This is a genomic window from Vibrio sp. SCSIO 43153 (assembly GCF_023716625.1).
GTDB lineage: Bacteria > Pseudomonadota > Gammaproteobacteria > Enterobacterales > Vibrionaceae > Vibrio > Vibrio rotiferianus.
In genome coordinates this window covers 115,343-173,013 of record NZ_CP071855.1, presented here as the reverse complement: position 1 = coordinate 173,013, position 57,671 = coordinate 115,343, and the positions used below count along the sequence as shown (strand labels likewise).

Here is a 57,671-nt window from a genome sequence, read left to right as displayed (position 1 = left end):
TATTTTGGCATTCTCAGAACGTAACCCTGGCCTGACACGCATTCTTTCTGGTCATGCTTTAATGTTTGAAAATGAGCGCCTTCGTGAACGTATCAACCAACTGTTTGAACGTATTGAAACACAACTTCGTCAAATCCTGCGTGAACGTAAGATTCGAGAAGGAAAGTCTTTCCCTGTTGAAGAACGTATTTTAGCCGCTCAAATTCTAGGACAAGTAGAAGGTAGCCTAAACCGTTTTGTTCGTTCAGACTTTAAATACCTGCCAACAGCGAACTTTGACGAATATTGGGCGCTCCTTAGTGCACAAATAAAATAAACATGAATACGACTAACCAACCAAAAGCAAGCTTGATCATTGCTTTTTACAATAACACACAAGCGTTAGACCTGATTTTTAATGCATTATCAGATCAAACTGAACCAAACTTTGAAGTTATCATTGCTGATGATGGCTCTAAACAAGACGCCGTTGATTTTATCGCTAAACGTGCTGAAGAATTACCTTATAAGGTCAAACATGTATGGCATGAAGATAAAGGCTTTAGAAAGAATAGAGTTTTAAATCACTCAATACTGGCCTCTAATAGCAACTATTTAATTTTCATAGACGGCGACTGTATACCTCAAAAACACTTCATAGAAGATCATGTCTGCAACGCTGAAAAAGGGCGTAGTCTGTGTGGTCGACGCGCAGAGCTTCCTGAAAAGTTTACTGATGATGTATTGAATTCGGCCTATCCAGGAACATTCTTTGAAGACAACAAATACCGTTTGCTATTTCACTACTTTACCACTAACGGCAAACATAAAGAAAAAGGTCGACATGTAGAAAAAGGGTTGCGTATAGCAAACCCATTCATACAACACTACCTACAACGCTCAAAAGTAAAAGGAATCTTAGGGTGTAATTTCTCTATCCACAAAGACGACATCCTGAAAGTCAATGCTTTTGATATGCGCTATGAAGCCCCTGCAATTGGTGAAGATAGTGATATTGATTATCGCCTAAATTTAGTTGGTATTACCAACAAACCTTTGTGCAATTTAGGATGTCAAATTCACATGTACCACCCTTGGTTAGAGCGCCCATCTGTCAACAAAGAGCTGTTTCAAGAGACAGTAAAAAATAAAGCAGCTTGGGCTGAATTGGGGATCTCGACACTTATATCGGGAGACAATAATGAATAATGAAGGCAGCTTCTCTTTGTCTTTACTCCACCCCAAACATTGGGGCGTATGGATCGGTTTTGGATTTCTGGCAGTAATAGTCAACATCCTACCCTATCGTCTATTAAAATCACTGGGGCACTCTCTCGGAGCTTTGACACCAAAACTGTCGCCAAAGCGAGCTGCGATTGCAAAACGAAACTTAGAGCTTGCATTCCCAGACAAACCCGAAGCTGAAATCACTAAAGTCGTTGATGAAAACCTCAAAAATACTGGCTTAGCTTTGATTGAAACTGGTATCACTTGGTTCTGGCCAACTTGGCGTTTCAAAAATCTAATTGTAGAAAAAGATATCTGTGCTTTACGCACAAAAGCTACAGAGGGTAAAGGCGTCTTACTGTGCTGTGTTCATGCCCTTAACCTTGAGATCACGGCTCGTGCTTTTGCTGTTCTTGGTGTGGCAGGTTACGGTGCATTTCGCCCGCACAACAACCCTGCATACAACTTTATTCAGTATTGGGGGCGTACACATAACGGCAATAAGTTGATTGATCGCAAAGACGTCAAACAGATGATTCGTGTACTGCGTAGCGGTGAACGTTTGTTTTATTTACCAGACCATGATTACGGTCGTAACAAGTCCGTGTTTGTGCCTTTCTTCGCAGTCGAAGATGCATGTACTACAACTGGTACCAGCATTCTGGCTTACACGTCTAAATGTTCAATTATTCCGGGTTCTGGTTTCCGTAATGAAGATGGCAAATATGAAATCATTGCTGATAAGTGCATTGAAGCCGATTACCCGAAAAAGGACGAGGTAGCGGCAGCTGCCTACATGAACACCTTTGTAGAAGAAGTGATTCTGCGAGCACCTGAACAATGGATGTGGCTACACAAGCGTTATAAAACTATGCCAGATCCAAGAGTGAGGCAAGGGACACGCTACGATTAACTCTCAAACAAGATAGAAGGCTGAAGTATACGCTTCAGCCTTATTCGTTTTCTATTCTAAAGAGTGTTCAAAGTAAGCGACCAACTACTGAAGTCGGTGATTTAGAGCTGGGATAGAAGGCTCTACTTTTAATACTGCGGTCTAAATGCCGTATTCTGCGCGGTACGCTTTGACTGCTTCTAGATGCTCTTTGTCTGTACCTTTCTCTTCAAGGAAAGTCACAAGGTCAGTCAGGCTAACGATTGAGATGATTGCACAACCAAAGTCACGCTCCACTTCTTGAATCGCAGACAACTCACCTTTACCTTTTTCTTGGCGGTCAATCGCAACCAACACACCAGCAAGGTCTGCGCCATTTGCTTGAATGATTTCCATCGCTTCACGAATCGCAGTACCTGCTGTGATTACGTCGTCTACTAACATGATACGACCTTCAAGTGCTGAACCTACAAGGTTGCCGCCTTCGCCGTGGTCTTTCGCTTCTTTACGGTTGAAGCAGTATGGCGTGTCGATGTCGTGGTGATCTGCAAGCGCTACTGCTGTTGTCGTCGCGATTGGGATACCTTTGTACGCAGGGCCAAACAGTACATCAAACTCAATGCCTGAATCCGCCAACGCTGCTGCGTAAAAACGACCAAGACGCGCTAGATCACGACCAGTATTGAAAAGACCAGCGTTAAAGAAGTACGGGCTTTTACGGCCAGATTTCAAAGTAAACTCACCAAACTTAAGAACTTCTTTCTCAAGTGCAAACTCAATAAATTCACGCTGGTATGCTTTCATTATTTTCTCTCTAAATACAGGCTTGGTATCCATATTCCCAAGCAGTTAATAAACACTAATGCGTTATCTCCTAAGTAGATGGATTTACAGCTAGGCAGCAAGTTTTTCTATCCCTATGAGCATAGTCTTCTATGTAATTAGGGTAGAAAAGCGCAGCGAACAACGCTGTAGATTCATATACGACGGAGATAAAAAAATAGCCCCCATAATGGGAGCCATTAAAATCAATTGGCTAACGCCGCCTTCTGCGCTGCGACAATTTCCGTAATGCCGACTTTCGCCGACTCTAATAGAGCCATCAGCTGCTCATGACTGAACGGTTCACCTTCTGCGGTGCCCTGAATTTCAATCATCTTGCCTTCTTCCGTCATTACGACGTTCATGTCTGTGTCTGCCGCTGAATCTTCGACGTACTCAAGGTCACACAGAACATCATCACCAAGTAAACCAACGGAAACTGCCGCTACGTGGCCTTTCATTGGGTTTGCTTTTAGCTTGCCGCTATCCACTAGGTGTTGGAACGCATCCGCTAGAGCAACGCTTGCGCCGCTGATAGATGCTGTACGAGTACCACCGTCGGCTTGGATAACATCACAATCAACCGTGATCATGAACTCACCCATCGCTTGTAGATCAACCACTGCGCGTAGGCTGCGTGCGATCAGGCGTTGAATTTCCATTGTACGGCCACCTTGCTTACCGTTCGCAGCTTCACGACGAGTACGCGAGTGAGTCGCACGAGGTAGCATGCCATATTCAGCAGTTACCCAGCCTTTACCTTGACCTTTTAGCCAACGAGGCACAGATTCTTCAACGGTCGCATTACACAACACTTTGGTGTTACCAAATTCAACTAACACAGAGCCTTCAGCGTAAGCTGTGTAGTTACGAGTAATTTTGATTGGGCGAACTTGTTCCGCCTTGCGATCGTTTGGACGCATGGGCATCTACCTTAAGTAATGAGGAGAAGACGATTTGGTTGGGCGCAGATTATAGCGGAATCGATTAAATAAAGCTATCTGGACAATCTCTACACAGAATAGCACAGCCACAACTCTCAGGCTGTGCTACTATTGCGGGGTAATTTTCAGCAAATTAGAAGACAGGAAAATTCGATGATTTACAGTATGACAGCGTATGCGCGCAAAGAAGTAAAAGGCGATTGGGGCAGCGCAGTGTGGGAAATCCGCAGTGTGAACCAACGCTACCTAGAAACTTACTTCCGCATGCCAGAACAATTCCGCGCTCTTGAGCCTGTACTACGTGAGCGTTTTCGTAAGCGCCTAGCACGCGGTAAAGTAGAATGTAGCCTACGCTTTGAAGCAAACCCAGCAGCAAAAGCTGAACTTAGCATCAACGAAGCACTGGCAAACCAAGTGATCAAAGCGGCAGAACAAGTCATGCACATGACGGGCGAACTAAGCCGCATCAACCCATTCCAAGTAATGCAATGGCCAGGCGTGATGGAGACGCCAGAGCAGAACATGGATGAGGTAAACAAAGAACTGCTTGCAGCCTTTGATGAAGCAATTAGTGAGTTCATTGAAGCGCGTGGCCGTGAAGGCGACAACATGAAAGCGCTTATCGAGCAACGCCTAGAAGCGATCACATCAGAAGTTGTGAAAGTGCGCGCACGCATGCCAGAAATCCTAGAGTGGCAACGTGAGCGCCTGTTCTCGAAATTTGAAGATGCGAAAGTTGAGCTAGACCCATCTCGCGTAGAGCAAGAGCTTATCCTTCTGGCACAGAAATCAGACGTAGCAGAAGAGCTAGATCGTCTTGATTCTCACGTGAAAGAGACCACAAACATCCTGAAGAAAGGTGGCGCAGTCGGTCGTCGTCTAGATTTCATGATGCAAGAGTTCAACCGTGAATCGAACACGCTCGCGTCAAAATCAATCAGCACAGACATCACCGCATCAGGTGTTGAACTGAAAGTTCTGATTGAGCAAATGCGTGAACAGATCCAGAACATCGAATAATAAACCTTTCGATTTATCTTCTAAAGCCCTGCATTGCAGGGCTTTTTCTATTGCATTTCTAGAAGTTAAGCATTGAGATTCTTCATACAATGCTCACATAGCACAGGCTTTTTCTCAGCAGGTTTTAGGCGAAAGCGCTGCCAGAAAGCAGGCTCGGCTTTCGTTACAAAAATACCGCCAAGTAATGGCAGCAGCAGGGCAACAGAAACCAACGACAAACTGTTACCCGCAATCCATGTTGAAAGGCTAAGCGCAATCAACGGGAAAAACAGAAAACAAATCGAGGCAGTAAACGGCGTCGACACCTGTCCAAGTTTAAAGTACGCCACAATGCCCCCTACGCTGGCAAACATACCAAGGTAAATAACTGCCGTAACTGAATCTATTGAGAACTGAGAAATATCTGGCTGCTCAACAAGCAATGAGGTGATAAACAACAATACGGAAGCGACAAAGCTCGGAAAGGCGTTGTAAGTCAGTACTGGAATTCCCTTGCAGAACTTTTCGACAAACACATACATCACCGAATGAATTGCGACCGCTCCACCTAAAGCGAGAAAGCCCAGTAGATAATCCTCGCCACCTAAACTCATCTCTTTAGCCAGAATCAGAATTAAGCTTAGAACCGCCACCAAAAGACCAGTAATCTGCAATTTCCGCAACCTAAGCCCAAGGAACAAGCTCGATGTCACCATGACTGCGATTGGCATATTGGCGAAGATAATCGAAGCAAGACCTGATGAAATGTACTGTTCGCCAAAAATCATCAAGGTAAATGGAATCGCGAAATAGAAAATCGCGACCACGAACATCCAAAATACTTTTCCCTTAGGAAAGAACAGGGGTTGATTGAGGTGTTTCGCCAACATGATTAATAACGGCGCTGCGATCAAAAATCGCAGTCCGGTAGCAAAAATTGGCGGTATAGTTTGCACCGCTACTTCCATCGCAAACCACGTGGTGCCCCAAATTAAACACACAGATACAAACAAGATGATTGGTAAATGCTTATGCATCATGGCGACCTCCCGCTTTTCGGTTGATAACAAGGTTTGGTAGGTGCACAGCAAGGTGCTCGGTACGAGCAATTAGATTGATTTTCATTTTTCATTCCCATCACAGGATGGTGCAAATAGAGAGCTATTCACACGCATAACAAATTCACACGGTAATTCGTGCAGTAACATTGTTGGCAGCGATACGCTGCGAGATAGGAATTAAGCTATCGGAGGACGATAGTGAGAGTGCATGTCTGCACTGGTGTAGAGCGCGGCTTTGCTTACCGCCATTTCATCTCGGAATGGAGCTTCATAAGTTCTTGGCTGAGTTTCAACAACAGCCGAACCCGATGCGTGGCCATGGGAACAACACTGCTTTTCAAAGCATGTTCCGCCAGGTTCACAGCAACTCGGTTCGTCCTTTTCTGCTGAACCAAAGGTTAAGTCACAGTAGCTAATATGCAGAGACTCAGCCGTCGTGATGTGGCTCACTGTTGATGGTATTTCTGCACGAGCGATACCGCTTGAAAGCGCAAATGCAATCAAGACACTCAGCAGAAAATAAATTGTCGATGTGCTTTTCGCTAGCATCACAATATCTCATCAGAACAGGTAAAAAGGTTAGAGTGAAGATACTCATCAATTAGACAAGAAACAAGATGGCTTGAGATGACTTTACACTTTTTACCCCAATGCCATTGAGTGTGATTTTCCTTCACGCCTAAACAAAGCCTCGCACTGAGCGAGGCTTAATAACATCATTCGTCTTTTTCGGCGGTTTGATTATCGATATACGGCCAATAATGATGACCGACTCGAATAACCAAGGTTGCTGCAGCCAGAATAAACGCGGCTAAAGAAAGCCATACGATCATTACGGAGTCGAGTTCTTTCATGCCAAGCGTGATGTAACGAGCAATCGCCATCATAGCAATGTAAATTGGATAACGAACCGGTATCTTACCGTTCATCACAAACTGCCCGACCATGGCGAGCACTTCGAGGTAGATAAACATCAATAAGATGTCATCAAGTGAAACACGCTTTTGTACATAAATATGGATAAACTCTTCCACCATCGCCCACACGGTCGCCAAAGTAATGGCAACCAATAGAACGGCTTCAAGCAGATGAAAAAGTTTCAGAAATGGACGACTGAATGATTTAGGTAAATGCGACGGCATAGCCAACTATCCAAAAAAATCAAAGGAATAAGTTTGCAGTGTAGCACGCTATTTTAAAGAAGCTGAAGACACGTACGCTCTCCGGCTATAAAAATACGCTCATAATAAAAACGCCCCAACTAACTGGAGCGTTTTTGATGATAATTTTACTCAGCAGATGGCGCTACGCCACTTGCTGCTTTTTTTCTGCTAAGCGCTTTTTCTTGCGGTATTTCGGGTGCGTAATCGGAATCGCCGATAAAAGCTTCTTGGTATAATCGTTCTGAGGATTCGCGTAAATTTCTTTCGCGTTACCCGCTTCCACGACTTTACCAAAGTACATCACCGCAACCTTATCAGACACATGCTTCACTACAGACAGGTCATGCGAGATAAAGATAATCGCAAGATTCATCTCTTGTTGCAGTTGCAATAGCAGGTTTAGGATTTGCGCTTGAACCGATACGTCCAACGCTGATACCGACTCATCACAAATCAGCAATTTAGGCTTAAGGGCAATCGCACGAGCAATACCAATACGTTGGCGCTGACCACCGGAGAACTCATGCGGATAGCGGTTTATCGCGGTTTCTGGCAAGCCAACTTTAACAAGCAGCTCTTTCACCCACTGTTTGCGCTCTGCAGACGTACCGATGTTGTGAATCACATACGGCTCTTCGAGAATCATGCCGATAGTATGGCGTTGGTTTAGCGATTCCATTGGGTCTTGGAAAACAATCTGCATGTCTTTACGCAATGAACGCATTTGCTTCACAGACAATTTGGTGATGTCTTTGCCTTCAAAGAAAATCTTACCTTCTGTTGGCTCATACAACTTGAGAATCGTGCGGCCCAAGGTACTTTTACCACAACCAGACTCGCCCACTAGGCCAAGAGTTTCCCCCTCGCCTACTGATAATGACACACCATCAACCGCTTTAATGGTGTAGCCTTTCTTAAACAGTCCTTTACCAGATACAAAGTGCTGCTTAAGATCTTCAATTCTTAATACTTCTTTAGCCATAACATCCTCTTTTATGACGTGCTCACTTTGCACCTGTTAGCTAGCAAACATGCTGGCATCAATTGGCTTAATGTCGATCATCTGTTTTGGTTCATTATCCAAACTAGGCATCAACCCCATCAAGCGCTCTGTGTAAGGGTGTTGTGGATTATCAAATAGCTCAAAAATCTCCGCCTTTTCGACAATACGACCACCGTACATCACCGCCACGTCATCACACACTTCGGCAACCACACCAAGATCGTGGGTAATGAAGATCATCGCCATGCCCGTCTCTTCTTGAAGCTCATTCATTAAGTCAAGGATAGACGCTTGAACGGTTACATCCAGTGCGGTAGTAGGTTCATCACAAATCAAAATGTCAGGCTTACACGCCAACGCCATCGCAATCATCACACGCTGACGCATACCACCTGATAAGTTATGTGGGTACTCGTTCAAGCGCTTTTCTGGCATTGGAATTTTAACTTTCTCCAGCATTTCAATGGCATAAGCTTCCCGCTCTTTTTTCCCTAATTCTGGGCGATGCAGTTCTAGCACTTCACAAAGCTGGCGACCGATAGAATGCACCGGGTTCAGTGCCGTCATCGGATCTTGGAAAATAATCGAAATACGGTCACCACGCATGGCGTACATCTCTTCTGCCGGGAGCGTCACGAGATTAGTGCCACGATAGTTAATCTCACCATTAATGATATTACCGTAAGGCTTAGGTAACAGACCCATGATGGACATTGAGGTCACACTCTTACCACTGCCCGACTCACCTACCAAACCAAGCGTACGACCCGCACGAACATCAAAGTTAACACCATGAAGTACCTTTACCGGGCCATCGTCGGTCGTGAACTCTACTTCTAGATCTTTAACACTTAGGATTACATCGTTTTCCATAACACATCCTTACAGCTTATAAGTGTCGTCAACAACCACACTCGGCTCAAAAGTTTTACCCGACTTCATCGCCTTTTCAGTTTGTTTCTTAATATCTTTGTCGATCCAGAACACACCAAGACCCGGAGAGAATGCATTAGGGAAAAGCATCGCTGTTCGTTTCGTCATTGGTTGCTCAGGATATTTCATCCAACGCCAATGACCTTCACGGGTATATGGCACCATATATCCAGGAACAATCACGGCAGCGTCATTAATAATGGTTTGGATTTGACGAGAAATTGCGCGCTTTTTATCGATATCAAACTCATGTTTGAAGTCCATAATAAGTGCATCTAATTCTGGAGAACTGTAATTAGCATGGCTGTTAGTTTGCGGTTTGTTCGCATTCACTGAATGGAAATACTCCCAGTATGCCGGAACTTCTGCTGTTCCCATCGTTAAGAATGCCACCTCGTGCTTCTTCTCTAAGATGTATTTAAACGCCGATGAACCATCCACCAAGTTCAATGTGTACTCAAGCCCAGCTAACTTGGCTTGTTCTTTAAGGAATGACATTCGTGGTGTATGACCCGCAAAACTATACGTGATGGCAAAGCTTAATCGCTGACCTTTATCGTTGACACGGATGCCGTCCTCAGCAATTTGGTCAAATCCCGCCGCCTTAAAGTACTCCACTGCTTTTTCAGGCTCAAACTTTGGCGGCACCGCATCTTTCAAATCATAATCACCGCGCCCTACGCCTAAGGCATTCGGTTTACGAACATAATCTCCACGAGTGAGTTTTTCGATCATGCCATCAAAATCGCTCGCCAATGCGACACCTTTTCGCACATTTAAGTCGCTTAGCATTGGGTTGGCGGTATTCAGCCATAAGCCACCAGCCCCTTCTGGATATTGATTGTAACCCCAGAATTTAGTGATATAACCTTTCTCGTATGGCGCAGTTTTGGTCTTGTCATGCCAAAGGATTGGCCTAACTAAACCAAAAGAATCAAGCTTACCTTTTTCAAAGTGCTTCATCGCGATATCTGCATCTCGGATCACGGTAAAGCGCACTTTTTCTACATTGTAACGATTCTTATAGTATGGATTAGAGTAACCCCACCAATCCTCTCCAACGTGCTTAAAAGTAACACTTTTGCCTTTTTTGACTTTATCTAGGTAGTAAGCAAACGTCGTTGGCTCACTCTTAAAGTTGTATTTGCGAACAAAGTTATCATCGATGCCGTCGCCATTTTCATCTTTCGATGGATTGGCATAAAAATGCGCAGGTCTGGGGGTCAAAGAGCCAAGCGTATACAGCAGATCTTCTTGGTTTTTCTCTGAGCCAGAAACGAAAGCCAAAGTGTGGTCATCGTATTTGATGACATCAGCGATCACATTGGTGTAGTACTCGTTATACCATGGTGCAACGATGTCTTTAGAGCGGTAGAACTTAAGCATGAAGACAAAATCATCAGCAGTAACCGGCTTGCCATCAGACCATTGAGCTTTTGGATTTAGCTTGAAATAGATAGTCTTGTTATCGTCATCGAATGCCCACTCATTAGCTAGGTCAGGAATCCACTCTAGCGTGTTTGGGTGCTTTCGAACTAAGTTTGGTGCATCATCGGCAAACCATCCGCGTAGACCAGAGTTAGAATCGGGGCCAACACTACGAAGTGTCTGGGGGAAACTAGACATGAAGGTACGATAAGTGCCACCAAATTGCGCTTGTTCAGACGCATATAATGGTGCATCCCAATTTGTATGCCAGTTTAAGTCAGTCGGAAGCGTCTCTGACATCGCACCAAAACTCAGGGCGCTCAGCGTAGACGCTAAAAATAATTTATTCATAAAACTTCCCTTTTTTATGTTTTGCTCACAATGCTTGCTTAAACATAGCGTGTGAATTTTTTCGGGTCGAATGCCGCTCGAATCGCTTCACCAATAAAGGTCACCATGACCAATACCAGTACAATCGAAGCCACAACTGATGAAACAATCCATGGCGAGTCTAAATTCGACTTACCTTGTTGCAACAGCTCGCCCCAACTTGGAGTTGGTGGCATCAAGCCAAGGCCGAGGTAGTCCAGAGCCGTTAGCGCGGTGATGTTTGCTGCGATAGTAAAGGGTGCAAGCGTCACAATCATTACCATCGTGTTTGGCAGAATGTGGTTAAACAGGATACGACCAGTTGAAGCCCCCAATGCACGAGCCGCCATTACGTATTCACGCGCAGACTCTTTATAAGTCATGGTTCGCATGTACCAAGTCATCCCCATCCAGCCAAATAGGACGTTAATGGCGACGAATAAGGTAAAGGTAGGCTGAACAATCGATACTAAGATCATAATGACATACAGGAATGGCACCATTGACCAAACTTCAATTAAACGCTGAACAAATAGGTCAAACTTTCCGCCCCAGAAACCCATCGCACAGCCAACTGCGGTACCGATAGCATAAGAAACAGCCATCGTTAGTAGCGCGAAACCCATTGCGGTACGGAAGCCATATACTAGTCGAGCTAAAATATCACGGCCGATAACATCGGTACCCAAATAGTGTTTGTCTTCTGCACTTGGCGCCGTTGGAGGAAAGTCACCACTGAAGTCTTGCTCGTATGGGTTCCAAGGCACGATAGGTAGAATAACGAAGTTATCACTGCCTTCCGCGGCAAATACTTTCTGTAGTTCTCGGTAATCCGCTTCGCTAGAGGACGCTTGTCCAAAGTCACTCCCCAAACGTACATCGCTCACGACAGGGAAGTAGTAACTACCATCGTACTTTACTACCAATGCTTTGCTGTTGATCAACAACTCCGCAAACAGCGATAGAACCAACATGGTCGATAAAATAAGAAATGACCAGTAACCACGTTTTATATCTTTAAAGTGACGGATTTTCTTTTGAGTTAATGGGCTAACTTTAATCATATTACGCTCCAAACTTCACACGAGGGTCGACTAAAGCAACACAAATATCAGAGATGATGTTACCTATAAGGAGCAGCATCGCGTTGATAGCGACAATTCCCATTACTACTGGGTAGTCACGCTCCATAATCGATTCATAACCAAGCAATCCGATACCATCGATATTGAAAATAACTTCAATCAAGAATGCCCCGGTCATAAAGAACAATAACGAGTTACCAAAGTGAGAAGCGATAGGTATCAAGCTATTGCGTAGCGCGTGTTTGCGTACCGCTTTTTTAAACGGTAAGCCCTTGGCAATCGCAGTACGAATGTAATCTGACGACAGGTTTTCCATAAGGTTATTCTTCATCGTCATGGTTAGCGTTGCAAAATCGCCAATCAAGTAACAAATCAAAGGCAGCACCGCATGCCACATAATGTCTTTAGCACGCTCAAAGAAGGTTTCATAGTCGTCAAAGTCGTCCCCGACAAAGCCTCCCATTGGGAACCACTCTAGGTGATAACTGAACAACGTAATCAGCAAAACACCAACTACATAGCCAGGTAAGGCATAGCCAACGAAGATAAGAATAGAAGAAGCGGAATCAAACACAGAGCCATGCTTCAACGCTTTGTAGTAACCGAGCGGAATTGAAATGAAGTAACTAATAAAAAACGTCATTCCACCATAAAATAGTGAGACTGGCAGGCGCTCAGCGATCATGTCTGAAACAGGCTCGTAGTAACGGGTTGATTCACCGAAGTCTAAAACCAATAATCGGCTTAACCAATCGATATAAGCCTCTGTTACAGGCTTATCTAGACCGTAAAAAGCATTCAGCTCAGCGATTTGATCCTCTGAAAGTGCAGTATTACCCCCCGCAGAGGTCATAGCCGCGGCACCGTCTCCCTGCGACTGCATTTGAGACAGCATTCGCTCAACTGGGCCACCGGGTACAAATCGAGTGATAGCAAAAATTAGAATAGTAATTCCCAAGAATGTTGGAATCACTAATGCTAATCGGCGTAAAAAATACGACAGCATATACAACTTACTCCATGTCTACTGTCCATTGTTAGGCGGGTTCGGGGAGGAGGTTTCCGGCCCAAAATGGTGCAATTCGATAACGTAGCAACTGAAGTTATTAAAACGCACTCCCTGAGTTTCAATAACTAGTTTTTTCCACTACTGCAACAATTTCAGCGTCATATTTATCTTGAAACTCCGCACGCTTCAAGTGTTTGAGCCCAAAACATGACAAACTTCCTTCAATGTCGAAAAATGAAAATGTTTTTGAAAAAAAATATAAAAAACCACAAAAGTCATTCATACAGGATATCAATCTAGGCACTTTAGAGTTAAAACCTTACATAAACATGCACTAACAGTGACTATTACAACACTTAAACCAAAGGTTAATTTGACGCTAAAATAACAGTGAGCCCTTTTAGTACAATGGGTATCATTATTTGATACCGATCGCTGCGACCGAGTTAACATGTCACCCATTCCATAAAAACCACCTCTAAGCAGAATATTCTACAAATTGACTGAAATTCAGTACTCAAAGCCCACTTAAAATCCATACGCAACATAAGTCATTACTGTTTACAAGAAACACAAAATACGGTGTTTTATTAAAATTTAATCCCGCCCTGCAAATAACTGACAGAAAATTATTCTGTGATTTATGTCACTTTTGGTTTTTTACATCTTTTTTACATTTTCTTATCTCATTTTACCACTGGTTTGACTTCCTTTTTTCATCTCAGGTATACATGCCTTTAGCGTTAACGAAATATTAACGTCACAATTGGTCGTTATGCGGCCAGACATAGGAAATAATAATAATCGGAGCAACAAGGATGTATAAAAACACAACCGCTTTATCTGTTGCGATCAGCCTTGCACTGGGAACCGCAGCAGTGGCACCTCTAACAGCGCAGGCAGAAGAGCAGCAAGTTGAACAACTTCAGAAAATGAAGGTAACAGGTTCACGAATCTCCACCACGGACATGGAAGGTCCATCTCCAGTAACTGTAATAAGCAGCAAAGACATTGAATCGAAAGGTTTCAACAGCGCTCAGGACGTTTTAAATAGTTTGACCCAGAACACCGGCGGTGTAATGGCGCAAACTGACTCATTTTCTTTCACTCCTGCAGCTCAATCTGTAAACCTACGTGGTCTTGGCGCTTCGCGTACATTGATCTTGATTGATGGCCGTCGCCTACCGCAATACCCACTAGCCCAAAATGGTACGTCTAACTTCCAAGACATCGGTCAGATTCCTGTAGCCGCTATTGAACGTGTGGAAGTAATGACTGATTCGGGCTCTGCGATCTACGGTTCTGACGCAATCGGTGGTGTAGTTAACTTCATCCTGAAAAAAGACTTTGATGGTGTTTCAGTTAAAGTTCGTGCTGGTGACGCAACTGATGGTGGTTACCAAAATGGCCGTCTAGATGTGGTTGCAGGTAAAGACTTCGATGATAAAAGAATTCTTTTCGTAGGCCAGTTCGCTGGTAATGAAATGCTAAAACAAACCGACAGAGACTGGGCTGGTGATGATAACTCAAGCCGTTCTCAACTAAGTGGTTATTCAAGCTACGGCTCAAACTTTTACGGCAAAGATGGAACGCACCTAACTCCGGCTGACGTAGGGTCATCATGTAAAGAGGTGGTAGGTGAAGCAGGCATAGACCGTGCGGATGGCAAGTGTGGTTTCAACCGTTCAGCCTACCGAACACTAAAGCCTGAAAACAAACAAGTTGATTTACTAGTTCGCGGCGAGATGGACGTAAACGACGACGTGACGGCGATGGCCGAAGCTCGCTTTGGCTACAAATCTACGGAATCTGAATTCGAGCCAAACCCATACAGTGTTGTCGTTGACGATACACACTTCCGTGGTGCTGGTGAATATACTCGTCGTATGGTTGAGTTTGGGCCTCGTGAAAGTAACACAGAAGCAGATTCTTTCGGCCTGACAGTCGGTCTAAATGGCCTACTAGCGGATACTTATGATTGGGATGTTTACGCTGGTTACTCAGAGCAATCTGTAGAGACTGATAACCCAGCTATCTACAAAACTCTCGATGAAGCCGTACAAAATGGTGAGGTTGACCTACTAGGTCCAATTTCACAAGAGGCTGTGAACAAATACAGTGGCACTTCAACTAAAGAAGCTTACTCAAAACTTTACTCTCTGAACGGTTCACTTTCTGGTGATTTGATTGACCTACCTGCAGGTATGTCTGGCTTCGCAGTATATGGTGAATGGAACCGTACCGACTACAAGGAAACTATCGATGCGACAACAGCAGCTGGTGGTTTCTCTGGCTTAGGTGGTTCTGCTGGTGGCGGTGAGCGCGACCAAGTCGGCCTCGGTGTCGAAGCTCTGATCCCTATTATCGAAGATCTAGAAATGACTGTAGCAGGTCGTTATGACCACTACTTCGATGACTCTGCAACTGGTGGCGCGTTCACTCCAAAAGTAGCACTAGCGTACCGCCCAACGGATACATTATTGCTTCGTGGTAGCTATGGCCTTGGTTTCCGTGCGCCAGACCTGAAGCGTCTATTCGGTGAAGTTACTCGTGGTTTCGGTTCAGGTTTCGACCCTGTATTGTGTGCGGCAGCAGGTGGTAGCGGTCCTCAGGACAAAGATAAGTATCCTGAGTGTGATACTCAATATTTTGATACTGAAAACGGTCCAAACTCTGAGCTAGAAGAAGAAACGAGTACCAACATTAACTTGGGTCTTGCATGGGAGCCAGTTGACGACTTGGGTCTAACTGTAGACTGGTACCACATCAAAATGGAAGATGTAGTAACAGCGCCAAGCTACCAAGACGTAATCAATGATCCAGGTAAATACCCTGGCACTGAAGTGGTTCGTAATCCAGATGGCACAATTAAATCAGTATCTTACGGCCCGGTGAACCAATCTTTTGAAGAGCGTTCAGGTATCGATATCGCTGTGACATACGCTTACGATACTAACGAATATGGTTCATTTAGCTCACGCGTTGCTCTAACCAAGATCCTTATCGCGGAATACCAAGAGAACGATGCTGAGCCAGTAATCGACGAAACTGACTTTATGCCAGAGTACACAGCAACCCTAAACTTGGGCTGGGCTTACCAAGATGTAAGCGTAAATGTATTTGGTAAGTACCGTGACCGCATGTGTTCTAGCTATGCTAACCGTTACTACTTTGATGACTGTGACGCAGCAAAAGCTGCTGGATATGACGCAGAAATTGCAAGTATGACAACTTGGAACCTTACAACCACTTACCAGTTCAACGAGAATGGCCGTGTGACTTTGGGTGCTATCAACCTATTCGACAAAGTACCACCTAAAGATCCTCTAAGTGATACGTCTCCGTTCTATGCAAGTGGCTATGACGATCCAATCGGTCGCCAACTATACATCGAAGCATCATACGACTTCTTATAAAAAATTTGGCGCGGGTTTTCCGCGCCCTTTTCGACTGACTTAAACACTGACAAGGATGCAACATGAAATTTAAGGAATTTGGCCTTAGTGCCATAGCTGCAGCATTGCTTACTATCAGTAGTAGCTCTGTAGCGGCAAACTCAGGAGCAGTTGTTTCAACACAAGCAAAAGCAAACAAATCCTCAGAAGTTTCACAACAAAAGATCGACACTTATTCCGAAAGCACTGAGGGTATGCTTGCGGAATATAAAGGCTTATTACGTCAGGTAGACAGCATGAAAGTCTACAACGAGCAAATCAATCGAATGGTTCAATCGCAACAAGGCGAATTAGATTCACTCAATAACCAGATTGCTCAGATTGACCAAACAGCAACAGAGGTTGTACCTCTAACACTGAAGATGATCGACGCACTAGATGAGTTCGTGACTCTCGACCTTCCTTTCCAAAAAGAAGAGCGCACCAAGCGTGTCAATGAACTGCGTGACCTAATGGATCGTGCAGACGTAACGACTTCAGAAAAATTCCGTAAGGTGATGGAAGCGTATCAAATCGAAGAAGGCTTCTCTCGCTCCATTGAATCTTACAAAGCTAGCCTAGAGCGCAACGGTGAAACCGTGACTTACGACTTCCTACGTATTGGTCGTACTGCGCTTCTGTTCCAATCTCCGGATGGCGGCGAAACAGGCATGTGGAATCAACAAACCCGCCAATGGGAATCACTACCTGAAAGCTACCGTATTGCTGTACAGCAAGGCCTTCGTATCGCTAAGAAGCAAGCGCCACCAGCGCTGATCAAACTGCCTGTATTTGCTGGAGAGGAATAAGAAATGAAAGGATTCAAAACTCTAGCCGCTGGTTTACTAGCGAGCTTATTCATGATTTCTGGTGCACACGCTGAGGCACCGAAGAACTTATCTGAGCTTCTGAAAAACGTAAAGTCAGAAAGCATCGTTGAATCAAAAGAGAACAAAGCTCGCGAAGCCGAGTTCAGAAACAACCGTGACAAGCAAGCTGCACTGCTTCAGCAAGCCCGTAATGAGTTAGCCGCACAACAAGCACTCGGCGATGAACTGAAAGCTACGTTCGACGAAAACGACAAGCAACTTACCGAGCTGACTGAAACACTACGTGTACGTTCAGGCACTTTAGGCGAAATGTTTGGTGTCGTTCGTCAATACGCGGGTGAGTTTAAAGGGCTATTCGCTGCTTCACAAAATGCAGTTCAATTCCCAGAACGTGACGCATTACTTTCAAAACTAGCAGAGAGTAAAGAACTGCCTTCTACGCAAGAACTTGAAGCATTCTGGCACACAATCCTACAACAAGTAGTAGTTTCAGGTGAGACAACAACAGCACCTGCAACTGTTGTATATGGAGAAGGTAAAGAAGCGGTTCGAGATGTCACGCTAGTGGGTGAGTTCAACGCAATCGCAGATGGCAAATACGTAACTTACGTGCCGCAAACTGGTAAGTTTGAAGAGCTATCACGTCAGCCTCGCAAAAACATCACTCGCCTAGTTGGCGGATTTGAAGCTGCAGACGGCACTTACGAACCACTATTTATCGACCCATCTCGTGGTGTGATTCTGTCTCTACTTGTACAAAGTCCTACCGTTCAGGAGCGTATTGACCAAGGTGGCATCGTTGGTTACGTCATCCTAGCTATGGGTGCTGTCGGTGCGTTGATTGCGCTCGCTTGTTACCTACGCCTATTGGTTATCGGTGGCAAAATGCGTAAGCAAGCGAAATCAGACACGGTTATTCCTGGCAACCCACTGGGTGAAGTTATCCAAGCTTACCAAGAGCACAAAGGTGACAACCTTGAAGATCTTGAAGCGAAACTGGACGAGATCATCCTACGTAACGCACCGAGCATTGAACGCTTTATCAGCTCAATCAAACTGTTCGCTTCTGTAGCACCACTTCTAGGTCTACTGGGTACGGTTATGGGTATGATCGGTACGTTCCAAGCCATCACACTATTTGGTACAGGTGATCCGAAGCTAATGGCTGGCGGTATCTCAGAAGCACTTGTTACTACGATGCTTGGTCTGGTTGTCGCAATTCCTCTACTGTTCCTGTACACCATCGTACACAGTAAAGGTCGTCGTTTGGTTCAAACTCTTGAAGAACAGAGTGCAGGCTTCATCGCTCGCTATCAGGAAAAACTGCATAAAGCCGAAAGCTAAGGAGGCATTATGTGGTGGTTAGTTGGAGAACTTGAATCAATTAGGCGCTTCTTGGGAATGGGTGGCGACGTACTTGTCGTCATCTTTATCCTCAGCTTCATGTTGTGGGCAGTATTGCTAGAACGTTGGTTTTACTTCGCTGCCGTCGCTCCAAAAGCAATGAAAAAAGCCGTTAGCTTTTGGGAAGAGCGCTCAGAACATAAAAGCTGGAACGCTAAGATGATCCGACAAGAAATCGTTTCTCGTCAGGATATTGAGAATAAGAAAGGGCTGCCAATCGTTAAGGTACTGATTGCACTTTGTCCCCTACTTGGTCTACTCGGCACTGTTGTCGGTATGATTCAAGTATTCGATATCTTAGCGGTTACAGGTACAGGAAGCCCTCGAGCAATGGCCTCGGGGATCTCAAAGGCAACAATCCCAACATTAGCGGGAATGGTGGCTTCTCTATCAGGACTTTTCTTTAGTACTCGTCTTGATCATTTAGCCAGAGTCACCACGCAGAAGCTTGAAGACAAGCTAAAGCACATTGCCTGAGTAAACGGAATTAGAGGTATAGGTCATGAAGAGACGCTATAGCAGTGATAGCAGCGACGAAGCAGCTATCGATATGACACCGATGCTAGACATCGTATTCATCATGTTGATCTTCTTTATCGTAACAACATCGTTTGTTAAAGAAGCAGGTCTAGAAGTAAATCGTCCTACGGCAAGCTCAGCGCAAACCGTGAAGAAAGGTAACATCATGGTGGCAATTGGTGCTGCTGGAGATGTTTGGGTTGATAAGCGCCGCATCGAAGTCGATGCAGTACGTGCCAACATAGAACGTCTACGCGCTGAAAGCCCAGATGGTGCGGTTGTTATTCAAGCGGATACCGAAGCCAATGCGGGCGTAGTCGTGAAGGTAATGGACCAGATTAAGATGGCAGGTGTAGAAAGCATCTCTATTGCCGCAACGAATAAGGATTAAGCTTATGCGGTATCTGGCCTCAATTGCACTGGCGCTCATTGTCTCCCTCGGGTTGTTCTGGGGGATGGACAAGCTAGTAAACAAAGAGCGCCACGAGCTAGTGTCGAATGATGATCTTCGTATGGTGGAATTCATTCGCATTAAACCGGACGAAAAAATACAGGAGAAGAAACGCCAACTTCCGAAACCACCACCACCGAAACGTCCACCACCACCACCTGAAATGAAGGTGACGTCAACGGTTAAACCAGTAATGGATCAAGTCCCAATGGACATGCCAAAGCTTGATCTACCTGTAAACGTGACGGGGGGTTCTGTATTAGGTCACTACTCTCAAGGCGGTGGTGCACAAATGGCAGGTAGCGGAGGACCAACACCGCTTGCGACATTCCAACCTCAGATGCCTAGAAAGGCAGCTAAGGCTGGCATTGAGAAAGGTGTGGTTTTACTTGAATTCACAGTAAACGCACGAGGTGCAGTTGAGGATATTAAAGTCCTTAAAGAAAAACCTCGCCGTTTAGGCTTAGGCAAGGCAGCAAGAAAGACCGTTTCCAAATGGACTTTCAAACCAAAACTGGTTGATGGAAAACCTGTCAGCACACGCTTGTCCCAAGAGATTGAGTTTTCAACCAACTAAGGAGTCACCATGAAAAGTTTATGGAAAAGCAAAGTGGCTTCTTTAATTCTCCTTGTTGGGGTGGCAGTTGCCACTCCTTCAATGGCGAAGGAAGCACCGCAATTATCCGATCGAACATTCCGCACAGTGAACAAAGTTCAAGAGTTAATTGCGACCGAAAAATACTCAGCAGCAAAAGAAAAGCTGACTAGTGCCTTGGATAGCACAAAGTCAAAGAAATACGACAGAGCCGTCTTACTTCAGCAAACGGGTTTTCTTTACTCTTTACAAGACAACTATGCACAAGCAGCGAAGTACTTTGCAGAGGCACTAAAACTAGATGCTTTACCTGTGCCCGTTGCTCAACAAGTTCGCTACAGCCTAGCTCAATTATATTTGGCTGAAGAGAAATTTAAGTTATCTGTAAAGACAATGAATGAGTGGTTTAAAGTTGCAGAGACAACCAAAGAAAAACCGCAAGCTCATGCTTACATCACTCTAGCTAGTGCATACATTCAGTTGGAAGACTACAGAAATGCAATTCCTCCAACGAAGAAAGCAATATCGATGACTAAGAATCCAAGTGAATCTTGGTATTTGATCCTAGTGGCTTCTCACTACGAGCTAGGTCAGCTGAAGAGTGTGGCAAGTGTACTGAAAACGCTGACTTCTAAATACCCAGAGAAAAAGCGTTATTGGATGCAGCTTTCCGGCGTATACATGGAGCTAGGCCAAGAGCGTAACTCACTAGCGGCTCTAGAAGCCGTATATAAAATGGGTAAGCTTGAGGGCGAAAAAGAGTACTTGAGACTTGTTAACTTCTTGGCCTACCAAGGTATCCCTTATAAAGCAGCTAAAACGCTTGAAAGAGAGATGACTTCGGGAAACATAGAGAAGACAAAGGCGAACTATGATCGCTTGGCAAGTTTTTGGCAACAGGCGAAAGAGCTAGATGAATCTATCATCGCATATAAGACGTCTTACGAGATGGCACCATCCGCGAAAACTCAGATTCAAATCGCTCGCTTGATGATTCAAGACAAACAGTATTCACAAGCAACGAGGTTTGCTCATACAGCAGCCTCAGATGCCACAAAAGAACAAAAGGCGGAGCTAGAATACATCCGTGGTATGGCTTTTTTCGAGCTTAAACAGCCTCAAAAAGCACTGCAAGCAATGAAAGGAGCGGCTAAATCACCAACTTTCAAGCCTACGGTAAGCCCTTGGATCAATTTCCTAGAGTCGCAAGGTTAATAGGTACTCATTATTTGCAAGCTAGCAACCCAAGTGGTTGTGATTGCTCCGAAAATTAAGTGTGAGTCAGTCGCACGCCTGGGGAAGTGAGAGCTTCCCCTTTTTTCGTTGTGAATCTGATAGGCTTGAGTGGCCCGCCACTTGATTTAGATCCGACAAGATCAACTGGCAACCCATTAAAGATCGTGATACTCTTCGCCTCCATTTTTCTGGCGGGATTATCACCAATCTCAATCCCTTTGGTGGTGAAACCATCATTGCCAGTGCTATCGTTATTACATTGTCGATACTTTCTCTCGGCACTTACTCAATCCAACCAAAAGTGGAACAGTACAATGGGCAAAGGTACTCTCTATATCGTATCTGCACCTAGCGGCGCAGGTAAATCTAGCTTGATCTCAGCAATGTTGGAACGTAACCCAACATATGCAATGAAAGTGTCTGTGTCTCATACTACTCGTGGCATGCGCCCTGGCGAAGAAAACGGTATCCACTACCATTTCGTTGCAAAAGAAGAGTTTGAAGCTCTGATTGCACAAGGCGACTTCCTAGAATACGCAGAAGTGTTTGGTAACTATTACGGCACATCACGCGTATGGATTGAAGAAACGCTAAACAAAGGCATCGACGTCTTTCTAGACATCGACTGGCAAGGCGCACGCCAAATTCGCGAGCAGATGTCGGAAGCGAAGAGCATCTTTATCCTGCCTCCTTCAAACGGTGAACTAGAACGTCGCCTAAACACTCGTGGTCAAGACAGTGAAGAAGTGATCGCGAAACGTATGGCAGAAGCAAAGTCTGAAATCTCACACTACAACGAATACGACTATGTGATCGTAAACGACGATTTCGACACCGCATTAATGGATTTCAAAGCCATTCTGCGCGCAGAAAGATTGAAGGAAGAAAAACAAGCTGCTAAATATAAAGGCATGCTTGATGCACTTCTAGCAGAATAAAACTGCTGATATCTAAGCGTCTTCTTCGAGCCGGAATTTATAATTCCAACCCGCTTAGATATAAAAATGAATTTTTGCTTCTTTATTACGGTAAGGAAGCTTATATTGCTTATATAGAAAGTCATTGTTGTTACACGTCTTATCGCTAGCAAATACAGCCTTGAGACTGTATACTTTCTCGTCATTCAAAATTTAGTTAACTATTTGGAGTCCTCATGGCACGCGTAACTGTTCAAGACGCTGTTGAAAAAGTTGGCAACCGTTTCGACCTAGTACTGATTGCGGCTCGCCGCGCTCGTCAAATGCAAACTGGCGGTAAAGATGCACTAGTGCCAGAAGAGAACGATAAGCCAACGGTTATCGCTCTACGCGAAATCGAAGAAGGTTTAATTACTAAAGAAGTTCTAGACGCTCGTGAACGTCAAGAACAGCAAGAGCAAGAAGCGGCAGAGCTAGCGGCAGTAAGCAGCATCGCTCACAACCGTTAATTCTGACTTTAGAATTCAACAACCTCCCGGGCCTATAATTTGTATCTATTCGATAGCCTCAAAGACGTTGCCCAAGAATACCTAACAGAGCCTCAAATTGAGGCTCTGCGTCAATCTTATGTGGTAGCAAGAGATGCCCATGAAGGGCAAACCCGCTCTAGCGGTGAACCATACATCATCCACCCCGTTGCTGTAGCCAGAATTTTGGCTGAAATGCGCCTCGATATCGAAACCCTTCAAGCAGCTTTACTGCATGACGTCATCGAAGACTGTGATGTTACTAAAGAAGACCTTGAAGAGAAGTTTGGCAATACCGTGGCAGAGCTGGTTGATGGTGTATCTAAACTGGACAAACTCAAATTCCGCGATCGCAAAGAGGCGCAAGCTGAGAACTTCCGCAAAATGGTACTTGCCATGGTGCAAGACATTCGCGTCATTCTCATCAAGCTAGCTGACCGCACGCACAACATGCGCACGTTGGGAGCCCTACGCCCGGATAAAAAGCGTCGTATTGCCCGCGAAACACTAGAGATCTACTCTCCACTCGCTCACCGTCTTGGTATTCACAATATCAAAACGGAACTCGAAGAACTTGGCTTCGAAGCGCTTTACCCAAACCGCTACCGCGTCCTAAAAGAAGTGGTACGAGCTGCGCGTGGTAATCGTAAAGAGATGATCCAGCGTATTCATAGCGAAATCGAAGGTCGACTGGAAGATGTTGGCTTGAATGCGCGCGTGTTAGGTCGTGAGAAGAACCTGTTCTCCATCTACAACAAGATGAAAACCAAAGAACAGCGCTTCCACACCATCATGGATATCTACGCTTTCCGAGTGGTTGTTGATACTGCCGATACTTGTTATCGCGTTCTAGGCCAAGTACACAGCTTGTATAAGCCGCGTCCTGGTCGCATGAAAGATTATATCGCGGTACCAAAAGCGAACGGCTACCAATCGCTACACACTTCTATGGTCGGCCCACACGGCGTACCTGTTGAAGTTCAGATCCGTACCGAAGATATGGATCAAATGGCGGACAAAGGTGTTGCTGCGCATTGGTCTTACAAAGACAAGGGCGACAGATCTGGCACGACAGCGCAAGTGAAAGCTCAGCGTTGGATGCAAAGCCTACTTGAGCTACAACAAAGTGCTGGTAACTCATTCGAATTCATTGAAAACGTAAAATCGGATCTGTTCCCAGATGAGATTTACGTCTTCACACCAAAAGGTCGTATCGTTGAATTGCCATTAGGCGCAACAGCAGTCGACTTTGCCTATGCCGTACATACTGATGTCGGTAACTCTTGTGTTGGTGCTCGTGTTGACCGTAACCCTTACCCACTAAGTAAGGCACTGAAGAATGGTCAGACAGTAGAAATCATCAGTGCACCAGGTGCTCGTCCAAATGCAGCTTGGTTGAACTATGTTGTAACTTCTCGTGCCCGCACTAAGATTCGTCAAGTGTTGAAGACCATGCGTCGTGAAGAGTCGATTACCTTAGGTCGTCGTCTACTGAATCACGCTTTGGGTCGTCATTCGATTGATTCAATCTACCCAGAAAACATCCAAGAAGTGCTGACTGATCTGCGCCTAGAAAGCGTCGATGATCTGCTAGCAGCCATTGGTTTGGGTGAATTGATGAGTATCGTCATCGCACGTCGCTTATTGGGTGACACTGATGAATTGACCACCACGAGCTCGATTCCAAACGAATCTAACAAGAAACTGCCAATCCGTGGTGCAGAAGGTCTGCTACTGACTTTCGCAAATTGTTGTCACCCTATCCCAGATGACCACATCATTGCCCACGTATCACCAGGTCGTGGTCTTGTGGTACACCGTGAAACGTGTCCAAACGTACGCGGATACCAGAAAGAACCAGACAAATACATGGCTGTCGCTTGGTCTGAAGAGTACGACAAAGAGTTCATTGCTGAACTGAAAGTCGATATGCTCAACAACCAAGGTGCGCTAGCGGAATTGACCAATGTGATTTCGAAAACCGGTTCGAACATTCACGGTCTTTCAACCGAAGAACGCGACGGTCGCTTGTACACCGTTACCGTTCTGCTAACCACCAAAGATCGTGTTCACCTTGCTGGCATAATGCGTAAGATTAAGACCATGCCACAGGCGACTCGAGTCAGACGAAGAAAGAACTAAACTCTATCGCCACCCACACTCTGGGTGGCGATTTTTTTATATCCCTATTTATTATGAATTTAGAACGTTACAACCGCATCCATCAGGTGTTAAAAGCACGCCAAACCGACCTCACCCTGTGCCTTGAAGAAGTTCATAAGCCGAACAATGTTTCCGCCGTGATCCGTACCGCTGACGCAACAGGCTTACACAAAGTTCATGCGATTTGGCCCGACAAAATGCGCACACTGACCCACACCTCAGCAGGGGCGCGCAACTGGGTTGAAGTGGATACTCACGATTCGATTGAAACTGCGATTACCGAGCTCAAAGCGCAAGGCATGCAAGTTCTGGTGACTAACCTTTCGGACACCGCGGTCGATTTTCGTGAAATCGACTACACCAAGCCAACGGCAATCATTCTGGGTAGCGAAAAAATTGGTGCTTCAGAGCAAGCGAAGAAACTCGCAGACCAAGACATCATTATTCCAATGATCGGTATGGTGCAGTCTTTGAATGTCTCAGTCGCCAGTGCTGTGATTCTTTATGAAGCGCAGCGTCAGCGTGAAGCCGCTGGGATGTACGAACGTGAAGAGAGCGCTCTACCAAAAGAGACCATCAACCGCATTCTGTTTGAGCGTGGTCATCCAGTCTTAGCAAAGGTAGCGAAACGCAAAGGGCTAGAATATCCACAACTTGATGACGAAGGCCAAATTGTGGCTGACGAATCATGGTGGAAAGAGATGCAAAGTAAATAACCAACTTTTGTTATCCTGAATAGCGGCGAAGGAGCGAAACTCGACTCCTCACGAAGCTGTATTTTTCCCTGTACAAAAACACAGCTTCGTGGTTAACATACTGCTATGTTAACTATTTTCTTGAGCCCACTATGTCTGCCCAAATGTTATCTGCTGTTCCTTTAACTTCCCTGTCTGGAGTTGGCGCTAAAGTCGCAGAAAAACTCGCCAAAGTTGGCTTACATAGCGTTCAAGATCTGCTGTTTCACCTTCCTCTTCGTTACGAAGATCGCACCCGCATTTACCCAATAGCCAAACTGCATGCAGGGCTCTGGGCGGCGGTACAGGGCAAAGTTATGGCTGTCGATACAACTTTCGGCAAACGCAAAATGCTGACGGTAAAAATCAGCGACGGCAATGGCACGATTACCCTACGCTTTTTTAACTTTACTGCCGCGATGAAGAACAATTTCTCGAATGGTAAGTTAGTACACGCTTACGGTGAAATTAAGCGTGGCGGGATGGGCTTAGAAATTGTTCACCCTGACTACAAGTTTTATGTAAGTGAGCAAAAACCGGATGTGGAACAGAGCTTAACCCCCGTTTATCCAACCACCGATGGGTTGCGCCAAATCACTTTGCGTAACCTGACGGAACAAGCCTTATCACTCCTCGATAAAGCCGCTGTACAAGAGTTGCTGCCTTCTGGTTTGTACAATCACCAGATCACCATGTCGCAAGCGCTGCATACGATTCATCGACCGCCTCCAACCATTAATTTGGATGAGTTTGATGAAGGTAAACACCCTGCTCAAATTCGTTTGATCATGGAAGAGTTACTGGCGCAGAACCTTTCTATGTTGGCAGTGCGCAGCAAAGGGCAACAAGACGTTGCATTACCTTTGGCGTCGTGTGACTCATTGAAAAAGCAGCTACTGGCTCAATTGCCCTTTTCGCCGACCAATGCTCAAGCGCGAGTGGTTAAAGAAATTGAAGCTGACTTAGAAAAAACGCACCCAATGATGCGCCTTGTTCAAGGGGACGTAGGCTCGGGAAAAACTTTAGTTGCTGCACTCGCAGCGGTCAGAGCCATTGAACACGGCTATCAAGTCGCTTTAATGGCACCTACCGAACTGCTCGCCGAGCAGCACGCGATTAACTTCGCTAATTGGTTTGAGAAAATGGGCATTCAAGTCGGTTGGCTGGCGGGCAAGTTAAAAGGTAAAGCCAAAGAAGCCGAATTGGCGCGCATTGCCAGCGGTGAAGCGAAAATGGTAGTGGGCACTCACGCTCTTTTCCAAGAGCATGTTGAGTTTCATCATCTTGCTTTGGTCATTATTGATGAGCAGCACCGCTTTGGTGTCCACCAGCGTTTAGAGCTACGCGAGAAAGGCGCGAAACAAGGCGCTTATCCACATCAGCTCATCATGACAGCAACGCCAATTCCGCGAACGTTAGCCATGACAGCTTATGCTGATTTAGAAACATCGGTGATTGATGAATTACCGCCAGGTCGAACACCAATCCAGACGGTCGCAATTCCAGACACCAAACGCGATGATATCGTCGAGCGAGTGCGCAATGCCTGCTTAAACGAAGGCAAACAAGCGTATTGGGTATGTACCTTAATTGATGAGTCTGAAGTCTTGGAAGCTCAAGCCGCTGCTGATACCGCAGAAGAGCTGCAACGTAAACTGCCTGACGTAAAAATTGGTCTCGTGCACGGACGAATGAAGCCCGCAGAGAAGCAAGCGGTGATGCAGGATTTCAAAGACAACAAGCTGCATTTGCTGGTCGCAACGACGGTGATTGAAGTGGGCGTGGACGTGCCCAATTCCAGTTTGATGATCATCGAGAACCCAGAGCGTTTAGGTTTAGCTCAGTTGCACCAGTTGAGAGGTCGTGTTGGTCGAGGTTCAGTGGCGAGCCATTGTGTGCTGCTGTATCACTCGCCACTATCAAAAACTGCGCAAAAGCGTTTAGGCGTATTACGTGAAAGCAACGACGGCTTTGTGATTGCACAGAAAGACTTAGAGATTCGTGGACCGGGTGAGCTTCTTGGTACCAAACAAACTGGCTTGGCAGATTTTAAAATTGCCGACTTAGTGCGAGATCAGCGCTTGATTCCGGAAGTTCAACGCATCGCGCGTTACATTCATGACAACTACCCAACGAATGCGACCGCAATTATTGATCGTTGGTTAGGTGAGCGTGACATTTACTCTAAAGCATAAGAGATTAAGGCGAACAATTTAGTTCGCCTTTTCTTTTTAGCCCAAAGCAAACGTTTGCTTTTTGAATAAATCCCTCTATAATCGCGCTCAAAATTTATGGTGTGCACCTTGTCACATCAAACCAACCTGAGTTGACACTGATTAACAGCAATCACAGGTCATAACGTCAACTCCACCCAGCACTCCCATTCAGCGAGCTCTGGGGCAAGAATTATTGCGACTAGCGAGACAAATATGACAACTTCAAACCGAACTTCGGAACTGGTCTATCAGTTAAACGATCGTCCACCACTACCTCAGACCATTTTTGCTGCACTTCAGCACTTATTGGCGATGTTCGTAGCCGTTATTACCCCCTCTCTGATCATTTGTCAGTCTTTGGGTGTACCTGCTGACCAAACCAACACCATCATCAGCATGTCGCTGTTTGCATCTGGCGTGTCTTCCTTTATTCAAATTCGTACCTTTGGTCCTATTGGCTCTGGCTTGCTTTCAGTGCAAGGCACCAGCTTTAACTTCTTAGGTCCAATCATTGGGGCGGGTCTTTCTCTTAAAGCTGGCGGCGCTGACCTCAGCACCATGATGGCAGCGATTTTCGGTACTATCTTGGTGGCGTCTTTTGCTGAAATCCTGCTATCTCGCGTCCTAGAACACGCACGCCGCATCATTACGCCATTAGTATCTGGCATTGTCGTGACGCTTATCGGTCTAACACTTATCCAAGTGGGTTTGGTATCAATGGGCGGTGGCTACGCGGCAATGAGCGACGGATCTTTCGGTAGCCTAGATAAATTAGCTCTCGCTGGCACAGTACTTGGCTTGATCGTTATTCTTAACCGTTCAAAGAACCCTTACCTACGCGTAGCATCGATTGTAATTGCAATGCTAGTTGGCTACATCATGGCGTACTTCATGGGCATGGTCGATACCTCAACACTGGGCGAAACTGACCTCATCGCGCTGCCAATCCCAATGCAATACGGCTTAAGCTTCGACTGGTCGCTGTTTATTCCACTGGTTCTGATTTTCTTTATCACGGCACTAGAAGCAATTGGTGACATTACCGCAACGTCTGAAGTTTCTGGTGAGCCAGTGAAAGGCCCGGTTTACATGAAGCGCATCAAAGGCGGCGTATTGGCTGACGGTCTGAACTCAGCGATTGCAGCAGTATTCAACAGCTTCCCGAACTCTACCTTCAGCCAAAACAACGGCATCATCATGCTCACAGGTGTAGCAAGCCGTTACGTGGGTTACTTCATCTCAGGCATGTTGGTGATTCTGGGTCTTTTTCCGGGTGTAGCAAGCTTTGTTCAGCTGATTCCTGAGCCTGTACTGGGCGGCGCAACTATCGTGATGTTCGGTACCATTGCCGCAGCGGGCGTGCGCATCATCTCTCGAGTCGACCTCGATCGCCGCGCAATCCTAATTATGGCGCTGTCGTTCTCAATGGGTTTGGGCATTGCACAAAAACCTGAAATTCTGCAATTCATGCCTGAGTTCATTAAGAGCATTTTCTCGACCGGCGTGGCAGCGGGCGGCATCACCGCTATCGTATTGAACCTACTGCTTCCAGCGAAATTGGAAGAAGAAGATGAGCTGGTTGCTCAAGAGGTAAAAGAATCCTAACCTTGCACTAGGATGATCGGAAAGCCCAACCAAGCTTTGATTGGGCTTTTTTATTGGAATCGATTGACCGAAGAACGCTTACTTGGTTGGGAAGCTGATTTGTGCGCTTAACCCACCTTCACTGCGGTTACGCACCACAACCGAACCAGAGTGTTGGCTCACGATACGCTTCACAATGGCTAAGCCCAAACCAGTCCCTTCACTGCCTCGCGCCGTATCACCACGAGTAAAAGGTTCAAACAGCTTGGCGATTTGCGACTGCTCGATGCCAGGGCCATTGTCTTCAACGCACACCCACACCAATTGTTTGTCGGCAGTGACGCCCGTACTGATTTTCACCCAGCCATTGCCGTATCGCAGAGCATTAACCACAAGGTTACTCACCGCACGTTTGATCGCGATTGGGCTGCCTTTTGCGGTTGGCATCGTTGGGTTGAGGTCAGTTTCAATTTCGACTTCATAACCCCCTTCCGACGTTGCTACATCGCTAGTGATGGTATTGATGTCCACCTGCTCAAACGACTCTTTATTTACCGGCTTGAGGTAGTCCATAAACTGGCTGATGATCTCGTTACACTCTTCAGTATCACTGATGATGCCTTCGGCTAGGTAACTGTCTTCAGGCGACATCATTTCTGTCGCAAGACGAATACGCGTCAGTGGCGTGCGTAAGTCATGGCTGATGCCTGCCATCAGTAGCGCACGGTCTTCTTCCAGTTCTTGAATGCCTTTCGACATCTGGTTGAAGGCACGAGTTACAGAGCGAATTTCCGAGGCCCCCTTCTCTGGTAATGGCGGTGGAATTTCACCTCGACCGACTCCTTTCGCGGCTTTTTCTAGCGCAATCAAAGGTCGGTTTTGTAAACGGATAAACAACCAGCCACCAGCAATGATCAGAAGCGCCATGATCAAGCTATTACGGAACAGCGGAGCAAAATCTTCTTCTTGCAGTTCAGAGAGCGGAATACGGATGATGGAGTTCGGCAACTGATCGATACGCATCCACAAAATGTAGCTTTCACTGCCAAGCAGCAAACGCACTTCCGTTGGAGAACCGAGCTCTTGCGTCATCTCTTCCGACATCAAATCAATCGACATCGCATGATTGAACTCATTCATCATCTCGCTATCGACGCTGTGTACCGTCACACCCAAGTTTTCTAGCAGTTGATGGCGCAGCGGCGCGTCAGCCTTGAGTAGACCATCTTCATCGAGTACCAGATTCAACTCGTGGGCGAGAATTTTGTTGAACTGCTGCAAACTTGGCATCAACGCGTAGTTAAAAACGGCGTAGTAAGAAAAGACTTGGCTAGCGAGAAGCAAAGAGATGAACAGCAAAATGGATTGTGTAAATGAACTTCGGATTCGCATGGAGGATCCCTAATGGACTGTTCCTAGTGAACAACATTAATTGCGAGTTTCCAGCCCTCAAACAGGAAGGAGGCTTGAGGGTGGAATATGAGCAGCCGAGTATTATCGGCAGGCCTTAAAAGGTATTACGCTTCTTTGCCGTCTGGGACGAACACGTAACCCAAGCCCCATACCGTTTGGATGTAGCGAGGCTTGCTTGGATCGTCTTCTAGCATGCGGCGTAGACGTGAGATTTGAACGTCGATAGAACGCTCCATCGCTGAGTATTCACGACCACGAGCCATGTTCATCAGCTTATCACGCGACATTGGCTCACGAGCGTTGGTTACTAGCGCTTTCAGCACTGCGAATTCACCCGAAGTCAGTGGCATCGCTTCATCACCACGGAACATTTCACGCGTACCTAGGTTCAGACGGAAGTCTCCGAACTCAACCACTTTCTCTTCCGTGCTTGGCGCACCTGGCAGTTCAACCGTTTGGCGGCGAAGTACTGCTTTAATACGAGCCAGCAGTTCACGCGGGTTGAACGGTTTTGGTAGGTAATCGTCTGCCCCCACTTCAAGGCCAACGATACGATCGACTTCATCGCCTTTCGCTGTCAGCATCAGAATAGGTAGCATGTTGTTGGCATGACGTAGACGACGACAAATCGATAAGCCATCTTCGCCCGGCAACATTAAATCCAACACCATAAGGTGGAAGTTTTCACGGGTCAAAAGACGGTCCATCTGCTCGCCGTTAGCGACACTTCTCACTTGAAAACCTTGCTCAGAAAGGTAACGCTCCAACAGAGCACGCAAACGAGCATCGTCATCAACCACTAATATTTTATGATTTTCCTGCATTGAAACATCCTTTCAGAGGCATCTATAGTCAAAAATGTATCACTGTTTTTTCAAACGTGCTTGTGCAAATTGTTACTCTTTTTATCCAGAGCACTATATTTACATGTTCTTGCGTCACATCTCCTGCATCTAATTCATTCAAAAGGCTTATTCAATTCACACCTTCAATCATCCGCAGTACTACGTATTATATCACCCGTATAATAGACAATTAGTTTCTAAGCTCATTTGCTCATAGCAAATTGAAACAAAAGAACATCAATTTCTCACCTGTCGAGAAGCTATTCTGATAATAAGAATGAACAAGGTTGTCTATGCTAAAACGTTTATTTTCTCGCGAAAATCTTGAAAACACCCAATGCCCAAAATCCAATGTAGTTCTTCATTTCTCGGAAAGAGATTTATCGTCGAGCCACCTTCAACCAGCAAGGCTTAACAATACAGCTAAGCTAATCATCGCTTACATTTCTCCTCACTTGGATTTTAAAAATATCAATCAAAAGCTACAACAAGCTCTGCATGGCATCCAACATGTCATAACAGTTCAAACTGCGGGTGAACTAGGTGGGAAAGGCGAGCTATACCATGCAACTGAGGGAAACTGGGACAACATTGTCCTACATTCTTTTTCTGAACAAATACTATTTGATGTCGACATCCACTCCGTTAACTTACATTGTGAAGACATAAAATCAGGAACTCCTACGAGAAGCTCACAACAAAGAATCGAAGCTATAGCTCGAGAAATCAAAGCATTAAACACTAAGTTCACGCCAAATTACTTTGATAGCGTAGCTTTGACTTACTTTGATGGTATTTCTGCCAGTGAAAACTTCTTCATGCAGGCGCTGTATCAAGAAGAAAGATTTCCGTGTTATTTCATCGGTGGCAGTGCAGGAGGAAAATTAGATTTTACCTCAGCAAAAGTAGCTTACAATGGCCAAGAGCAGAACAACAAAGCTCTTATCGCTTTCTTAAAACTGTCGCCAGAGTATCGTTATGGCATATTTAAAACACATAATTTTACTCGCAGTAAGGCGTACTTTACCGTCGCAGAGTTTGACCCAAACCTTCGAGTGCTTAAAAGCTTACTTGCATCTAACTCAAACAAACTTTCTACCCCTGTTGAAGCTCTTTGCCAGTACTTCAACTGTTCTCCCTCCGAATTGTCACAACACTTAACAGGCCATTCTTTCGGGGTAAGTATCAATGATGAGATGTTCATTCGTTCAATTGCTAACATCGACCTAGAGACGGGCCATATTTCATTCTTCTGTGATATGGAGTTTGGGGATCAACTTCACTTGTTATCCAGTGAAAGTCTAAGCTCGACAACGGCACGCGATTTTGAACAATTCTTACGAGGTAAGCCATCATCACCCGAAGCTATGATTGCTAACGACTGCATTTTGAGAAGACTCAACAACGCGAGCGAACTCAGCCAAGTGCGTTGTTTCAACGATATACCGGTTTCTGGCTTCTCTACTTTTGGTGAGTTGCTTGGCGTACATATGAATGAAACCTTAACTGCGCTCGCTTTTTTCAAAGTCGCTAACGGCGAGCGATTTTCGGACACCATTGCGGATAACTACCCCGTGAAATACGCTCATTATCGAGAGCACTTCCTTGCTAGAAATATCAATAGCAAAGCCTGTATCAACGATATTCAATCCGATCTCATTACGCAGCTCCAGCTTTATCGCCCGCTGCTACAAGATTCAAGCTCGCAACTTGAATCAATTGGTGGAGTATCTCAACAGTCTGCTGCTCACTTAAACGCAATCCATCAACAATTTTCGAAGTTCACTTCGCAGATTGAACAGCAAGCTGCGCATCGCGACACGCTAAAAGAGAGAATTCAATCACTCCAGTTGAGCTCTGAAAAAGTAGTCTCCATCCTAAAGGCTATTTCAGGTATTGCAGAACAAACCAACTTACTTGCTCTTAATGCTGCCATTGAGGCCGCTCGAGCGGGTGAGGCTGGACGAGGGTTTGCCGTAGTCGCCGATGAAGTGAGGGCTCTATCACTCAATACCCAGAAAAGCTTAAATGAAACTGGTGAGACTATAGATAATGTTTCATCTTCTATCACAGATATAGAAAGTTCAGTTCATGACATCAACCAAATCATCTCTCTCATTGTTGAAGAGTCTACACATTTAAGCCAACAGCTTGCAGAGCTAACAGATGCAAGCAACTCATCAGCCGATATGGCTATTAGAGGGGTAAACCAAGCTCAAGAGGCGCAAGTAGAGATGTCAAATATTGACAGTAACATCATAACCCTAGAGCAGTTGAGGAGCATCAGTTAACGAGGCTCGGTATTTACAGCGAGAATCAATTCTCGCTAATATCTTTCCCTTACCGTTAACGAGTGTGCGCTCAATGAAAACCAATTTAATTACCCGTGAAGGCTACAATCGCCTAAAAACCGAACTCGACTTTTTATGGCGAGAAGAACGCCCAGAAGTCACCAAAAAAGTTACTTGGGCAGCAAGCTTGGGCGACCGAAGCGAAAACGCAGATTATCAGTACAACAAAAAACGCCTGCGTGAAATTGACCGTCGTGTCAGATACTTACGAAAGCGCCTAGAGCAAGTCAAAGTTGTGGATTACTCACCTCAGCAGGAAGGCAAAGTGTTTTTTGGTGCTTGGGTGGAAATTGAGAATGAAGCGGGCGATGTAAAGAATTTCCGCATCGTTGGTCCCGATGAAATCTATGGTGATGCCAAAGGCTATATCTCGATTGATTCCCCAATGGCTCGTGCACTACTAAAAAAAGAAGTCGATGACGAATTCGCAGTAAGAACGCCGGAAGGCTACAAAGAATGGTTTATCAACAGCATTCGCTACCAAGCCGAAGACAATTGATCCTGTGACCCAATAAAAGAAAGCCGCACTTTTTAGTGCGGCTTTTGCGTTTTAAGGTACCAATCTTGAGGATTACTCTTCGTAGTCTGGCTTCTCGGTCACAATGTAGTTGGTGTCGCTGGCAACGATCGCACCGTGCTTCAAGAAGTTCTTACCCAGAATCATGCTGTAATGGAAGCGGCTACGGTCTTGCAAGTTAACGCGAATCTTCTTCTCTAATTCGCCAAGCTTAACGTGCATTTCTACTACAGGACGTACGTTGGCTTTCTCACCTTTCTTGGCTTTAATGCGCATCACGTCAACAACGGGCTTGGTAAATTCTTTCTTCATACCGCTGTCGTTCTCGTAGGTGAAGCTCACCATGTCTTTGCCATCTTTCTTGAACTGTTTGATGTTCTTGGCATTAATCGAGCTCACATCCGCGCCTGTATCCAATTTCACAGGGAAAGACATACCTTCCACTTCTGCTACTTCGATGTGGCCCGCTTTGAAGAGTGGACGCGCATCGAGTAAGTGGTCAGCGCGTGTATTCAGCAGCACACCACCTTTCGCCATGTTGTGGCCGAAGACAAAGAACGGCTGTTCTTGATCGTCTTTCTCCAATACATCAATGGCAAATTCGATGCTCTTCTCTTCATCACCAAATAGGAAGTCACCTTCAACGACTGGGCGAACTGAGTCACCCACTTTGAGCTTCTTCAATACGTGTTTAGTGATTTTCTCTTCCTTGCCTTTCGCGCTTGGCAGATAGAAGGTCACGACTTCTTTCTTGTCTTTTTCCGTCAATTCAAAGCCATCCACACGTAACAATGGCGTTTTAACCGCGAAGGTTGGATACGCAGGCAGTACATGACCATCAATATTGACTGACTCTTCAGGTGAGATAACCAATGGCTTAGATTTCAGAGCATTCTTAAATGACTTCTCAACGCCACCGAGCAAGTTCTCTTTGTCAGTGTCAATCACGAAGTGCTGGCTTGCAACGTCTTTACCAAGACGAATTTGCGAGCTAAAGCTGCTGCGATCGCGCAAGTAAACCAGCCATTGTTGCGTCTCGGTTTCACTCACTTTCACCGGAAGATAAACCAAAGGACGCTCACTCTTGCTGGTTTTCAACATACGTACTAATGGCAGGGTCATTGGATGACGCTTGCCGTTCTCACCTTCTAAAGTGAAAGAAACTTGTTTTTTCTTCTTATCCACTTTGATATTCAGCGCATGTACGTTGGTGTAACGGCTAGAAGTTGAAATGCTCACCTTGTATGGTACTCCTTCCACTTCAACCGTTTCTTTCTTACCGATCATCTGCGCCTTTTGTTGCTCTTGCAGGTAATCGTAACCAGCAAATACCCACGCGTTGTTGTCGAGGTAAGTCTTACCGATCAAGATAGGTGCTGAGAATTGAGTACGCTTGGTCAGATTAACTACGGTGTCCACAGTGTGTCCTGCAATGGTCATCGGCATTTTCACCGTCGGGCGTAGAATTGGTTTTTCGCTGGTACGGCTGCGGATCGCACTGATGCGTTCAAGATCATCAGTGATCTTAATTTCTTTGCCTGTGTACGGATGATGAATAGTGAAACTCACGGTCACTTGGTACGGCTTAAAACTGTCAGCATCCCACTTGGCTTTGGTGCCACCAAGATCATCAATGATTGCCCACATCAGCTTGTTATCTTTGAGGCTTTTGTATTCTGGGTTGCTGCTGCTGACGTGAATGTTTTCTGCGTGCATTGAGGTCGTGTCGGCGCCGGTATCAATCTTGCCGATAAAAGGAACATCACTTAGCTCTGGAATCTCGCTGTAATAAACGCTTTCAACACGACCGAGAACCACTTTGCCGTCAAGTTGATAGATTGGATATTGAGTAGTCGCAGATAAAGATTGCGACCAAGAAAATGGAGCGACTAACAAGGCACCTGAAAGCGCCACAGCCAAAGACATTTTTTTCATTATTGTTTTCCGTAAGTGCCAAGGTACAGAATATAGGCAGTCATTTTTGAATAAGTTCTGAATTTAATTACAGTTTTGACACAAAATTGACCAATGTCCACCGACGCTCAGTAAATTTTTGAGTTACTAGTTTAAAACATTGCAAATTCCATGAATGACCCCAATGTTCTATACACAACCAATACCCAAACTGAATTAAAGAGAATACACGGATGAGCCAAGCTATCTGTCGCATGATTGCTCAAGAGCTGAATGTTCGCCCTGAGCAAGTCAATGCCGCTGTAACCCTTATCGATGACGGTAACACAGTCCCATTTATTGCTCGTTACCGTAAAGAGGTGACGGGCGGCCTTGATGATACCCAACTGCGTACTCTAGACAGCCGTCTGTCTTACCTTCGTGAACTGGACGATCGCCGTCAAACCATCCTGAAATCGATCCAAGAACAAGGCAAACTCACGCCAGAACTCGAACAAGAGATCACTCAGGCAGACAGCAAGACTCGTCTTGAAGACTTGTACTTACCTTACAAACCAAAGCGTCGCACCAAAGGTCAGATCGCCATTGAGGCCGGTCTTGAGCCACTTGCAGACCAGCTTTGGAATCATCCGCAAACGGAGCCAGAAAGCGAAGCAAGCAAATACCTTGATGCAGACAAAGGTGTGGCAGACACCAAAGCCGCACTGGATGGCGCGCGTGCGATCATCATGGAGCGCATCGCTGAAGACGCGAATCTACTAAAGAAGATCCGTGGTCACCTAAACCGCAATGCGGAAATGGGTGCTCGCGTCGTTGAAGGCAAAGAGCAAGAAGGTGAGAAGTTTAAAGACTACTTCAACCACAACGAACCACTAAGCAAAGTACCATCACACCGTGCGTTGGCGATGCTGCGTGGTCGCAATGAAGGCTTCCTGACATTGGCAATGAATGCCGATCCAGAGCAAGAAGAAGGCGTACGTCAGTCTTACTGCGAAACCATTATTGCTGACCACTACGGCGTGACGCTCAGCAGCGCACCGGCGGATGCATGGCGCAAGCAAGTGATCAACTGGTCATGGCGTATCAAAGTATCGATGCACATGGAAACCGAGCTAATGGGCGCAATGAAAGAGCGCGCAGAAATCGAAGCGATTGAAGTATTCGCCACCAACCTAAAAGACTTGTTGATGGCTGCGCCTGCGGGCCCTCGTGCAACACTTGGTCTCGATCCGGGTCTGCGCACAGGCTCGAAGATCGCTATTGTCGATCCGACTGGTAAAGTGCTTGCAACCGAAACCATCTACCCTCACCCACCACAAAAGCAATACGACAAGTCAGCGCAAATCGTCGATCAGTTGGTGCGCAAGTACAACGTCGATTTGATTGCGATCGGTAACGGCACGGCTTCACGTGAAACCGACAGCTTTGTCGCAGACGTCATCAAACGTGGCAACTTGAAAGTTCAGAAAATCATCGTGAGTGAAGCGGGTGCATCGGTTTACTCAGCGTCTGAGCTTGCAGCAAAAGAATTCCCAAATATGGACGTGTCTCTGCGTGGTGCGGTGTCGATTGCCCGTCGTCTACAAGACCCGCTAGCGGAACTAGTGAAAATTGATCCTAAGTCGATCGGCGTGGGTCAGTATCAGCACGATGTTAGCCAATCTATGCTGGCAAAACGCCTAGATGCGATTGTCGAAGACTGTGTAAACGCGGTCGGCGTAGACGTGAACACCGCTTCTGCAGCATTACTGACGCGCGTAGCGGGCTTGTCGAGCACCATCGCGCAGAATATTGTCGACTTCCGTGATGAAAACGGTCGTTTCGAAGCACGTACAACCTTGAAGAAAGTGCCTCGTTTAGGTCCTAAGGCGTTCGAGCAGTGTGCAGGTTTCCTACGTATTATGGATGGTAAGAACCCCCTTGATGCATCTGCCGTTCACCCAGAAGCGTACCCAGTGGTAAAAGCGATTTCTGAGAAGAACAACAAAGACATCAAAGCACTGATTGGTGATTCAAGCTTCCTAAAAGGTCTGCATGCGGTGGATTACACCGACGATAACTTCGGTGTGCCAACCATTACCGACATCATTAAAGAGCTAGATAAGCCGGGTCGTGACCCACGTCCAGAATTCAAAACGGCGACGTTTGCAGAAGGCGTGAACTCAGTTTCTGACTTAGAGCCGGGCATGATTCTAGAAGGCGTAGTATCGAACGTAGCAAACTTTGGTGCCTTCGTTGATATCGGCGTTCACCAAGATGGTCTCGTACACATCTCAGCACTGACAGACCGCTTTGTGTCGGATCCACGTGAAGTGGTGAAAGCGGGCGACATCGTCAAAGTGAAAGTGATGGAAGTCGACGTACAACGCAAGCGTATCGCTCTATCCATGCGTTTGAACGATGAACCTGGCCAAGACAATCGCAGCCAACGTTCCGCTGCGCCGCGTCGTAATGACCAGCCACAACGTCGCCAGCCTCGCCGTGATGATGCAGCCTCAAACAACGCAATGGGTGGTGCATTTGCAGCCGCGTTTGCTAAAGCGAAAAAGTAATCTCACCTAAGCCTCACAGCTAAAAAGAAAACGCTCCAATCAGTCAGCCTGCTTGGAGCGTTTTTGTTTGAATAGGATATTGAGTCGTCATAATACTGCTATCACTTCTGACGGTGTATGGGGCGCAACCGAATGACCATAATGAAACTTGATCACCTTCCTGCGTTTTTCCATTAATCCTTCTTTGACCGCAGCATCCAAAATGCGCTTAGGCAAGCGGAATCGAATCGCGTAACTCTTTCCTTGGCTGTTACTATAAGTACTCAGTGCGAGAAGATCGAAAAGTCGCGCTAAGGCATCTTTCGGTTCCTCATGATATTGAGTATCAACCTCAGTCTCCATTTCATAATCGGGATGCTCGGAAGGATCCCAAGAAGACTGACGTCGCCTTTTATCATCACTTTTGACTTTTCTTTCAGCGTTGGTTTTCGCTAAAGCGACCGTTGGTGCAACAGGTTCACGAACTTTATTATCTCGTGCAGCCTGCTCCGTCTGCACATTCACGGATGGGGCGATCAGTGGCACACTCACAGTGGTCGGTGACACAATCATTGCGAATCCTCCTCAAAGAATCGCCCAAACTCGCCAATTCAGCCAAAACACAAAAATGACACCTTGCGCTTTAGCAACTTCTTTATCGACCAATTTTTATACAACTTTAGCAACTTGTTGCATCCAATTATCGTTCAGTGACAAATTCAATAAGCTGATCGCAAAAAGACTTCGATTCCGTCATAAAGGGAGCATGAGATGATTGAGCAAAAATATATTGCTTCGAGTCCGGCATAACCTCTTGTAGATCGTGCGCTACTTTGATCGGAACCAACCCATCTAAACGACCGTACAAACGCAATACAGGCATTGCTAATTGCGCAAGCTGATCGCGCAAATCGACATCCGCCAAAATATTTAAGCCTACCAGCAAAGAGTCTGGATTTGGTTGAGGTCGAGACAGCACGGCTTGTTTAAGTTGCCTAACATCTTGACGAGCAGAAGGGCTACCCATCGCCTGTAACGCCATAAAACGCTCAATCGTTTGTGAGAAGTCTTCCATTAACTGTTCAGTAAACGCACTCAGCACATTAGGTTGAATGCCACGCCATGGACGTTGTGCCGCGAACTTAGGCGAGCTTGCTACCGTAATTAACTTATTCACTCTGTCTGGCGCATTCAATGCCACATGCGTAGCCACTAATCCACCTAGTGACCATCCGAGCCACACCGCCTTTTCTGGTGCGCCTTGAAGTACCATTTCTGCTATCTCAGCGAGATCTTGCGCATGACTGCTTGCACTATGTCCATAGCCGGGTAAGTCCACAACATGCAATGTAAACTGAGACTGAAGCGCTTCTACCGTTTGCTGCCAAACCGCGCCATTCATGCCCCAGCCATGAAGCAATACTAAATCCGGCCCTTGGCCAAACGACTGCCAGTGCAATTTCGTGCTCATGCTCTCAACCTCTCCTACTAATTTGAACGGATAACCATTTCAATGCTGATAAGCTAGTTTTCTCACTAAAGGAAACTGTATGTTATCTCATCACTGGCAAAACATCATGTTTCGCCTTCTCGGTAGCCAATGTGCACTTTGCCAGTTCCCGCTCGAAAGTGGGCAACCTTCCATTCTGCGTTGGTGTTCCAGCTGTACTGAACTACTACAACCTCAGCCAAGGTGTTTGCGCTGCGGACTCCAACTTCACTCTACAGATTCAGAGCAGGTATTAGTCTGCGGCGCTTGTTTAGCGGATCCACCACCCTGGCATAAACTCTACACCTTAGGTGATTACAGCTTCCCACTGGCTGGGGAAATTCAGCGATTTAAAGATCGCCGTGAATTATGGCAAGTGTCGGGGCTTTGCCATCAACTTGCAGAGCAAATCTCGGACCCTGCCCCACTATTGACAAGCGTCCCCATTCATTGGAAACGCTACCTCACCAGGGGCTTCAATCAAAGTGCAATCTTAACGCGCTACCTTGCACAAAACTTATCGCAAGCACACGATACTCAACTTTTTAGCAAAGTGCGTTATACCCGCTCTCAACGACACTACCGAAAACAGCTTAGAGAAGAGAATCTCGCTCATGCCTTTAAGCTAAATCGAATCCCAGAACAAAAACACATCGCCATTGTTGATGATGTGGTTACCACAGGCAGTACGGTCCGACAATTATGTCAATTACTACTTGAAGTTGGGGTCGAAAGAATTGATATTTACTGCATCTGCCGAACTCCTGTTCCAAATACGATCTAGAACGCTTTGCCATGCCTTAGTAGCAAAAATACTAGACCGTTACGCTAACAAGAGTAAAATAGCAGCAATAGCCTACAAAATTACTCAGGTATTCGTCGTGTCAAATATTACTATTACAGAAACAGCGCAAACACATTTCGCTAACCTTTTGGGCCAACAGCCTGAAGGTACTAACATTCGAGTGTTCGTCGTTAATCCAGGAACACAAAACGCTGAATGCGGCGTATCTTACTGCCCACCTGAAGCGGTTGAAGGTACTGACACTGAAATCCCTTACAGCGGTTTCTCTGCATTCGTCGACGAGCTAAGCTTACCGTTCCTTGAAGATGCTGAAATCGACTTCGTGACAGACAAGATGGGTTCACAACTGACCCTTAAAGCGCCTAACGCCAAAATGCGCAAAGTGTCTGACGACGCACCGCTTGTAGAGCGTGTTGAGTATGTCATTCAAACTCAAGTGAACCCACAACTAGCTGGTCACGGTGGCCACGTAAACCTAGTTGAAATCACAGAAGATGGTATTGCTATCGTCGCATTTGGTGGTGGCTGTAATGGCTGTTCAATGGTTGATGTCACTCTAAAAGAGGGCATCGAAAAAGAACTGCTAAACCAATTTGTTGGTGAACTAACAGCAGTTCGTGATGCGACTGAACACGATCGCGGTGATCACTCTTACTACTAAGCTAATTTAAGCTAAGTAAAAGTAAATTAGGGAGGCGTTTGCTTCCCTTTTTTAATTATTGGCGTTTTATCAAACTAGAAACTCAAGCGTTCTTTTCATATATTAGGAAATCTCACTGACTCAGTGAGCAACCGACACAAAGGAGCCAGCGCATGTCGAAACGGACCCCACCAGAGATACTCTCTTGTCAGACGGTCGCACAATCTAAGCTGTTTGCCGTGGAAGCCCTCGACCTTCGCTTCTCCAATGGTGAGCTTCGCACTTATGAGCGTATGAAGCCAAATGGCCGTGATGCCGTGATGGTTGTCCCGGTGACTGAGCAAGGAGACTTGCTCCTTGTTCGAGAGTTCGCAGCTGGCACCGAACGCTACGAACTGGGCTTTCCGAAAGGATTGATTGACCCAGGAGAAACGCCACACCAAGCCGCAGATCGAGAGCTCAAAGAAGAAATCGGTTTTGGTTCGAACATTCTCACACCATTAAAGCAAGTCATCCTTGCTCCTTCTTACTTCTCAAGCAAGATGACTTTGTTCTTAGGACAAGGTTTATACCCTGAAAGACAACAAGGTGACGAGCCAGAACCATTAGAGGTAGTTCGCTGGCCGCTAGCACAAGCAGAAGAGTTACTTACTCACCTCGACTTTTGTGAGGCACGTAGTATCACTGCACTGATGTTGGCACTAAAGCACTTACCAAACACCACTCACAACCAAAATCAATAAGGCCAACCAGGCGCGCAATAATTGTGAGAAAGGACTATTACTTATGCCAATGACAAAAGATCTATCACATTTACTTCCACAAGTTATCGAGATCGCTCGCAGTGCGGGTCAACTGATTCTCGATATCTACGAAAACAAGCAATATGAAGCGTATACCAAAAGCGACGAAACCCCAGTCACTAGTGCCGACATTGCTGCTCATAAACTGATTACGAAGCAATTGAGTGAACTAACACCCGATATCCCGGTACTTTCAGAAGAAGCCGCAGATATCAGTTTAGAACAGCGAGCGAAATGGGATCGATACTGGCTCGTCGATCCACTTGATGGCACACAAGAGTTCATCGCACGCAGTGGCGACTTTGCGACCATCATTGCACTGATCGACAACAACAAGCCAACCATGGGTGTGGTTTATGGTCCTGTTTCTGGTGTCACTTACTATGCCTACAGCGGCAAGGGAGCATGGAAAATTCCTGACATGTCTGAAAGCGTGAAAATTCAGACTCACAAGCACGAAAGTCCGGGGCAAAACATCGCTATCGCCATCAGTCGTCGTCAAGATATCAACCGTATTACTGGTCGCATGAGCAGCGCTTGGAACTATGACTTGATCCCACTCGGCTCTGCCGCACTCAAAGCATGCCTTGTTGCTGAAGGCGCTGTGGACTGTTACTTACGTCTAGGTCCAACTGGCGAGTGGGATACTGCTGCTACGCAGTGCATTGTGGAAGAAGCGGGCGGACGCATTCTCAGCACACAACTTGAACCGCTGTCTTACAATGAGCGCGAGACGTTGGAGAACCCAAACTTCATCGTACTGGGTGACGCGGATTTGCCTTGGGACGAGATTCTACAGCGCAAGGATTGATCACAATCCAACCTTCATTACTAGATTTTAAAAAGGTCACCAATCAACTTCGTGGCCTTTCTTTTTGCCTCTTGTACAGCGATAGGAGCATTTAGCCTACGATAACCCAAATGCTCTTTTAGCTGTACGCATCAATACTATTAAGTTAAAAATCATAATCTTATATAAGTAGCCAATCATCTGATGAATTTCTTGTACAGCGAATTTAGGGTTTGGCCTACTATGATCCAAAAGCAAAAAGAGCTGCACAGTGGCAGCTCTTTGATGACGCTATGAATTCCAAGTTTGGCTAAAAGCGCCCTTGATAATTAAACTCGTATTGGCCTTGAGCATTTGGATTACCTAGCCACTTAAGCTGCTCACCCATGCTCGATGGAAATTCCGCACCAGGTTTGAACCAAGCTTTAGTTGAATAGCGCTGATTTGGCATTAGCTCAGCAGAAAACGCTGCTGAAACTTGCTTACTCTTCTGCTCGCCCGATGTCGATAATACGCTGTCTTTGCAACTCAGGTCGGCAATAACAGGACCAAGCTCAAGGCTGCCTAGCGGGCTTTGAATGCCACTTGCACTCCAAACTAACGTACCTTCGCCTGTCTTACACCAAGGAGCCGCATACGTCGCATGACGTATATTTAGCTCAAGTTGACCATCTACGCTAACTGGAACTGGAAGGCGTGTCTGCTCAACCACTTTTGCTGCGGGGATAGAAGCAACCACATTTTCCGCATACGGACCGCTGCCGAGACTGTAGCCAACCAAACCACGCCCACGAACATCCATATCGCTACCACGACCAAAACGTACAGCAAACTCTGCTTTACCAGTAAATAAGCCCGATAGTTGAAAATCCCAGTTAACTTCACCTAAGTTTTGGCGCTGCCAATACACGGAAGAGGCTTTACCCTGCCACACGGTGCCCTGAGCGTTTTGAATATCCAGCCCTCTCACCTGAGGTACCTGTTGCATAACCCAAGATACAGGCAACCCTGCAACTAAACTAAATGAGAAAAAGGCAACAAATATAAAGACGTAAAGAAGTACTCGCTTCACCCTAACCTCGCTTAAACTGCAAACGGTTGACATCAATCATACCGGCTTGCTCGGTACGATCGATATCCAAAAACTCCACTTCAATACCCTGTTGTTCTTTTAGGTAACGGAGCCAATCCACGAATTGATTAAACGCAAGTGGTTTAATCCACACTTGCACACTTTCATTTCGTGGCTGGACTCGAATCAGCTCAACCTTATAACGACGGGCGGAGGAAGAAACAATCTGGTTCAGCGGTTGAGTTGAATAGCTTACACCACCACTTCTACGTAACGCGGTAATATCATCGGCCTTATCTTCGACCCAACTAAGTAACTGTTTTTCAGTTTGGATTCGAGATTGAGCCAACTCGGCTCTTTGGGTGATAGGCTGCAGTATCCCCCAATAGATAATCCCAATGGCCGCCAACGCACCACAACCTAGCACTAACCGTTGCTCACGTTGCGAGATGCCACTCCACCAAGCCTGAATCGACATGATTAAATTTTTCATCCTGACCTCACAAACGCTTCAATACAAAGCTACCCATCACAACATTATCACTGCGATTGAGCTGCCCTTGTTCAACATTGAATTTTTCTGACAACTTCACTCTTGCTTGTTCGAATGGTTGGAAATCAGAGCTTCGAGCTTGAATTCTTACTTCACCTCGATTGCCATCATATTTAAAGCTTGTGATCTCTAAATCTTTTACTTGCCCCAATGTAGACGGCAGCGCAGCTAGCCACGCCATCATGGCCTCACCACCAGCCCCACCTGATAAGCGACGCTCTTCATCGTTCATTTGACGCTTTAAGTAGCTCACGGTTGGTATGCGCTTTTTACCGGGGAAGACTTGTCGGAAGATGCGTTCACTTTCAGCGCGATAGGCTTGGGCTTGCGCTTCATACTTGTGTACAGTAAAGAGCTGTTGAGCCACCAAGACCACCAGCAAAACTCCAGCGGCCACCGCTGTTTTTTGCCATACTTTCCAGTGCTTACCCCATGATGATTTGGGCTTGAACTCCCCAACCAGTACGTTGACATTGCTTTGCACACTGCCTTTTGCTAGCAAGGCCATTGGCATTTCAACTGGCTTTGCCACCCATACATCAGGTACGTTGTTATCTGGGATAGTACTGTAGCTTTCGAGTTTCCACTCTGTTTGCTCTTGCCCATAGGCAGAAAGATAAAGATCAAGCCATGCGCTATCTACTGCAGCACCGTGGTATTCGTTATGACGAATCAACCATTGCTCTCCCAGTGATACAGCCGTACTGTGCTCACTGACTGGCAGTGCCAAGACATCAGGAAGGATACGTTTGATAGTCAAACCTTGGCTAGTAAAACGCTGCAAAATGGTATGAATCCAAGCGCGCTCCACAGCACAAACATGAGCGCTATTCGCTTGCTTCTCTAAAACAGTAAAGTGCAGACTATCTACATCCTGTGCCACTTCATCTTCAACCAAGTAAGGCAGCATGCTATCAAACTGACGTGCCGCTCCAGGAGGAATATCCACCTCGGTCAGCACGACATCGCTAGCAGCAAGTAATGCAATGATCTGACGTTGCTCTGCGTAAGCCGCCAATTCATCTAAGTGTTCCCAACCAGCTAATTCTCCGCTGGCGATCACTTCCTGCTGTTGTGTAGACCATACCACCCAAGGTATGGTGCTTTGTTGTTCGCTACTCAGCCGAACGGTCAGAAACTCGCTCACTGATCCCTCCAAAACGACGGCGGACAACCGTCACTGTTTCTCGATTCGTACTTTGCAAAAGACTGCGGATTCGCACACGCGATTCATCCACTAAGACCTGAGCATCCAATTCAAAATAAGCACTATCTACACCCAGATAGCCTTTTGCTTTCTTCTTAATATCACCGCTGACGCCTGTCAGTTCAGACTCAGCCAAAAAATCATCAATACTGTCCCACCCATCGAACGGTCGCTTCTCTATCAGTTGTACAGCTTCACTGCTGCTCAACCCCGGAGAAAACATCGCAACCAATATCGGTGCTTGCTCAACTTCAATGGTATTCACGTTCAGTCGCCAATCGTCTGTCGGTATCGCACAAACCATCGGCGCAACATTTTGATATATCTCGCCACTTACTTGGTAAATTGAGCGTAGTTCGCTACTGTCGGCCATCAATCCATTAGGTGGCAAATAAGCAGGGTTCATACTTTCATAAGTGCTATCTTCAACCCCGGCAGTCGAACGTACCGAAGTGTCACTGTCAACATACTCCCATGTAGAGTCTGCGATCACCTCAGCTTGATAGGGCTCAACATTCGCTTCTTCCAAGAGTTTCAACCACGTTTGTACCAAGTATGGCCGAGCGGTTGGATCATTCGTTGGTTGAACACTAGCGAGAGCATTAAGGTTAAAGCACGCCTGTTTATCAACGATTCTTCCCGCAGCTTGCCCGTAATCCAACGGATAGATTTGATCTTTTATTGCCCATGGTTGGCTCAAATTGATGGTGTCACTGTCTTTGTAACTCTGCTCTATACCAATTTTAGCTAACGCTTCTACACCTAGACTGTACCAATAGGCTTGCTGGTAGTTTATTTGATTAGTTGCGCGCTGAAATTGCAAAAACAACCGTTCGGACATACTGGCAGCAACCGTCGCCATGATTGCTAGAAGCATCAATACAATAATTAAAGCAACACCACGCTGACGATTAGCCATTGTTGTTGCCTCCTGATTCACTCTTCTCTCCCGATTGGAATTCACCATCTGGAGTAAGATACGTTCGGCTGATCTCACCATAATCCTTTAGCGTCAGCACAACAGACACCGCTTTGGGTAGCGAATCGGCGGAATCCCAGTCTTTTTTCCACTGTTTACCGTCATAAAATCGGAGGTTGAACTCTTCAACCTCTGTCAGCAAAGGCGTGACAATACCTTGTTGAGCCACTGGTGTATCAGGATAGCGCCACCACACTCGCTGAAGAACGTTATCTTTAATCCGATAGCCGACTTTTGTCACTTCACCACGCGGAAACTGTTGTTGCGGGTTATGCCAACCTAAACGAGTAAACATGACGCCTTTGGCGTCGGAATCCAATAAGTAGTCTGACCAAAAAATCAGCTGCTTTGCTGGCTCTTCACCATTCGTACGACTGTGTCTGATGGCCATTTGGCGAAAGTCATTATCCATCATGACCATCGCTCGTTGCAGCTCATTAAGACGTTGGATCTTTTCTTGCGATAAAACGTCACTGCGCTGAACCTGGCTAACCACTTGGTATGCAGCAACACTTAAACTGGCAAAAATAGCAATGGATACCAACACCTCAATTAAGGTGAAACCTTTATGGCGAGTGGTTCGCCTCGCCGTGTATTTACTTGTCCACATAACTTCGTACCGTTACGATTGGACTGGCGCTTTTTTCTACCGCAACACTTACATCAAATGCTTTCAGCAATGGCTGCGTTGTCGCAACTGGCGTCACTTTCCAATACCACGTTCGACCGGCAAGTTCTTCGGTGCCCTTTTTCGCTTTCAACGCACTGCTGTCTAACATTACGTTGGCCATTTGGTTATCAACAACCATTGCTGCAAACATTTTTTCTTCTAAATAACTGACGGTATTAATGTGTTGGCTGACTGAGCGAATGACACTGATTGCTGCCGTTGCAAAAATGGCTAATGCAACCAATACCTCTAGTAAAGTCATGCCTCTAACTCGGTGATGCGATATACCCATAATGCTTGCTCTAGAAGATCGCATTGTCATCCTCTTCCACCTCGTCACCAGGAGCGTATAGTTTTATTTCCCCTGTTTCTTTACCAATAACACGCCAACCGTCGTTCTCTGCATCACCGTCTTGTGGATAAAATGACAACGTGAAAGGGGTTAGCTCGGCACTGGAAAAGATAAACACTTGTGGTGGCTTCTCTTTCTTCTTTTCCTCTTCATCAGCAAACATATCTTCATCAAATAATGATCCCGGCTCAAATAAGCGGTCATCTTTATCCCAAGCACCACCACCTAATTCAAGTTGGATTGCGATTCCATCTTCCAACTTGGTACTACTTGGAATCTGCTTCAACTCCAAAGGTTGCCAGCCATCCTCAGTTAGGTTTAATAAAGCATAGGTTGATTTTGCGTCATCAACGCGAACGCCAAAGTCTTTACCACTCAACACGGCTTCTTCATTTAGCAATTGCACTCGCTGATAAAAGCTTTGTGCGTATTGTTTGGATAAGTCTTTCTGACTGGTAGGTAAAGTAGTAATAACCGCCACAGCGGTAAGCGATAACAAAACCAGCACCAATAGAATTTCTATTAATGTAAAACCGAGGTGTTTTTGCATTCGCTTCATCAGTGCTGGTTTAAGCTAGGGCTTATTGGAAATCTTGCATGTTCCAGTTGCCAATATCAGCAGCTGGACCTTCACCACCCTCTTGACCATCTGCACCTAACGTGAAGATATCAATGGTGCCATTGTCACCAGGGCTTAGGTACTGGTACTCGTTACCCCATGGGTCATTTGGTAGACGCTTGATGTAACCACCATCACGGTAGTTGCGAGGCTCTGGGTTAGACGGCTTAGAAACTAATGCTTCCAAACCTTGATCCGTTGTTGGGTAAACGCTGTTATCCAACTTGTACATGTCTAATGCGTTTTCTAATGCCACGATGTCGGTAATCGCTTTTTGTTGATCGGCTTTCTCTTTATTACCTAGCAAGTTAGGCACAACAAAGCTTGCCAAAATACCCAAAATAACAACAACAACCATCACTTCTAACAGCGTAAAGCCCTGTTGTTTACTACGTTTCATTTTCATTATTTTCTCCGAAAGTTAGATTCAAGCCATTGCCACTATAGACAAGCCTTGACCCAGAATTTATCCACTCATTAAGTTATTCATTTCAAGCATTGGCATCAATGTCGCCATAACAATAAACAGTACGAGTCCTGCCATCAAAGCAATCAGGGCTGGCGTAAAGATGCCTAACGCAATATTGACCGTCGATTCAAAGTTCTGATCTTGGTTATCCGCTGCACGCGTCAACATACTCTCCAACTCACCACTTTGCTCACCACTGGCAATCATGTGCAGCATCATTGGCGGGAATAAACGAGTTTGATCTAAGGCTTTACGTAAGCTGGCGCCTTCACGCACATTGTCTGCGGCTAATAAGACTTGCTGCTTCACAAAGCGGTTTGACATTACGTCAACAGCCACTCTCATGCCCTCTAAGATAGGGATGGCACTAGATGTACAGATAGATAATGTACGAGCAAAACGAGCCGTGTTGAGCCCTTTCGAAATTTTTCCAAGCAAAGGTAAACTAAGAATTTTTCGATCCCATGCTAGGCGAAAGTTAGGTTTTTGTAGTGCTAATTTTAAGCCGTAGAATAACACCACCAGCACGACAAAAATCACGAGCCCCCACTCTTGAACAAACTCACTGGCAGCCAGCAAAATTTGTGTAGACTGAGGTAACTCTTGTCCCATCTGAATGATTGGTTCAATGATCTTTGGCACCACTGTTGCCAGTAGGAAGGAGACAATACCGACAGCAAATACCACCAACACCACAGGGTAAATCATGGCTTGCATCAGCTTAGAACGCATTTTCTGACGATTTTCTACGTAATCAGCCAAGCGTTCTAGAACCGTATCGAGATGACCAGACTTTTCACCTGCGGCCACCATTGAGCGAAATAGCTCATCAAAGATATGTGGATAATCAGCCAAGCTGTCCGCCAACGGATAGCCTTCCGTCACTTTAGAGCGCACAGCAGCGATCATGGTGCGAATACGAGGCTTTTCTGCTTGTTCAGATACCGCTTTTAAACACTCTTCCAGTGGCATACCAGACTGAACCAATGTCGAAAGCTGACGCGTGATAAGCGCAAGCTCTGCGGTTTTAATACCACGTTTGAACCCACCGGAAGCGCCTGAAGACTTAGCAGCTTTCGCTTTAGCTTCAACGACTTCAATCGGCACCATTCCTTGTTCTTTCAAACGCTGACGGACTTGACGAGCGTTGTCACCTTCAATAGTGCCTTTCTTTCGCTTCCCCGTCGCATCGAGTGCTTTGTACTCAAAAGCCGCCATTACGCTTCCTTAGTCACCCGCATCACTTCCTCTAGAGAGGTGATACCACGGCGCACTTTGCTCAAGCCATCACTGCGAATACTTGGCGTATGTGAACGAATCATTTTTTCAATTTCTTGTTCACCCGCTTCGCGATGAATCAATTCTTGAACGTTCTCATCGAGCATCAAGAGTTCATGAATACCAGTACGGCCGCGATAGCCTTTTTGGTTACAGGTTTCACACCCTTTCGCGCGATGCAATGTCAGTGAGTCATGCTCTGTTAAACCAAATAACTTCTTCTGTTCATTGTCGGCTTCATAAGGTTCTTTACAGTCTTGGCAAAGTGTTCTTACCAAACGCTGAGCAAGGACACCAAGCAATGAAGAAGATATTAAGAATGGCTCGATCCCCATATCACGCAGACGCGTTATCGCGCCAACCGCGGTATTGGTGTGCAGAGTCGACATAACCAAGTGGCCAGTCAAAGACGCTTGAACCGCGATCTGTGCGGTTTCTAAGTCACGAATCTCACCAACCATTACCACGTCCGGGTCTTGACGAAGAATCGCACGTAGACCACGAGCAAACGTCATATCAACTTTCGGGTTCACTTGCGTCTGGCCGATACCATCAATATCAAATTCGATCGGGTCTTCTACAGTAAGGATGTTGCGTTCGTTGCTGTTGATCTCTTGTAAGCCAGCATACAAGGTTGTTGATTTACCTGAACCTGTTGGACCAGTAACCAAAATAATGCCGTGCGGACGACCAATCAGATGACGGAAATTATCATGAACAGAAGGCGTCATGCCCAAGCTGTGTAAGTCTAGACGAGTCGCGTTCTTATCTAACAAACGCATTACCACTCGCTCACCATGCGATGAAGGCATGGTAGAAACACGAACATCGACAGCTCGGCCACCAATACGCAGAGAAATACGACCATCCTGTGGCACGCGCTTTTCCGCAATATCCAGTTTTGCCATTACTTTTACACGAGACACAAGTAATGGCGCGAGTTTACGACTTGGAGCTAAGACTTCACGCAAGACACCATCTACCCGAAAACGGATAGACAATGTTTTTTCAAACGTTTCGATGTGAATATCTGATGCCCCTTCTTTGATTGCCTCGCCAAGCATGGCGTTGATCAATTTAATAATGGGCGCATCATCTTCCGACTCAAGCAAGTCCTCATTTTGCGGCAGCTCCTCAGCTAATGAGAAGAAGTCATCATCGGCACCAATGTCTTCCATCAGTTGACGCGCTTCTGAAGAGTCACGTTGATAAGCTTCAGTCAGTTTTTTGTCGAACGCCTCTTTATCAAGGGGCTGAGGGACAAATGCATGTTTTAGCACGCGTCTAACTTCAACCAAAGCCGCTGCACTCAGCGGCTCTACGTAATACAGCACTGGAGGGCGCTCAGGGTGTTCTGTCTCCAATACCAGTTTAAAGCGGTTAGCAAAACTGAATGGCAGACGACGCAAGCTTGGCGCGGTGTCTAGCATATCAACCATTACTTCACTTCCATTTGATCGATAAAGGCTTGAATTTCAGGCGCCAATTGACGTTCATGGCCAAACTCAGGCATTACCGGAATCTTAGAATCTTCCATCAACTTCAGGCCTTCTTGCGCTTTGTATAGCTGCTCTGCACGGATAAAGTTGTACTTACGCTGGGTAATACCATCGGCGGTCATACCATCACGAATGATCGTTGGCTTGATGAAAACCATCAGATTGCGCTTTTCAGTTTGAGTACTGGTTGACTTAAACAAGTGGCCAATCACTGGAATGTCACCCAGTAGTGGCACTTTAGACTCGCTTTCTAATGCGCGCTCATCAACCAAGCCACCAAGTACTAGCATTTGACCATCTTGAATCATGACCGACGTGTTTAGCTGACGTTTAGCAAAGCGAACGTCTACTGCACCATTTGCGCCCAGTACATTTGATACTTCTTGTTCAATGTTCAACTGAACAGAATCGCCTTCGTTGATCTGTGGTACCACCTTCAACTTGATGCCCACTTCTTTGCGATCAACCGTTTGGAATGGGTTATCGTTGTTCGAGCCAGCAGTTGAACCAGTAATAACCGGAACTTCTTCACCAACGATGAATGACGCTTCACCGTTATCCATAACAGTAATGCTTGGAGAAGACAGAATGTTTGAGTTTGAGTCAGAAGCAACGGCACTGATTAATGCAGTCCAGTCCCCCATAACAATACTCATCGCAGCGCCATTCACACCACCCAAGGCGGCTGCTAACGTTGAGTAATCGCCTTGCTCAGTCGTCGTTTCGTTACGTAGGAAGTTACCATCAACATCATAAACCGCTTTTGTGGTTGTGGTGTCTTTCGCTTCTTCCAAACCAACCATGACCTGGCCAATCGGAGCACCAGTATTGCCATACTGAATCACCGCCCCCGTTTCTAGCGAGCCCCACTGAACACCTAAGTTAATGCCATCACCTTCGGACATTTCTACAATCAGTGCTTCAATCAGAACTTGAGCACGACGAATATCCAGTTGAGAAATTACGTCTTGGAGTGCCATCATGATATCTGGCGGCGCCGTCAACACTAGAGAGTTGGTCGCTTCATGGGCAGCAATCACCACTTCACCACGCTTAGCTGAAGAGGCTCCTTTTTGACCCGCTTGTTTTTCCGCTTGCAGGTTATCAGATACGCCTTTCAGTACATCCACCAAGTCTTCCGCTTTAGCATACTTAAGGTAAACCACACGGTTGTTGCCTTTGGTTGCCATTTCCACGTCAAGTTGGCGAATCAAACGTTTCAGACGCGCGCGGACTTTAGGGTCACCAGAAATCAGAATCGAGTTAGTACGCTCATCCGCTACGATTTTTGGCTCTAGGAACTCTGGCGTGCTCTTTTGATTAGTCGTTTTATTCAACGCTTCAACGATACGTACCATCTCAGCGGCTGAAGCATTACGTAGTTCTACCAGCTCAATTTCTTTATCACCCGCTTGGTCAACACGCTTAATGATTTCAGCAAGACGGTTTACGACCGCAGCACGCCCTGTGATCAAAATGATATTCGCAGGGTCGTAATGAACCACGTTACCAGCACCAGCGTTGTCGATCAGCTGACGAAGCAAAGGAGACAGCTCACGTACAGACACATTACGTACCGCAACAACACGTGTAATCACACTGTCGCCTTTGGCACTCGCATCGCCGAGTACAGGAATAGCCGACGTTTTAGAGTCTTTCGCTTTGATAACTTTTAATACGCCATTGTCCATTTCCACAACTGCGTAACCGTACACTTCAAGTACGTTAAGAAAGAAGCTGTAATATTGCTCTTCATTCAGTACATCGTAGCTGCGTACGTCGATCTTACCGCGCACCGATGGATCAACAATAATGGTCTTCTCTAGGTTTCGACCAACAATGTTAATGAACTCTTGAATGTCCGTGCCTTTGAAGCTCGCGCTAAAATCATTCGCGATTGCGCCTGGGGTGCAGAGTAGGCTGCCAGCAAGTAGCCACGCGCTTTTGCTTAACCAATGTTTCACGTATGTCTCCCTGAACTTACGCTTAGTGCCTAAGTATTAAAATTGGATATAGATGTCGTACTGTTGGCCATCTCGCTCAACAGTTAAGTTCAATTCTTGCAGGTTACTCATTTCCTGAGCGAGTTTTGCTAGTGAAGAAGGATCACGTAAGTCGATACCATTTAGCTCCACAGCAATATCACCTGCTTGTAAACCTACATCATTAAATAAAGAAGCTTCACGCCCTGGTGAAACGCGATAGCCGATCGTATTGCCATCCTTCTTTACTTCTGAAATGCTGATGTAGTTAAAAACTCGTTTAGGGTCACGTGCAATCTCAGCACGGATCTGATCCAGCTTCTCTTCAGAAACAGAAGCCTTTTCAACATTACTTTTTGCCACGGGTCTTGATTGCGTGCTCTGGGAGAGCTTCTTGTACTCAACCCCTTCAAGCATCAAGGTTTCATCTCGTCCTTGGTTATCGATAATCACACGATCTACCAAGACAGCTTTTAACTTCGCTCGAGTACCTTCAATTTCCTCACCAATACCATAAGTCGCTTGTTTACCACGATTGGCAATAACCGCGAGACTGGTATTCGCATTCGAACTTGCTACAGCACCTACCAAGGTAAGGTTCAAACGCGTTTTAGGGGCGTCTTTTACGATCGGTTGCTCAACCACAACGGGCTTTTGCTCATTGTACTTTCCAAATAGGTTGGCATTTTGGATCGCTGAGAAGTCGATGGCATCAGATTTATTGGTACTGACCGAAGAACTAGAAGATGGCTGCCATTTAGCAATGCCAGAGGATTGAGGCATTGCAAGCCAAACCAATTGACCTAATACCCACCCGATCATTGCAATCAATATGCACGTTGCTACCAAACTGAGTTTAGATTGAATAGCGAGATTGTTGGACTTAATCCGAGCCAATAGCGGGCTACTCAACAATCCAGCATTTAGCTCCAAACGCTTCACTTAATAAATTCCTTTATTGTTACGCTCGCCGATGAACACTCAAAATGACCGACGTTACCCTGAAAAATTTGCAACAACTTTACTAGTCAACAAAGAGCAGTGAACTATATCACAAGATAGTTTTTGCTCTGTTTTCTTATGCCGTTTTTGCCAACTCCCTTGAAAAAATTAGGCCTTGACTCCATTTGTAGGTGAATAATCCACCACTCGATATCACATTTATCGCAGTGATTAGATACGACAGAGTTATATGAGTTCCATAAATGAAGCCGTAAGGCTAGATAAATGGCTGTGGGCGGCCAGATTTTACAAGACACGCTCCATCGCTCGGAATATGGTCGATGGCGGCAAAGTCCATTATAATGGACAACGAAGCAAGCCAAGCAAGATCGTTGAACTTGGAGCCGAGGTGCGCTTACGCCAAGGTAATGAAGAGAAAATCGTGATAATCGAGAAAATCTCAGATCAACGTCGTGGTGCACCGATCGCTCAAACGCTTTACAGCGAAACCACTGAAAGTATAGCTAAACGTGAAGAACACGCTAAGCAGCGTAAGCTTAACGCCCACAATCCAAGTCCGGAACGCCGCCCTGATAAAAAGCAGCGCCGAGACATCATTAAGTTCAAACACCAATAAAAGCCGGAATTACTGACGAGGAAAGCACTCCATGGCAAACAATGTTTTAAACCGCTACTTATTCGAAGATCTTTCAGTACGTGGCGAGTTGGTACAATTGGATGAAGCATACCAACGTATTATCTCCAGCAAGGAATATCCGGCAGCACTACAAAAACTGTTGGGTGAGCTACTCGTTTCGGCCACTCTTTTAACTGCAACTTTGAAGTTCGAAGGCTCAATCACTATCCAGCTGCAAGGTGATGGTCCTGTATCACTCGCAGTAATCAACGGCGACCACGATCAGAAAATCCGCGGCGTTGCTCGCTGGGAAGGCGACATTGCTGATGATGCAAGCCTGCACGACATGATGGGTAAAGGTTACCTAGTGATCACTATTGAGCCGAAGAAAGGCGAACGTTACCAAGGTGTGGTTGGCCTAGAAGGCGAAACATTGGCTGACGTAATCGAAGGCTACTTCGCAAACTCAGAGCAGTTAAAAACGCGTTTGTGGATCCGCACTGGTGAACACGAAGGCAAAGCGCACGCAGCTGGTATGATGATTCAAGTCATGCCTGATGGTACTGGCACGCCAGAAGACTTCGAACACCTAGAGCAACTCACGGACACGGTAAAAAATGAAGAGCTGTTCACGCTACCAGCAAACGAACTGCTATACCGTCTCTACAACCAAGATAAAGTTCGTCTATACGAACCACAGCCTGTGGAATTCCACTGTGGTTGTTCTCGTGAGCGCAGTGGTGCAGCGATCATCACGGTTGATAAAACTGAAATTTATGACATTTTAGCAGAAGAAGGATCAATTTCTTTACATTGTGATTACTGCGGCACGTCATACACGTTCGACGAATCTGAAGTAACGGATCTGTACACTCAGTCAACTCCAGACAATAAAATCGTGCATTAATTTTCATAGCTTAACAAGCTTGTAATTTACCCTTCAAAAGGCCAGCATCATGCTGGCCTTTTTGTGATCAAACCCACGTATAACCTTGCTTCCAACGTAATAAAGCAACTGCTTAATTTTAAATAATTAATAATTATTTTGCTCTAGCGCAAAGGTTTGCGCGCACGATAAACTATTCGTACCGATATGTGACGGGTTACCTAAAACCACAATGAAATCATGGATATTTTTTGAGCTATCTCCCTGTTTTCTCCCCGCCCCGTTGCTAGCATGGTGAGCAGATAAAATTAAAACATTCTTACAAAATCCCTACAAAAATCCTTATAAGGAGCACCTATGACCGTTATGGAACATACAAAGGCTGCAACACTTGATCTAACCAAACACGGATTGCACAACGTGAAAGAGGTTGTTCGCAACCCAAGCTACGAAATGCTGTTCGAGGAAGAGACCCGTGCTGACCTAACTGGTTATGAACGTGGTGTGGTTACAGAACTCGGCGCGGTTGCCGTAGACACTGGTATCTTTACTGGTCGCTCACCAAAAGATAAGTACATTGTTAAAGATGCAACGACAGAAGAGCACATGTGGTGGACTTCTGACGCAGTGAAAAACGACAACAAAGCAATAAACAAAGAAGTATGGGACGACCTAAAAGAGCTAGTGACTAACCAGCTTTCAGGTAAGCGCCTATTTGTGATTGACGGTTATTGCGGTGCAAACCCAGACACTCGTTTGAGCATTCGAGTGATCACTGAAGTAGCATGGCAAGCACACTTCGTGAAAAACATGTTCATCCGCCCAACAGAAGAAGAATTGGCAACGTTTGAGCCTGATTTCGTGGTAATGAACGGTGCGAAATGCACCAACGAGAAGTGGGAAG

Annotated in this window: 54 protein-coding genes (2 of these 54 running past the window's edge); 27 read left to right on the top strand and 27 right to left on the bottom strand. The window is 45.9% G+C overall.

The genetic code is table 11. The features are described from left to right. The 3 genes in view from slmA to lpxL are tightly spaced (at most 2 nt apart) and all read left to right on the top strand, a layout consistent with a single transcriptional unit that may run on beyond the window. A protein-coding gene (gene slmA / locus J4N37_RS00785) for a nucleoid occlusion factor SlmA (RefSeq protein WP_010445075.1) crosses the window boundary here: on the top strand, positions 1-316 show its 3' portion. It extends 275 nt beyond the left edge of the window; the window shows 316 of its 591 coding nt (coding positions 276-591); the start codon falls outside the window, past its left edge; its stop codon occupies positions 314-316. A 2-nt stretch (positions 317-318) separates the two neighbouring features. Next, positions 319-1,188 (top strand): glycosyltransferase, encoded by an 870-nt coding sequence (locus tag J4N37_RS00780; RefSeq protein WP_252041464.1) that lies wholly within the window; start codon positions 319-321, stop codon positions 1,186-1,188. Next, complete coding sequence (lpxL, locus tag J4N37_RS00775) at positions 1,181-2,119, top strand: LpxL/LpxP family Kdo(2)-lipid IV(A) lauroyl/palmitoleoyl acyltransferase (protein WP_252041462.1); 939 nt, start codon at positions 1,181-1,183, stop codon at positions 2,117-2,119. Before J4N37_RS00780 ends, lpxL begins: the two co-directional genes overlap by 8 nt. A 141-nt stretch (positions 2,120-2,260) precedes the next feature. Here lpxL and pyrE read toward each other — a convergent pair whose 3' ends face one another. Both pyrE and rph read right to left on the bottom strand, forming a co-directional pair. Continuing rightward, on the bottom strand, positions 2,261-2,902 hold the full coding sequence (gene pyrE / locus J4N37_RS00770; protein ID WP_252041461.1) for an orotate phosphoribosyltransferase: 642 nt from the start codon (positions 2,900-2,902) through the stop codon (positions 2,261-2,263). A gap of 224 nt (positions 2,903-3,126) precedes the next feature. Next, positions 3,127-3,843: a ribonuclease PH gene (gene rph, locus J4N37_RS00765; protein ID WP_045386251.1), complete on the bottom strand. Its 717-nt coding sequence runs from the start codon at positions 3,841-3,843 to the stop codon at positions 3,127-3,129. Between the two features lie 174 nt (positions 3,844-4,017). Here rph and J4N37_RS00760 point away from each other — a divergent pair, with 174 nt between their 5' ends. Next, positions 4,018-4,884: a YicC/YloC family endoribonuclease gene (locus J4N37_RS00760; protein ID WP_038883423.1), complete on the top strand. Its 867-nt coding sequence runs from the start codon at positions 4,018-4,020 to the stop codon at positions 4,882-4,884. Between the two features lie 65 nt (positions 4,885-4,949). Here J4N37_RS00760 and J4N37_RS00755 read toward each other — a convergent pair whose 3' ends face one another. The 8 genes from J4N37_RS00755 to J4N37_RS00720 form a co-directional block, all read right to left on the bottom strand. Next, positions 4,950-5,903, bottom strand: coding sequence for a DMT family transporter (locus J4N37_RS00755; protein WP_252041460.1), 954 nt, complete (start codon positions 5,901-5,903; stop codon positions 4,950-4,952). A gap of 198 nt (positions 5,904-6,101) precedes the next feature. Continuing rightward, on the bottom strand, positions 6,102-6,473 hold the full coding sequence (locus J4N37_RS00750) for a hypothetical protein (RefSeq protein ID WP_071234847.1): 372 nt from the start codon (positions 6,471-6,473) through the stop codon (positions 6,102-6,104). A gap of 167 nt (positions 6,474-6,640) precedes the next feature. Next, positions 6,641-7,066 (bottom strand): phosphate-starvation-inducible protein PsiE, encoded by a 426-nt coding sequence (locus tag J4N37_RS00745; RefSeq protein ID WP_010445065.1) that lies wholly within the window; start codon positions 7,064-7,066, stop codon positions 6,641-6,643. 163 nt (positions 7,067-7,229) lie between these two features. Further along, positions 7,230-8,069 carry an ABC transporter ATP-binding protein gene (locus J4N37_RS00740; RefSeq protein WP_143691704.1) on the bottom strand — a complete coding sequence of 280 codons (840 nt, stop codon included), beginning with the start codon at positions 8,067-8,069 and terminating at the stop codon, positions 7,230-7,232. Positions 8,070-8,105: 36 nt separating this feature from the next. Then, the gene (locus J4N37_RS00735) at positions 8,106-8,963 is read right to left on the bottom strand and encodes an ABC transporter ATP-binding protein (RefSeq protein WP_252041458.1); all 858 of its coding nucleotides are present in this window, start codon (positions 8,961-8,963) and stop codon (positions 8,106-8,108) included. 9 nt (positions 8,964-8,972) lie between these two features. Next, positions 8,973-10,802 carry an extracellular solute-binding protein gene (locus J4N37_RS00730; RefSeq protein ID WP_182026405.1) on the bottom strand — a complete coding sequence of 610 codons (1,830 nt, stop codon included), beginning with the start codon at positions 10,800-10,802 and terminating at the stop codon, positions 8,973-8,975. A 38-nt stretch (positions 10,803-10,840) separates the two neighbouring features. Beyond that, positions 10,841-11,884 carry an ABC transporter permease gene (locus J4N37_RS00725; RefSeq protein WP_252041456.1) on the bottom strand — a complete coding sequence of 348 codons (1,044 nt, stop codon included), beginning with the start codon at positions 11,882-11,884 and terminating at the stop codon, positions 10,841-10,843. Between the two features lies 1 nt (position 11,885). After that, complete coding sequence (locus J4N37_RS00720; protein WP_010445060.1) at positions 11,886-12,911, bottom strand: ABC transporter permease subunit; 1,026 nt, start codon at positions 12,909-12,911, stop codon at positions 11,886-11,888. 821 nt (positions 12,912-13,732) lie between these two features. Between J4N37_RS00720 and J4N37_RS00715 the strand changes: the two genes are divergently transcribed. The 13 genes from J4N37_RS00715 (at position 13,733) to J4N37_RS00655 (ending at position 29,545) form a co-directional block, all read left to right on the top strand. Continuing rightward, a complete protein-coding gene (locus tag J4N37_RS00715) occupies positions 13,733-16,330 on the top strand; it encodes a TonB-dependent receptor plug domain-containing protein (RefSeq protein ID WP_045386243.1) in 2,598 nt (865 codons plus the stop codon). Between the two features lie 62 nt (positions 16,331-16,392). Beyond that, positions 16,393-17,157 carry a DUF3450 domain-containing protein gene (locus J4N37_RS00710; protein ID WP_252041454.1) on the top strand — a complete coding sequence of 255 codons (765 nt, stop codon included), beginning with the start codon at positions 16,393-16,395 and terminating at the stop codon, positions 17,155-17,157. 3 nt (positions 17,158-17,160) lie between these two features. Then, on the top strand, positions 17,161-18,522 hold the full coding sequence (locus J4N37_RS00705) for a MotA/TolQ/ExbB proton channel family protein (protein ID WP_010445057.1): 1,362 nt from the start codon (positions 17,161-17,163) through the stop codon (positions 18,520-18,522). A 9-nt stretch (positions 18,523-18,531) separates the two neighbouring features. Further along, on the top strand, positions 18,532-19,059 hold the full coding sequence (locus J4N37_RS00700) for a MotA/TolQ/ExbB proton channel family protein (protein ID WP_010445056.1): 528 nt from the start codon (positions 18,532-18,534) through the stop codon (positions 19,057-19,059). A gap of 25 nt (positions 19,060-19,084) precedes the next feature. Continuing rightward, complete coding sequence (locus tag J4N37_RS00695) at positions 19,085-19,492, top strand: ExbD/TolR family protein (protein WP_171356827.1); 408 nt, start codon at positions 19,085-19,087, stop codon at positions 19,490-19,492. Between the two features lie 4 nt (positions 19,493-19,496). Further along, positions 19,497-20,129, top strand: coding sequence for an energy transducer TonB (locus tag J4N37_RS00690; protein ID WP_010445054.1), 633 nt, complete (start codon positions 19,497-19,499; stop codon positions 20,127-20,129). A 9-nt stretch (positions 20,130-20,138) separates the two neighbouring features. Continuing rightward, complete coding sequence (locus J4N37_RS00685; RefSeq protein ID WP_010445052.1) at positions 20,139-21,362, top strand: tetratricopeptide repeat protein; 1,224 nt, start codon at positions 20,139-20,141, stop codon at positions 21,360-21,362. 335 nt (positions 21,363-21,697) lie between these two features. Next, positions 21,698-22,321 (top strand): guanylate kinase, encoded by a 624-nt coding sequence (gene gmk, locus J4N37_RS00680; protein ID WP_005430186.1) that lies wholly within the window; start codon positions 21,698-21,700, stop codon positions 22,319-22,321. A gap of 215 nt (positions 22,322-22,536) precedes the next feature. Beyond that, a complete protein-coding gene (rpoZ, locus tag J4N37_RS00675; protein WP_005379346.1) occupies positions 22,537-22,809 on the top strand; it encodes a DNA-directed RNA polymerase subunit omega in 273 nt (90 codons plus the stop codon). Positions 22,810-22,848: 39 nt separating this feature from the next. Then, positions 22,849-24,969, top strand: a complete 2,121-nt coding sequence (spoT, locus tag J4N37_RS00670) for a bifunctional GTP diphosphokinase/guanosine-3',5'-bis pyrophosphate 3'-pyrophosphohydrolase (protein WP_038883414.1) — start codon at positions 22,849-22,851, stop codon at positions 24,967-24,969. A 53-nt stretch (positions 24,970-25,022) separates the two neighbouring features. Next, entirely contained in the window at positions 25,023-25,706 is a 684-nt protein-coding gene (trmH, locus tag J4N37_RS00665; RefSeq protein ID WP_252041452.1) for a tRNA (guanosine(18)-2'-O)-methyltransferase TrmH, read from the top strand. 131 nt (positions 25,707-25,837) lie between these two features. Next, the gene (gene recG / locus J4N37_RS00660; protein WP_122018669.1) at positions 25,838-27,919 is read left to right on the top strand and encodes an ATP-dependent DNA helicase RecG; all 2,082 of its coding nucleotides are present in this window, start codon (positions 25,838-25,840) and stop codon (positions 27,917-27,919) included. A 234-nt stretch (positions 27,920-28,153) separates the two neighbouring features. Continuing rightward, on the top strand, positions 28,154-29,545 hold the full coding sequence (locus tag J4N37_RS00655; RefSeq protein WP_252041450.1) for a uracil-xanthine permease family protein: 1,392 nt from the start codon (positions 28,154-28,156) through the stop codon (positions 29,543-29,545). Between the two features lie 78 nt (positions 29,546-29,623). Here the strand turns inward: J4N37_RS00655 and envZ are convergent, their stop codons facing one another. Together envZ and ompR are read right to left on the bottom strand one after the other, a co-directional pair. Then, positions 29,624-30,916: a two-component system sensor histidine kinase EnvZ gene (gene envZ, locus J4N37_RS00650; protein WP_005430094.1), complete on the bottom strand. Its 1,293-nt coding sequence runs from the start codon at positions 30,914-30,916 to the stop codon at positions 29,624-29,626. 125 nt (positions 30,917-31,041) lie between these two features. Next, positions 31,042-31,761 carry an osmolarity response regulator transcription factor OmpR gene (gene ompR, locus J4N37_RS00645; RefSeq protein ID WP_005430151.1) on the bottom strand — a complete coding sequence of 240 codons (720 nt, stop codon included), beginning with the start codon at positions 31,759-31,761 and terminating at the stop codon, positions 31,042-31,044. A gap of 314 nt (positions 31,762-32,075) precedes the next feature. On the opposite strand from ompR, the gene J4N37_RS25120 reads away from it, so the two are divergent. Both J4N37_RS25120 and greB read left to right on the top strand, forming a co-directional pair. Further along, a complete protein-coding gene (locus J4N37_RS25120; protein WP_286036617.1) occupies positions 32,076-34,073 on the top strand; it encodes a methyl-accepting chemotaxis protein in 1,998 nt (665 codons plus the stop codon). 73 nt (positions 34,074-34,146) lie between these two features. Then, positions 34,147-34,632 carry a transcription elongation factor GreB gene (gene greB / locus J4N37_RS00630; RefSeq protein ID WP_050914440.1) on the top strand — a complete coding sequence of 162 codons (486 nt, stop codon included), beginning with the start codon at positions 34,147-34,149 and terminating at the stop codon, positions 34,630-34,632. Positions 34,633-34,704: 72 nt separating this feature from the next. Here greB and J4N37_RS00625 read toward each other — a convergent pair whose 3' ends face one another. Beyond that, the gene (locus J4N37_RS00625) at positions 34,705-36,585 is read right to left on the bottom strand and encodes a putative ATP-dependent zinc protease (RefSeq protein ID WP_171305031.1); all 1,881 of its coding nucleotides are present in this window, start codon (positions 36,583-36,585) and stop codon (positions 34,705-34,707) included. Positions 36,586-36,797: 212 nt separating this feature from the next. On the opposite strand from J4N37_RS00625, the gene J4N37_RS00620 reads away from it, so the two are divergent. Further along, entirely contained in the window at positions 36,798-39,116 is a 2,319-nt protein-coding gene (locus J4N37_RS00620; protein WP_252041448.1) for a Tex family protein, read from the top strand. 87 nt (positions 39,117-39,203) lie between these two features. Here J4N37_RS00620 and J4N37_RS00615 read toward each other — a convergent pair whose 3' ends face one another. Both J4N37_RS00615 and bioH read right to left on the bottom strand, forming a co-directional pair. Continuing rightward, complete coding sequence (locus tag J4N37_RS00615; RefSeq protein WP_038883402.1) at positions 39,204-39,668, bottom strand: hypothetical protein; 465 nt, start codon at positions 39,666-39,668, stop codon at positions 39,204-39,206. Positions 39,669-39,795: 127 nt separating this feature from the next. Further along, positions 39,796-40,566 carry a pimeloyl-ACP methyl ester esterase BioH gene (gene bioH / locus J4N37_RS00610; protein WP_038883400.1) on the bottom strand — a complete coding sequence of 257 codons (771 nt, stop codon included), beginning with the start codon at positions 40,564-40,566 and terminating at the stop codon, positions 39,796-39,798. A 79-nt stretch (positions 40,567-40,645) separates the two neighbouring features. On the opposite strand from bioH, the gene J4N37_RS00605 reads away from it, so the two are divergent. The 4 genes from J4N37_RS00605 (at position 40,646) to cysQ (ending at position 43,643) form a co-directional block, all read left to right on the top strand. Then, positions 40,646-41,368, top strand: coding sequence for a ComF family protein (locus tag J4N37_RS00605; RefSeq protein WP_252041447.1), 723 nt, complete (start codon positions 40,646-40,648; stop codon positions 41,366-41,368). A 97-nt stretch (positions 41,369-41,465) separates the two neighbouring features. Beyond that, a complete protein-coding gene (gene nfuA / locus J4N37_RS00600) occupies positions 41,466-42,050 on the top strand; it encodes a Fe-S biogenesis protein NfuA (protein ID WP_010445007.1) in 585 nt (194 codons plus the stop codon). 152 nt (positions 42,051-42,202) lie between these two features. After that, on the top strand, positions 42,203-42,772 hold the full coding sequence (gene nudE, locus J4N37_RS00595; RefSeq protein ID WP_252041446.1) for an ADP compounds hydrolase NudE: 570 nt from the start codon (positions 42,203-42,205) through the stop codon (positions 42,770-42,772). Between the two features lie 43 nt (positions 42,773-42,815). Continuing rightward, complete coding sequence (cysQ, locus tag J4N37_RS00590) at positions 42,816-43,643, top strand: 3'(2'),5'-bisphosphate nucleotidase CysQ (protein ID WP_045386207.1); 828 nt, start codon at positions 42,816-42,818, stop codon at positions 43,641-43,643. A gap of 289 nt (positions 43,644-43,932) precedes the next feature. On the opposite strand, the gene J4N37_RS00585 is transcribed toward cysQ, so the two are convergent. The 12 genes from J4N37_RS00585 to gspC are packed head-to-tail and all read right to left on the bottom strand — an operon-like array spanning position 43,933 to position 55,244. Continuing rightward, the gene (locus tag J4N37_RS00585; RefSeq protein ID WP_252041444.1) at positions 43,933-44,694 is read right to left on the bottom strand and encodes a type II secretion system protein N; all 762 of its coding nucleotides are present in this window, start codon (positions 44,692-44,694) and stop codon (positions 43,933-43,935) included. 1 nt (position 44,695) lies between these two features. After that, the gene (locus J4N37_RS00580) at positions 44,696-45,187 is read right to left on the bottom strand and encodes a type II secretion system protein M (protein ID WP_252041442.1); all 492 of its coding nucleotides are present in this window, start codon (positions 45,185-45,187) and stop codon (positions 44,696-44,698) included. A 7-nt stretch (positions 45,188-45,194) separates the two neighbouring features. Next, the gene (gspL, locus tag J4N37_RS00575) at positions 45,195-46,394 is read right to left on the bottom strand and encodes a type II secretion system protein GspL (protein ID WP_252041440.1); all 1,200 of its coding nucleotides are present in this window, start codon (positions 46,392-46,394) and stop codon (positions 45,195-45,197) included. Then, on the bottom strand, positions 46,363-47,373 hold the full coding sequence (gene gspK, locus J4N37_RS00570; RefSeq protein WP_010444994.1) for a type II secretion system minor pseudopilin GspK: 1,011 nt from the start codon (positions 47,371-47,373) through the stop codon (positions 46,363-46,365). The genes gspL and gspK overlap by 32 nt, the downstream gene beginning before the upstream one ends. Then, positions 47,366-48,043 (bottom strand): type II secretion system minor pseudopilin GspJ, encoded by a 678-nt coding sequence (gspJ, locus tag J4N37_RS00565; RefSeq protein ID WP_010444992.1) that lies wholly within the window; start codon positions 48,041-48,043, stop codon positions 47,366-47,368. Before gspJ ends, gspK begins: the two co-directional genes overlap by 8 nt. Then, positions 48,030-48,365: a type II secretion system minor pseudopilin GspI gene (gene gspI, locus J4N37_RS00560; RefSeq protein ID WP_086026495.1), complete on the bottom strand. Its 336-nt coding sequence runs from the start codon at positions 48,363-48,365 to the stop codon at positions 48,030-48,032. Before gspI ends, gspJ begins: the two co-directional genes overlap by 14 nt. A 40-nt stretch (positions 48,366-48,405) precedes the next feature. Next, positions 48,406-49,005: a type II secretion system minor pseudopilin GspH gene (gene gspH, locus J4N37_RS00555; protein WP_138940710.1), complete on the bottom strand. Its 600-nt coding sequence runs from the start codon at positions 49,003-49,005 to the stop codon at positions 48,406-48,408. Positions 49,006-49,036: 31 nt separating this feature from the next. Then, the gene (gene gspG / locus J4N37_RS00550; protein ID WP_010444986.1) at positions 49,037-49,480 is read right to left on the bottom strand and encodes a type II secretion system major pseudopilin GspG; all 444 of its coding nucleotides are present in this window, start codon (positions 49,478-49,480) and stop codon (positions 49,037-49,039) included. A 60-nt stretch (positions 49,481-49,540) separates the two neighbouring features. After that, entirely contained in the window at positions 49,541-50,761 is a 1,221-nt protein-coding gene (gene gspF / locus J4N37_RS00545; RefSeq protein WP_010444985.1) for a type II secretion system inner membrane protein GspF, read from the bottom strand. Continuing rightward, positions 50,761-52,260 carry a type II secretion system ATPase GspE gene (gene gspE / locus J4N37_RS00540; protein ID WP_010444984.1) on the bottom strand — a complete coding sequence of 500 codons (1,500 nt, stop codon included), beginning with the start codon at positions 52,258-52,260 and terminating at the stop codon, positions 50,761-50,763. The genes gspF and gspE overlap by 1 nt, the downstream gene beginning before the upstream one ends. After that, complete coding sequence (gene gspD / locus J4N37_RS00535; RefSeq protein WP_045386191.1) at positions 52,260-54,284, bottom strand: type II secretion system secretin GspD; 2,025 nt, start codon at positions 54,282-54,284, stop codon at positions 52,260-52,262. The genes gspE and gspD overlap by 1 nt, the downstream gene beginning before the upstream one ends. A 36-nt stretch (positions 54,285-54,320) precedes the next feature. Further along, the gene (gspC, locus tag J4N37_RS00530) at positions 54,321-55,244 is read right to left on the bottom strand and encodes a type II secretion system protein GspC (protein ID WP_252041438.1); all 924 of its coding nucleotides are present in this window, start codon (positions 55,242-55,244) and stop codon (positions 54,321-54,323) included. Positions 55,245-55,494: 250 nt separating this feature from the next. Between gspC and hslR the strand changes: the two genes are divergently transcribed. The 3 genes from hslR to pckA form a co-directional block, all read left to right on the top strand. After that, positions 55,495-55,881, top strand: a complete 387-nt coding sequence (hslR, locus tag J4N37_RS00525) for a ribosome-associated heat shock protein Hsp15 (RefSeq protein WP_029560895.1) — start codon at positions 55,495-55,497, stop codon at positions 55,879-55,881. Between the two features lie 31 nt (positions 55,882-55,912). Next, the gene (hslO, locus tag J4N37_RS00520) at positions 55,913-56,788 is read left to right on the top strand and encodes an Hsp33 family molecular chaperone HslO (protein ID WP_010444980.1); all 876 of its coding nucleotides are present in this window, start codon (positions 55,913-55,915) and stop codon (positions 56,786-56,788) included. A 336-nt stretch (positions 56,789-57,124) separates the two neighbouring features. Then, on the top strand, positions 57,125-57,671 hold the 5' end (the start) of the coding sequence (pckA, locus tag J4N37_RS00515) for a phosphoenolpyruvate carboxykinase (ATP) (protein WP_010444979.1). 1,082 nt of this gene lie beyond the right edge of the window; only the first 547 of its 1,629 coding nucleotides appear in the window; the start codon lies at positions 57,125-57,127; its stop codon lies beyond the right edge, outside the window.

Bases quoted from the DNA above. Each gene is read 5' to 3' on its own strand.
- J4N37_RS00780 (WP_252041464.1), top strand. From the start codon at position 319: ATGAATACGACTAACCAACCAAAAGCAAGCTTGATCATTGCTTTTTAC.
- lpxL (WP_252041462.1), top strand. From the start codon at position 1,181: ATGAATAATGAAGGCAGCTTCTCTTTGTCTTTACTCCACCCCAAACAT.
- pyrE (WP_252041461.1), bottom strand. From the start codon at position 2,902: ATGAAAGCATACCAGCGTGAATTTATTGAGTTTGCACTTGAGAAAGAA.
- rph (WP_045386251.1), bottom strand. From the start codon at position 3,843: ATGCGTCCAAACGATCGCAAGGCGGAACAAGTTCGCCCAATCAAAATT.
- J4N37_RS00760 (WP_038883423.1), top strand. From the start codon at position 4,018: ATGATTTACAGTATGACAGCGTATGCGCGCAAAGAAGTAAAAGGCGAT.
- J4N37_RS00755 (WP_252041460.1), bottom strand. From the start codon at position 5,903: ATGATGCATAAGCATTTACCAATCATCTTGTTTGTATCTGTGTGTTTA.
- J4N37_RS00750 (WP_071234847.1), bottom strand. From the start codon at position 6,473: ATGCTAGCGAAAAGCACATCGACAATTTATTTTCTGCTGAGTGTCTTG.
- J4N37_RS00745 (WP_010445065.1), bottom strand. From the start codon at position 7,066: ATGCCGTCGCATTTACCTAAATCATTCAGTCGTCCATTTCTGAAACTT.
- J4N37_RS00740 (WP_143691704.1), bottom strand. From the start codon at position 8,069: ATGGCTAAAGAAGTATTAAGAATTGAAGATCTTAAGCAGCACTTTGTA.
- J4N37_RS00735 (WP_252041458.1), bottom strand. From the start codon at position 8,963: ATGGAAAACGATGTAATCCTAAGTGTTAAAGATCTAGAAGTAGAGTTC.
- J4N37_RS00730 (WP_182026405.1), bottom strand. From the start codon at position 10,802: ATGAATAAATTATTTTTAGCGTCTACGCTGAGCGCCCTGAGTTTTGGT.
- J4N37_RS00725 (WP_252041456.1), bottom strand. From the start codon at position 11,884: ATGATTAAAGTTAGCCCATTAACTCAAAAGAAAATCCGTCACTTTAAA.
- J4N37_RS00720 (WP_010445060.1), bottom strand. From the start codon at position 12,911: ATGCTGTCGTATTTTTTACGCCGATTAGCATTAGTGATTCCAACATTC.
- J4N37_RS00715 (WP_045386243.1), top strand. From the start codon at position 13,733: ATGTATAAAAACACAACCGCTTTATCTGTTGCGATCAGCCTTGCACTG.
- J4N37_RS00710 (WP_252041454.1), top strand. From the start codon at position 16,393: ATGAAATTTAAGGAATTTGGCCTTAGTGCCATAGCTGCAGCATTGCTT.
- J4N37_RS00705 (WP_010445057.1), top strand. From the start codon at position 17,161: ATGAAAGGATTCAAAACTCTAGCCGCTGGTTTACTAGCGAGCTTATTC.
- J4N37_RS00700 (WP_010445056.1), top strand. From the start codon at position 18,532: ATGTGGTGGTTAGTTGGAGAACTTGAATCAATTAGGCGCTTCTTGGGA.
- J4N37_RS00695 (WP_171356827.1), top strand. From the start codon at position 19,085: ATGAAGAGACGCTATAGCAGTGATAGCAGCGACGAAGCAGCTATCGAT.
- J4N37_RS00690 (WP_010445054.1), top strand. From the start codon at position 19,497: ATGCGGTATCTGGCCTCAATTGCACTGGCGCTCATTGTCTCCCTCGGG.
- J4N37_RS00685 (WP_010445052.1), top strand. From the start codon at position 20,139: ATGAAAAGTTTATGGAAAAGCAAAGTGGCTTCTTTAATTCTCCTTGTT.
- gmk (WP_005430186.1), top strand. From the start codon at position 21,698: ATGGGCAAAGGTACTCTCTATATCGTATCTGCACCTAGCGGCGCAGGT.
- rpoZ (WP_005379346.1), top strand. From the start codon at position 22,537: ATGGCACGCGTAACTGTTCAAGACGCTGTTGAAAAAGTTGGCAACCGT.
- trmH (WP_252041452.1), top strand. From the start codon at position 25,023: ATGAATTTAGAACGTTACAACCGCATCCATCAGGTGTTAAAAGCACGC.
- recG (WP_122018669.1), top strand. From the start codon at position 25,838: ATGTCTGCCCAAATGTTATCTGCTGTTCCTTTAACTTCCCTGTCTGGA.
- J4N37_RS00655 (WP_252041450.1), top strand. From the start codon at position 28,154: ATGACAACTTCAAACCGAACTTCGGAACTGGTCTATCAGTTAAACGAT.
- envZ (WP_005430094.1), bottom strand. From the start codon at position 30,916: ATGCGAATCCGAAGTTCATTTACACAATCCATTTTGCTGTTCATCTCT.
- ompR (WP_005430151.1), bottom strand. From the start codon at position 31,761: ATGCAGGAAAATCATAAAATATTAGTGGTTGATGACGATGCTCGTTTG.
- J4N37_RS25120 (WP_286036617.1), top strand. From the start codon at position 32,076: ATGCTAAAACGTTTATTTTCTCGCGAAAATCTTGAAAACACCCAATGC.
- greB (WP_050914440.1), top strand. From the start codon at position 34,147: ATGAAAACCAATTTAATTACCCGTGAAGGCTACAATCGCCTAAAAACC.
- J4N37_RS00625 (WP_171305031.1), bottom strand. From the start codon at position 36,585: ATGAAAAAAATGTCTTTGGCTGTGGCGCTTTCAGGTGCCTTGTTAGTC.
- J4N37_RS00620 (WP_252041448.1), top strand. From the start codon at position 36,798: ATGAGCCAAGCTATCTGTCGCATGATTGCTCAAGAGCTGAATGTTCGC.
- J4N37_RS00615 (WP_038883402.1), bottom strand. From the start codon at position 39,668: ATGATTGTGTCACCGACCACTGTGAGTGTGCCACTGATCGCCCCATCC.
- bioH (WP_038883400.1), bottom strand. From the start codon at position 40,566: ATGAGCACGAAATTGCACTGGCAGTCGTTTGGCCAAGGGCCGGATTTA.
- J4N37_RS00605 (WP_252041447.1), top strand. From the start codon at position 40,646: ATGTTATCTCATCACTGGCAAAACATCATGTTTCGCCTTCTCGGTAGC.
- nudE (WP_252041446.1), top strand. From the start codon at position 42,203: ATGTCGAAACGGACCCCACCAGAGATACTCTCTTGTCAGACGGTCGCA.
- cysQ (WP_045386207.1), top strand. From the start codon at position 42,816: ATGCCAATGACAAAAGATCTATCACATTTACTTCCACAAGTTATCGAG.
- J4N37_RS00580 (WP_252041442.1), bottom strand. From the start codon at position 45,187: ATGAAAAATTTAATCATGTCGATTCAGGCTTGGTGGAGTGGCATCTCG.
- gspK (WP_010444994.1), bottom strand. From the start codon at position 47,373: ATGGCTAATCGTCAGCGTGGTGTTGCTTTAATTATTGTATTGATGCTT.
- gspJ (WP_010444992.1), bottom strand. From the start codon at position 48,043: ATGTGGACAAGTAAATACACGGCGAGGCGAACCACTCGCCATAAAGGT.
- gspI (WP_086026495.1), bottom strand. From the start codon at position 48,365: ATGACTTTACTAGAGGTATTGGTTGCATTAGCCATTTTTGCAACGGCA.
- gspH (WP_138940710.1), bottom strand. From the start codon at position 49,005: ATGCAAAAACACCTCGGTTTTACATTAATAGAAATTCTATTGGTGCTG.
- gspG (WP_010444986.1), bottom strand. From the start codon at position 49,480: ATGAAAATGAAACGTAGTAAACAACAGGGCTTTACGCTGTTAGAAGTG.
- gspF (WP_010444985.1), bottom strand. From the start codon at position 50,761: ATGGCGGCTTTTGAGTACAAAGCACTCGATGCGACGGGGAAGCGAAAG.
- gspE (WP_010444984.1), bottom strand. From the start codon at position 52,260: ATGGTTGATATGCTAGACACCGCGCCAAGCTTGCGTCGTCTGCCATTC.
- hslR (WP_029560895.1), top strand. From the start codon at position 55,495: ATGAGTTCCATAAATGAAGCCGTAAGGCTAGATAAATGGCTGTGGGCG.
- hslO (WP_010444980.1), top strand. From the start codon at position 55,913: ATGGCAAACAATGTTTTAAACCGCTACTTATTCGAAGATCTTTCAGTA.